The sequence below is a fragment of the Mesorhizobium sp. M0016 genome, from assembly GCF_040324035.1.
Classification (GTDB): Bacteria; Pseudomonadota; Alphaproteobacteria; order Rhizobiales; family Rhizobiaceae; genus Mesorhizobium.
This window is the reverse complement of sequence record NZ_JAMYVM010000014.1, coordinates 55,921-113,591: the sequence shown is the minus strand read 5'-3', so window position 1 is coordinate 113,591 and position 57,671 is coordinate 55,921. Positions and strand designations below refer to the sequence as shown.

At 63.7% G+C, this 57,671-nt stretch carries 47 protein-coding genes (2 of these 47 only partly in view); 19 read left to right on the top strand and 28 right to left on the bottom strand.

The window, feature by feature from the left end:
* Positions 1-45, top strand: the 3' portion of a protein-coding gene (locus tag NKJ88_RS20470) for a phosphoenolpyruvate carboxykinase (ATP) (protein WP_023715553.1). It extends 924 nt beyond the left edge of the window; only the last 45 of its 969 coding nucleotides appear in the window; its start codon lies off the left edge, out of view; the stop codon is at positions 43-45.
* Positions 46-50: 5 nt separating this feature from the next.
* Positions 51-1,886, top strand: coding sequence for an ABC transporter ATP-binding protein (locus NKJ88_RS20465; RefSeq protein ID WP_023711265.1), 1,836 nt, complete (start codon positions 51-53; stop codon positions 1,884-1,886).
* A 47-nt stretch (positions 1,887-1,933) separates the two neighbouring features.
* Here NKJ88_RS20465 and NKJ88_RS20460 read toward each other — a convergent pair whose 3' ends face one another.
* Entirely contained in the window at positions 1,934-2,206 is a 273-nt protein-coding gene (locus tag NKJ88_RS20460) for an exopolysaccharide production repressor protein (protein WP_023711266.1), read from the bottom strand.
* 607 nt (positions 2,207-2,813) lie between these two features.
* On the opposite strand from NKJ88_RS20460, the gene NKJ88_RS20455 reads away from it, so the two are divergent.
* The 3 genes from NKJ88_RS20455 (at position 2,814) to NKJ88_RS20445 (ending at position 6,202) form a co-directional block, all read left to right on the top strand.
* Entirely contained in the window at positions 2,814-3,491 is a 678-nt protein-coding gene (locus tag NKJ88_RS20455) for a sugar transferase (RefSeq protein ID WP_023668816.1), read from the top strand.
* A 218-nt stretch (positions 3,492-3,709) separates the two neighbouring features.
* On the top strand, positions 3,710-4,933 hold the full coding sequence (locus NKJ88_RS20450) for a polysaccharide biosynthesis/export family protein (RefSeq protein WP_032894632.1): 1,224 nt from the start codon (positions 3,710-3,712) through the stop codon (positions 4,931-4,933).
* 177 nt (positions 4,934-5,110) lie between these two features.
* The gene (locus NKJ88_RS20445) at positions 5,111-6,202 is read left to right on the top strand and encodes an acyltransferase family protein (protein WP_023711268.1); all 1,092 of its coding nucleotides are present in this window, start codon (positions 5,111-5,113) and stop codon (positions 6,200-6,202) included.
* Positions 6,203-6,212: 10 nt separating this feature from the next.
* On the opposite strand, the gene NKJ88_RS20440 is transcribed toward NKJ88_RS20445, so the two are convergent.
* The 5 genes from NKJ88_RS20440 to NKJ88_RS20420 form a co-directional block, all read right to left on the bottom strand.
* Positions 6,213-7,496, bottom strand: a complete 1,284-nt coding sequence (locus NKJ88_RS20440) for an O-antigen ligase family protein (RefSeq protein WP_023689977.1) — start codon at positions 7,494-7,496, stop codon at positions 6,213-6,215.
* 275 nt (positions 7,497-7,771) lie between these two features.
* Complete coding sequence (locus NKJ88_RS20435; protein WP_023684241.1) at positions 7,772-8,599, bottom strand: SDR family NAD(P)-dependent oxidoreductase; 828 nt, start codon at positions 8,597-8,599, stop codon at positions 7,772-7,774.
* A gap of 101 nt (positions 8,600-8,700) precedes the next feature.
* Positions 8,701-9,186: an acetone carboxylase subunit gamma gene (locus tag NKJ88_RS20430; protein WP_023668821.1), complete on the bottom strand. Its 486-nt coding sequence runs from the start codon at positions 9,184-9,186 to the stop codon at positions 8,701-8,703.
* Positions 9,183-11,387, bottom strand: a complete 2,205-nt coding sequence (locus NKJ88_RS20425; RefSeq protein ID WP_023816357.1) for a hydantoinase B/oxoprolinase family protein — start codon at positions 11,385-11,387, stop codon at positions 9,183-9,185. The genes NKJ88_RS20430 and NKJ88_RS20425 overlap by 4 nt, the downstream gene beginning before the upstream one ends.
* Positions 11,388-11,399: 12 nt before the next feature.
* Positions 11,400-13,559, bottom strand: a complete 2,160-nt coding sequence (locus NKJ88_RS20420; RefSeq protein ID WP_023816358.1) for a hydantoinase/oxoprolinase family protein — start codon at positions 13,557-13,559, stop codon at positions 11,400-11,402.
* Positions 13,560-13,669: 110 nt separating this feature from the next.
* Here NKJ88_RS20420 and NKJ88_RS20415 point away from each other — a divergent pair, with 110 nt between their 5' ends.
* Positions 13,670-14,449 (top strand): helix-turn-helix transcriptional regulator, encoded by a 780-nt coding sequence (locus NKJ88_RS20415; RefSeq protein WP_023684245.1) that lies wholly within the window; start codon positions 13,670-13,672, stop codon positions 14,447-14,449.
* An 18-nt stretch (positions 14,450-14,467) separates the two neighbouring features.
* On the opposite strand, the gene NKJ88_RS20410 is transcribed toward NKJ88_RS20415, so the two are convergent.
* The 8 genes from NKJ88_RS20410 to NKJ88_RS20375 form a co-directional block, all read right to left on the bottom strand.
* A complete protein-coding gene (locus NKJ88_RS20410) occupies positions 14,468-15,049 on the bottom strand; it encodes a DUF1349 domain-containing protein (RefSeq protein WP_023816359.1) in 582 nt (193 codons plus the stop codon).
* A gap of 15 nt (positions 15,050-15,064) precedes the next feature.
* Positions 15,065-16,504 carry an aldehyde dehydrogenase family protein gene (locus tag NKJ88_RS20405; RefSeq protein ID WP_352445197.1) on the bottom strand — a complete coding sequence of 480 codons (1,440 nt, stop codon included), beginning with the start codon at positions 16,502-16,504 and terminating at the stop codon, positions 15,065-15,067.
* A gap of 165 nt (positions 16,505-16,669) precedes the next feature.
* Positions 16,670-17,155 carry a hypothetical protein gene (locus NKJ88_RS20400; RefSeq protein WP_023684247.1) on the bottom strand — a complete coding sequence of 162 codons (486 nt, stop codon included), beginning with the start codon at positions 17,153-17,155 and terminating at the stop codon, positions 16,670-16,672.
* A 100-nt stretch (positions 17,156-17,255) separates the two neighbouring features.
* A complete protein-coding gene (locus NKJ88_RS20395; RefSeq protein WP_023707792.1) occupies positions 17,256-18,137 on the bottom strand; it encodes an ABC transporter permease in 882 nt (293 codons plus the stop codon).
* A complete protein-coding gene (locus tag NKJ88_RS20390) occupies positions 18,134-19,093 on the bottom strand; it encodes an ABC transporter permease (protein WP_352445196.1) in 960 nt (319 codons plus the stop codon). The genes NKJ88_RS20395 and NKJ88_RS20390 overlap by 4 nt, the downstream gene beginning before the upstream one ends.
* Positions 19,094-19,124: 31 nt before the next feature.
* The gene (locus NKJ88_RS20385; RefSeq protein WP_352445194.1) at positions 19,125-20,768 is read right to left on the bottom strand and encodes an ABC transporter substrate-binding protein; all 1,644 of its coding nucleotides are present in this window, start codon (positions 20,766-20,768) and stop codon (positions 19,125-19,127) included.
* Between the two features lie 35 nt (positions 20,769-20,803).
* Positions 20,804-21,580: a DUF427 domain-containing protein gene (locus NKJ88_RS20380; protein WP_352445193.1), complete on the bottom strand. Its 777-nt coding sequence runs from the start codon at positions 21,578-21,580 to the stop codon at positions 20,804-20,806.
* 15 nt (positions 21,581-21,595) lie between these two features.
* Positions 21,596-22,954, bottom strand: a complete 1,359-nt coding sequence (locus NKJ88_RS20375; RefSeq protein ID WP_352445191.1) for an LLM class flavin-dependent oxidoreductase — start codon at positions 22,952-22,954, stop codon at positions 21,596-21,598.
* A gap of 191 nt (positions 22,955-23,145) precedes the next feature.
* Here NKJ88_RS20375 and NKJ88_RS20370 point away from each other — a divergent pair, with 191 nt between their 5' ends.
* From NKJ88_RS20370 to NKJ88_RS20345, 6 genes are all read left to right on the top strand, one after another.
* The gene (locus tag NKJ88_RS20370; RefSeq protein WP_023823839.1) at positions 23,146-24,948 is read left to right on the top strand and encodes a dipeptide ABC transporter ATP-binding protein; all 1,803 of its coding nucleotides are present in this window, start codon (positions 23,146-23,148) and stop codon (positions 24,946-24,948) included.
* A 298-nt stretch (positions 24,949-25,246) separates the two neighbouring features.
* A complete protein-coding gene (locus tag NKJ88_RS20365; RefSeq protein WP_352445189.1) occupies positions 25,247-26,482 on the top strand; it encodes an ROK family transcriptional regulator in 1,236 nt (411 codons plus the stop codon).
* A gap of 14 nt (positions 26,483-26,496) precedes the next feature.
* Positions 26,497-27,576, top strand: a complete 1,080-nt coding sequence (locus NKJ88_RS20360; RefSeq protein ID WP_023668836.1) for a Gfo/Idh/MocA family protein — start codon at positions 26,497-26,499, stop codon at positions 27,574-27,576.
* Positions 27,576-28,412: a sugar phosphate isomerase/epimerase family protein gene (locus NKJ88_RS20355; protein WP_352445187.1), complete on the top strand. Its 837-nt coding sequence runs from the start codon at positions 27,576-27,578 to the stop codon at positions 28,410-28,412. The genes NKJ88_RS20360 and NKJ88_RS20355 overlap by 1 nt, the downstream gene beginning before the upstream one ends.
* Positions 28,409-29,212 (top strand): alpha/beta fold hydrolase, encoded by an 804-nt coding sequence (locus tag NKJ88_RS20350; protein WP_023715544.1) that lies wholly within the window; start codon positions 28,409-28,411, stop codon positions 29,210-29,212. The genes NKJ88_RS20355 and NKJ88_RS20350 overlap by 4 nt, the downstream gene beginning before the upstream one ends.
* On the top strand, positions 29,209-30,102 hold the full coding sequence (locus NKJ88_RS20345; RefSeq protein WP_352445185.1) for an ROK family protein: 894 nt from the start codon (positions 29,209-29,211) through the stop codon (positions 30,100-30,102). The genes NKJ88_RS20350 and NKJ88_RS20345 overlap by 4 nt, the downstream gene beginning before the upstream one ends.
* Positions 30,103-30,128: 26 nt before the next feature.
* Here the strand turns inward: NKJ88_RS20345 and NKJ88_RS20340 are convergent, their stop codons facing one another.
* From NKJ88_RS20340 to NKJ88_RS20315, 6 genes are all read right to left on the bottom strand, one after another.
* Positions 30,129-31,127 carry an ABC transporter ATP-binding protein gene (locus tag NKJ88_RS20340; RefSeq protein ID WP_023715542.1) on the bottom strand — a complete coding sequence of 333 codons (999 nt, stop codon included), beginning with the start codon at positions 31,125-31,127 and terminating at the stop codon, positions 30,129-30,131.
* Positions 31,128-31,157: 30 nt separating this feature from the next.
* Positions 31,158-32,219 carry a Gfo/Idh/MocA family protein gene (locus tag NKJ88_RS20335; RefSeq protein WP_352445183.1) on the bottom strand — a complete coding sequence of 354 codons (1,062 nt, stop codon included), beginning with the start codon at positions 32,217-32,219 and terminating at the stop codon, positions 31,158-31,160.
* Between the two features lie 250 nt (positions 32,220-32,469).
* Entirely contained in the window at positions 32,470-33,309 is an 840-nt protein-coding gene (locus NKJ88_RS20330; RefSeq protein ID WP_352445181.1) for a carbohydrate ABC transporter permease, read from the bottom strand.
* Between the two features lie 226 nt (positions 33,310-33,535).
* A complete protein-coding gene (locus NKJ88_RS20325) occupies positions 33,536-34,465 on the bottom strand; it encodes a carbohydrate ABC transporter permease (protein WP_023707791.1) in 930 nt (309 codons plus the stop codon).
* A 245-nt stretch (positions 34,466-34,710) separates the two neighbouring features.
* Positions 34,711-35,970: an ABC transporter substrate-binding protein gene (locus NKJ88_RS20320; protein WP_023668844.1), complete on the bottom strand. Its 1,260-nt coding sequence runs from the start codon at positions 35,968-35,970 to the stop codon at positions 34,711-34,713.
* 1 nt (position 35,971) lies between these two features.
* Positions 35,972-36,928 (bottom strand): N-acetylmuramic acid 6-phosphate etherase, encoded by a 957-nt coding sequence (locus NKJ88_RS20315; RefSeq protein ID WP_023689957.1) that lies wholly within the window; start codon positions 36,926-36,928, stop codon positions 35,972-35,974.
* 199 nt (positions 36,929-37,127) lie between these two features.
* Between NKJ88_RS20315 and NKJ88_RS20310 the strand changes: the two genes are divergently transcribed.
* The 6 genes from NKJ88_RS20310 to NKJ88_RS20285 all read left to right on the top strand — a co-directional run bounded on the left by NKJ88_RS20310 (position 37,128) and on the right by NKJ88_RS20285 (position 44,234).
* Positions 37,128-38,006, top strand: a complete 879-nt coding sequence (locus NKJ88_RS20310; protein WP_023668846.1) for a glucosamine kinase nucleotide-binding domain-containing protein — start codon at positions 37,128-37,130, stop codon at positions 38,004-38,006.
* Positions 38,003-38,785, top strand: a complete 783-nt coding sequence (locus NKJ88_RS20305; protein ID WP_023668847.1) for a GntR family transcriptional regulator — start codon at positions 38,003-38,005, stop codon at positions 38,783-38,785. Before NKJ88_RS20310 ends, NKJ88_RS20305 begins: the two co-directional genes overlap by 4 nt.
* Positions 38,782-39,813, top strand: a complete 1,032-nt coding sequence (locus tag NKJ88_RS20300) for an SIS domain-containing protein (protein WP_023668848.1) — start codon at positions 38,782-38,784, stop codon at positions 39,811-39,813. The genes NKJ88_RS20305 and NKJ88_RS20300 overlap by 4 nt, the downstream gene beginning before the upstream one ends.
* Positions 39,810-40,985: an N-acetylglucosamine-6-phosphate deacetylase gene (gene nagA, locus NKJ88_RS20295; RefSeq protein ID WP_023806186.1), complete on the top strand. Its 1,176-nt coding sequence runs from the start codon at positions 39,810-39,812 to the stop codon at positions 40,983-40,985. Before NKJ88_RS20300 ends, nagA begins: the two co-directional genes overlap by 4 nt.
* A 9-nt stretch (positions 40,986-40,994) precedes the next feature.
* Positions 40,995-42,107: an NAD(P)/FAD-dependent oxidoreductase gene (locus NKJ88_RS20290; protein ID WP_023696931.1), complete on the top strand. Its 1,113-nt coding sequence runs from the start codon at positions 40,995-40,997 to the stop codon at positions 42,105-42,107.
* 72 nt (positions 42,108-42,179) lie between these two features.
* Positions 42,180-44,234, top strand: coding sequence for an ABC transporter ATP-binding protein/permease (locus tag NKJ88_RS20285; protein WP_027049251.1), 2,055 nt, complete (start codon positions 42,180-42,182; stop codon positions 44,232-44,234).
* 72 nt (positions 44,235-44,306) lie between these two features.
* Here NKJ88_RS20285 and NKJ88_RS20280 read toward each other — a convergent pair whose 3' ends face one another.
* The 5 genes from NKJ88_RS20280 to NKJ88_RS20260 form a co-directional block, all read right to left on the bottom strand.
* The gene (locus NKJ88_RS20280; protein WP_031195257.1) at positions 44,307-45,818 is read right to left on the bottom strand and encodes a malonate--CoA ligase; all 1,512 of its coding nucleotides are present in this window, start codon (positions 45,816-45,818) and stop codon (positions 44,307-44,309) included.
* A gap of 269 nt (positions 45,819-46,087) precedes the next feature.
* Positions 46,088-46,825 (bottom strand): GntR family transcriptional regulator, encoded by a 738-nt coding sequence (locus NKJ88_RS20275; protein WP_023694237.1) that lies wholly within the window; start codon positions 46,823-46,825, stop codon positions 46,088-46,090.
* A gap of 494 nt (positions 46,826-47,319) precedes the next feature.
* Positions 47,320-47,997 (bottom strand): ribulose-phosphate 3-epimerase, encoded by a 678-nt coding sequence (gene rpe, locus NKJ88_RS20270; RefSeq protein ID WP_023823849.1) that lies wholly within the window; start codon positions 47,995-47,997, stop codon positions 47,320-47,322.
* A gap of 304 nt (positions 47,998-48,301) precedes the next feature.
* Positions 48,302-52,174, bottom strand: a complete 3,873-nt coding sequence (locus tag NKJ88_RS20265; protein ID WP_352445176.1) for a DUF7929 domain-containing protein — start codon at positions 52,172-52,174, stop codon at positions 48,302-48,304.
* Positions 52,175-52,184: 10 nt separating this feature from the next.
* Complete coding sequence (locus NKJ88_RS20260; RefSeq protein ID WP_352445175.1) at positions 52,185-54,458, bottom strand: NHL repeat-containing protein; 2,274 nt, start codon at positions 54,456-54,458, stop codon at positions 52,185-52,187.
* Positions 54,459-54,660: 202 nt separating this feature from the next.
* Between NKJ88_RS20260 and NKJ88_RS20255 the strand changes: the two genes are divergently transcribed.
* Positions 54,661-54,915: a hypothetical protein gene (locus NKJ88_RS20255; RefSeq protein ID WP_023694242.1), complete on the top strand. Its 255-nt coding sequence runs from the start codon at positions 54,661-54,663 to the stop codon at positions 54,913-54,915.
* Between the two features lie 5 nt (positions 54,916-54,920).
* Here the strand turns inward: NKJ88_RS20255 and NKJ88_RS20250 are convergent, their stop codons facing one another.
* The 3 genes from NKJ88_RS20250 to NKJ88_RS20240 form a co-directional block, all read right to left on the bottom strand.
* Positions 54,921-55,856 (bottom strand): alpha/beta hydrolase, encoded by a 936-nt coding sequence (locus tag NKJ88_RS20250; RefSeq protein ID WP_352445173.1) that lies wholly within the window; start codon positions 55,854-55,856, stop codon positions 54,921-54,923.
* Positions 55,857-55,980: 124 nt separating this feature from the next.
* Positions 55,981-56,763: a carnitinyl-CoA dehydratase gene (locus NKJ88_RS20245; RefSeq protein WP_023729676.1), complete on the bottom strand. Its 783-nt coding sequence runs from the start codon at positions 56,761-56,763 to the stop codon at positions 55,981-55,983.
* Positions 56,756-57,671 carry the 3' end of an acetate--CoA ligase family protein gene (locus NKJ88_RS20240; RefSeq protein ID WP_023752428.1) on the bottom strand. 1,163 nt of this gene lie beyond the right edge of the window, so the window shows 916 of its 2,079 coding nt (coding positions 1,164-2,079); the start codon falls outside the window, past its right edge; the stop codon is at positions 56,756-56,758. Before NKJ88_RS20240 ends, NKJ88_RS20245 begins: the two co-directional genes overlap by 8 nt.

Sequence of the window (57,671 nt, the reverse complement as noted above, 5' to 3'; positions counted from 1 at the left end):
GCCCTGATCGAAAACGATCTGGCGGCCGACAAAGGGCCGCGGTGACTGACATGTCCGCATCGCAGATCCTGCGCTTTTCGTTTTACCGCGATGTCGCCGGCTTCGGCGCCGCCATGGCCCGGATCGGCGGGCGCAGGACCTTCACGGCATTGCTGTTCCTGATCCTGGGAAGCCTGACCGAAGGCATCTCGATCCTGCTTCTGGTGCCGCTGCTGCATCTGGTCGGGCGACCCGAGCAGAATTTCGCGGTCAGGTTGCCTGACCGCGACTGGGTGCGCTGGCTGGCTCCGGACGGAACGCTGCAATTGACCACGGTGCTTTGCCTGCTGGTCGGGCTTGTCGCGCTGCAGGCAGCGTTCAACCGCTATAAATCCGTCTACATGGCGCGGCTGCTGCTCGACTTCATCAATCGCCTGCGCATGAACCTGTTCGAGAGCATCGGCAAGGCGCGGTGGGGGATATTCGCGCGCATGCGCAGCTCCGATCTCGACCATGCGCTGACCGGCGATATCGACCGCGTGCAGTCGGCGGCGTTCTCCCTGCTGATGCTGGTGCAGATCGCCGTGCTTCTGGCGGGTTATCTCGTTGTCTCGCTGTTCATTTCGACAGTGATGACGGCGTTTGCCATTGTCGTCGGCATCGTCACCTTCCTGGCGCTGCAGCCGTTTCGGGCACGAGCCAGCGCCTTCGGCCGGGTTTTGACCAGCAATCGCCAGGAGCAGTACCGAACGGTCTCGGAGTTCCTCGGCGGCATCAAGGTGGCCAAGAGCCTGAATGTCGAGGCGACCTATTACGCGCAGCTTCGCGCGACACTGGAGAAGATGAAGGCCGACAACATCAACTATGTGCGCAACAGCACCATCGGCACCGCTCTGTTCCAGGTCGCCAGCGTCATTGGTCTGAGCCTGTTCATCTATGTCGCTTTGGTGCGCTTCAACCTCTCGCTGGCCGAGATCGTTGTCCTGCTTCTGGTGTTCATGCGCATTGCGCCGCGCTTCATGGACATGCAGATGCAGGCGCAGCAGGTGCTGATCAATCTGCCGGCCTATGCCTCGATGCGCGACATGCAGGCGCGTTTCGATGCCGAGCGCGAGCCGGCAAACCTCGAATCGGATGCCAAGCTGTCGCTCGATGTCGGGCTCAACATACGCAATGTCTCCTTTGCCTATGAGGCGGGCGGCAAGCCGGTGGTGAGCGATGTCACCTTTGGCCTACCCGCCGGCAAGGTAACGGCGCTGATCGGTCCGTCAGGATCGGGCAAGAGCACGCTTGCCGACATGCTGCTTGGCCTGCTCGAACCGAGCGAGGGCAAAATCCTGGCCGATGGCGTCGAGATCGGCGCCGCCAACCGCCGGCGCTGGCGCGACCAGGTGGCGTATGTGCCGCAAGACGTGTTCCTGCTGCACGATACGATCGCCGCCAATCTGCGCCTTGCCGCGCCGCAAGCCAGTGACGCGGAGCTGTGGACTGCACTGCGCGCTGCGCATGGCGCCGACTTCGTCGAGCGGCTGGAGTTGCGGCTCGACACGGTGGTCGGCGACCGCGGCGTCCGGCTCTCGGGCGGCGAACGCCAGCGCATCGCGCTGGCGCGCGCGCTGCTGCGCAAACCTTCGCTGCTCATTCTCGACGAGGCGACCAGCGCGCTCGACTGGCAGAACCAGTCCCTGATCGCCAAATCGATCGACGGCTTGCGCGGATCGATGACGATCCTGACCATTGCGCACAGGCCATCGATGATCGCCTTCGCCGACTGGGTGGTTGCAGTCGAAAACGGACGAATCGTCGAAGTCGGGCAATATCAGAGGTTGAAAGCGAAGGCCGGCAGCCGCCTGTCGAAAATGCTTTCAGGCGAGCAATCGGAACCCGAGCCGGCCGAAGCAGGCTGAGTCCGGCTGCAAGATGATCCGAGGCCGACCTTGCGGCTTCAGACTGTTCAATGCACGCTGCGCCTCGCCGAGAGCTTCTCGCCTTCAACCGCCTTGTCGGCGCCGAGGCTTCTTTCGGCGTCGCGAGCCCTGTCGGCCGATGTCGGCGCGCTCCTGGCGATCATAACATACACCAGCAGGAAATAACCGACTTGGATGAGGACAGCGCAGCCGATGACGCGAAGCACCGTTGTGGTGACCGTCGCGCCGTCGACATAGGACCACGCGACCACGATCGCGAGGGCGAAAACCATTCCAATGACGAATTTTGGTAATGACATGTTCGGCGGCCCGTCAACCGGCCCGAGCATGCAAAAGCGATGACTTACCCACCCGAGTATCTCCCCATTCGCCATGCGAGCTTATTTAGCTGCTCTTTTTCGGCCGGTTGCTTCCGGCCTTCCCAACCCATCCAGACTCTATCAGGAATAATTTGCGACTCTATTAAGGCGCGAAACTGACGGCAAGGGCAACCTGCAATAATTTTCGGCTTGGCGGCGGCTTGGACTCCGCCATGCTGCGATGCACACGCAGGGGTGGTGACCTAACTCGTCATGCGCTTTATACTACAGTAGAATCTACAACGTTGATTAGTATTTTACTTGATTAATTTAGCAAAGCCAGTGATTCGAAAATCAGTTAAAGCCGTTCCCTCTGCGGCAAAGGACGATTTGCCCAAAACCCGCCGAAAAAATGCATTACATTTCCTACGGTTGCTAATTATTCGTCACAAACCCGCCATAAAGGGCAAAATTTGGGCAAGGAGGGTTTATTATTTAGTCAATTCCTGACGTGACTATTTCAGCCATATGGGAAATTGTGTGTTGCGCTGCAGCATTTTTTTGGTATCGTGGCATAAACCATCCGTTCAACGTATGGAGCTTTTGCATGAGGGACGTTGCCAAGTCGGCCAATGCGGCATTTTCGCATGTCGGCGTAGATTTTCCGCCACCCATCGGCGGGCTGCTGAAGCGCAGTTTCGATATTTTCGGTTCACTTGTCGGCCTGGTGGCGCTTAGCCCGCTGTTCCTGATGGTGGCCCTTCTGGTCAAGCTTTCCGACGGCGGCTCGATCTTCTACGGCCACAAGCGCATCGGACGCGGTGGGCGGATTTTCCCCTGCCTCAAGTTCCGCACCATGGTCGAAGACGGCGAACGTGTGCTGGCCGCCTATCTCGCGGCCAATCCGGAAGCCAACGCCGAATGGATCGCGACCCGCAAGCTGAAGAACGATCCGCGCGTCACCCGCGTCGGCGCCGTTCTGCGCAAGCTCAGCCTCGACGAGCTGCCGCAGATCATCAACATCCTGCAGGGCGACATGAGCCTTGTCGGGCCTCGCCCGGTGGTGCGCGACGAGCTTGAGATCTACGGCAGCGCCGCGGTCTATTATTTGAAGTCGCGGCCGGGCCTGACCGGGCTCTGGCAGGTCAGCGGACGCAACGATGTCTCCTATGACAGTCGCGTCGCGTTCGACCGTCACTATGTCGAGAACTGGTCGCTGTTCGAAGACGTTCGCATCATCCTCAAGACCGTGCCTGCGGTGTGGATGTCGCGCGGTTCCTACTGACCGACCGCAACTGGTCAGCAATCGGGCCGGTACGGCCCGAAGCCAATCCGGTCCAAAGCTATTCGGCGATGGGCCGGTCTCGCATTGCAGCCATAGTATTCTGCCAGGTTCCGAAGGAGGCACTCGGCAGCAGGCCTATCGGGCGGATGGGGCCAAAACGGATCGGAAACGTTCAGTTGAAAACAGACATATCAGCGTATTTTCGCCTTGCCGGCCCGATGCGGCCGGCACGGCTCGTCGCCACGTGCCTCGCTCTGTCGCTCGCGGTTCCGGCCATGGCCGACGAGTACCGGCTCGGCTCGCAGGACAAGCTCAACATCCGCGTCGCCGAGTGGCAGACGGTGGAAGGCACGTTCCGTGACTGGTCGGCGGTAAACGGCGAATATTCGGTCGGTCCAGCCGGCAATTTGTCGGTGCCGTTCGTCGGCGAACTGCCGGCCGCCGGCAAGACCACGTCGGAGGTTGCGACCGCGATCAGCGTCGCCCTGCAGCGCAAGCTTGCCTTGTCGGACAAGCCGGAAGCCTCGGTGGAAATGGTGCAGTTCCGGCCGTTCTACATCTCGGGCGAGATCCAGACGCCTGGCCAGTTTCCCTATGTGCCGGAGCTGACCGTGCTCAAGGCGATCAGCATCGCCGGCGGCATCCGGCGCAACGCCGATTTCGGCACCCAGCTCGGCAAGGATCTGATCACCGCCAAGGGCAATTTCGACATTTATGACGACCAGCGCGTGCGGTTGATCGTCAAGCGTGCCCGCATCGATGCCGATCTCGCCGGCAAGGAGAGTTTCGAGGCGCCTAAGGAAGTCGAGGGCGACCCGCGCCTGGCGACAATCGTCGCCGACGAAATGCAGATCCTGATCTCCGACCAGAAAGCGTTGAAGCTGAAGCTGCAGGCGCTTGACGATCTGAAAGGGGTCCTGCAGTCCGAAATCGAGGCGCTGCAGAAAAAGATCGTCAACCAGCAAAAGCAGGTCGACCTGGCGCAGCAGCAGGCGGACAGTATCGGTCCGCTGGCGCAAAAGGGCTTGGTCGCCAACGCACGCCTGCTTTCCTCGCAACAGTCGGTCACCGATCTGCAGGGCAAGATCCTGGACTATGAGACGGCGATCCTCACCGCCAAGCAGTCGGTCAGCAAGGCGACGCAGGATGCCATCGATGCCCAGAACACGTTGAACTCGAGACTTGCCGCCGACCGGCAGCAGGTCGAAGCAGACCTCAACGAAGCCGCACTCAGGGTCAACATGCAACAGGGCCTGATGGCCCAGGCATCGGACCCGGCCACGACCGCCGCCATCACAAACCACAATGAAGAGCCGGCGCTCATCTATTCGCTGGTGCGCGTGACGGACGGCAAGACCAGCGAGATCGACGCCAAGGAAGATACGCCGGTGCTGCCGGGCGACGTCATCAAGGTGAAGCTGGCGCCGACGGCCAGCCAGTAACCTGTTTGTTTGGAGCAATTCCGGACGGAAAACCGTTTCCCACTTTTCCCGGAATTGCTCTAGCGCTCGGGCTCGCTCGGCGAGGCCCGCGCGATGGAGGCGGGAGGAACCAGTTCGGCTCGTTCGCGCCAGGGTGCGGGCGGGAACTTCCGTTTTTCGACCGCTTGAAGGCATTCCATGCAGCCCGCCGCACCGCGCCACGTCTACCTCAATCTCGATGCCATCCGCGGCGTCGCGGCGATCAGCGTCATGCTCTACCACTTCTCGCCGTTCCTGGCCGCCGGCAAGGTGCTGCCGTCGAGCTATTTGGCCGTCGACCTGTTCTTCCTGCTCAGCGGCTTCGTCATCGCGCATGCCTATGACCGCAAGATCGAAAACGGCATGGGCGTCGGCACCTTCGTGGCGATCCGCCTGATACGCCTCTACCCGCTCTACCTCGCCGGCACGCTGCTCGGTTTCTTCTATCTCGTCGTCAAGAACCGGCTGATTCCGGCGGAATACATGCCGATCTCCGAGATCGGCACCATGCTGACGACCGGCATGTTCTTCATCCCGCTGGTCAGCGATGCCTATCACACGATCTTTCCGCTCAACCCCGCGTCGTGGTCGCTGTTCTTCGAGCTGATCGTCAACATAGCCTATGTCGCCGTCTTCTTCCTGCTGACGAAACGCGTGCTGAGCACGCTCATCGCCGTCAGTCTGGTGTTGCTGGTGGTCGTCTCTATCATTGCCGGCACCCTCGACTTCGGCATGACCGGATCGACTATCATCAGCGGCCTGCCACGCGTCTGTTTCTCGTTCTTCCTGGGCGTGCTGCTTTGCCGGTCCATGACACGCTATCAAAGCGGGCTCGGCTTTCTGCGGCGCGGCTGGTGGATAGAGGCCGCGATCGCACTGACGCTCGTTGTCTTTGCCATCGCGCCGGTCGGCGGCGCGCGCGTCGCCTACGATCTCGCCTGCGTCGTCTTTGTTTTCCCGGCGCTGGTGGTGGTCGGCACTATTGCGCCGACGGCGCCGCGCCTGTCAGGCCTCTATGGCTGGCTGGGGCGGATTTCCTACCCAATCTACATCATCCACACGCCGCTGCTGATGATCATCGCCGGGGCGGGCAAGGCCGCAGCGATCGACCCGTTCGCGCATCATCCCTGGTTCGGCATCGTCATGGCGGTTTCCGTCATCGTCATCGCCGACATCGCCACGCGCCTCTATGACGAGCCGTTGCGCCGCTTCCTGCAGCGGCTGATGCTGCGCAAGCGCGCCGTCGCCTGAGATAAGCAAGTCAGACGCGCGCCGGCATGCGGCCGTTGGCGGTGTTCTCGTCCGGCACCGGAACATAGGCCCGCCTTGCCCTGGCGAGCGGCACCGGGCGCAGCTTGAACAGGCCGTAATAGACGATGAACGAGGCCATGAAATAGGGGCCGAGGATCTCGACCTCGAAGAAGGAGCGGATCAGCATCATGCCGACCGCGCCGGCGAGCACCACTGAATCGGCGCTCCAGTCACCGAACACCACCTTCGAAACATGGCCCCAGAAGGAGCGCAGGATGATCAGCGCCAGCATCGTCACGCCGATGAAGCCGAGCTCGACCAGCGTCTCGATATAGGTGTTGTGGAAATGGAAGCCGGTGCGGGTGGAGATGTAGAACTCGGCCCAGAGCCGTTCCGGATCGGCAAAACCCTGGATCCAGTAGGCGGCATAGCCATAACCGAGCACCGGACGCTGCTGCGCGGCGGCCCAGCCCTGTTCCCAGAGATAGGTGCGGCCGGTCAGCGTCGAATCCTTGCCGAAGATGCCGAGCACGACATCGAGCAGGCCAAGGTTCAGCGCAGCCATCACACCGCCGACCAGCGCGGTAGCGCCGACGACGAACAGCACGCGGCGGTAGCGGCGTGACAGAACCTTGCTCATCGCAAGCAAGGCAACGACACCGATCACCGCCGGAAGCGAAGCGACCGACGTCGCCGAGTGGGCGATCGCCAGCATATAGACCGACAGCAGGATGATCGGCGCGGTCCAGACGAAGCTCATCCAGTTGCGCCGGTAGAAGGCCAGAAAAGCGAAGCAGAAGAAGATGCCGAGCGAGGCGAAGAAGCCGATCTGGTTCTTGGAGCCGAAGGCGCCGACGAAATTGGTGGTGCCGTCGATAGTGTCGAGCGCATAGGCGCCAACCTTCAGCGAATACAGCAGCACGATGAAGATGCCGATCAGCGAGCCCAGCACCAGCGTGCGCGTGCTGATGGTGCGCGCCGCGATGTAGGCGCACAGCATGTGGGAGAAATATTGCAGCCCCGCCCGCGCGCTGGTGCCGGCCGCTTGCGACCAGAACAGCGACAGGCAGACATAGGCCGCAAACAGCAGCGGCAGCCAGGCGCTGGAGAGATCGCGGGCGAAACGCCGGTAATCGACGAACAGCAGCGGCAGCCATACCAGATAGTAGGCGAGGATCAGGATCTGGCCGAAATTGGTGGAGTAGGCGAAGGCAAAGACCGACACCGCAACGGCGAAGGCGGCATAGGCCTTGTTGTTGTCCGGATCGATCAGAATGGATTTCGGGATCTTCATATCCGTACCGGATTTCTCATGCTGCCGCCTTTCGGCTGGGCTGAAGCGCCCATGGTCGGCTTTTCTGCGTCATGCGCGATCGCCGGAACCTGCCCTTGCCGGACCCCGATCAGCGGGCATCCATTGTGCAGTGCACAATATAACCTCTATCGCCTGTCACTCAATGGTAAATTTGCCGCGAGGGGTAAAGTTGCCGCAGGCAGGGCCAAAACGACCATGCAACCGACAAATGGCGTTAATGCGGCTCGCTCGTTCGAAAATTCAAACTGTGGCCGCTACCACAGCGCTCCGCCGGTGATCTGGATGTTTTCCATGGTGATGCCCTTGGCCAGATCCGAGCACAGGAACACGGCTAGAGCCGCGATTTCCTGCGGCTGCAGCATGCGCTGCTGGGGATTGCCCTTGGCGATCTCGGCCATCGCTTCCTCGGCGGTTCTGCCCTTGCCCTCACGCTCGACGACCTGCGCCACGTTGCGGCGCATCAGTTCGGTCTCGACCCAGGTCGGGCTGATCATGACGCAAGTGACACCGTGCGCGGCGCCTTCCAGCGCTACACAGCGGGTAAGGCCGAGCAGCCCGGCCTTCGAGGCGCAGTAGGCCGGGTTGTCCTTCCAGCCGACGGAAGCCGCCGTCGAGCCGATGTTGACGATACGGCCCCAGCCGCGCTCGATCATGCCGGGCAGCACAGCTCGGGTGACGCGGAACGCTCCGCTGAGATTGGTGTCGACGATCTTGTCCCACAGCGCGTCGGAATGGCCGCAGACCGGCTGTTCGGCGGTGGTGCCCGCGGCATTGACCAGTATGTCGGCCGGGCCGATGGCGGCCTGCGCGTCGGCTGCAAACCGGTTGGTCACCTCGCTGTCGCGGACATCGAGATGGGCGGCACAAACCCTGGTGCCGTGTGCCGACAGGGCCAACCGCACGCGCTCGAGTTCATCGGCGCCGGGATAGTAGGCGGCGTCGGATCTGTCGGCGCCGGCGGGCGCGATGTAGGAGCCGACGGCGACATTGGCGCCGGCTTGCGCCAGGGCCGTAGCAATGGCGAAACCCATGCCGGAAAACCCGCCGGTGACGATGGCGCTGCGGCCGGAAAGGTCTGTCATGGTGGGCAGTCTCCGATGCGACGTACGATGCGTTTATTCATAGTCCGTCGCCGGCTAGGAGCGCTACCTTGCCGGCAACGCGGCCGTAACATCGAGTTTCGCTAAAGCGGTTTGCCCAGCCACTCGCGGTAGAAGCCTTCGAGATCTGGCTCGAAATCATGGACGATCGGGTAGCCCGGCGCCGCCGCTTCCACTTCGTGCATGGTGCCGCATTGTGGACAGATGAATTCGCGAATTTCCATCCATTGCGGATCGGGGATATCGCTGTTGGGATAGATCTCGCGCAGCGCTTCCTCGGTGTTTCGCACGTTGATCGCAGCCTTGAGCTTCCAGTTCTTGCGGTAGTCGCCGAAGGAGTGGCCGCATTCGCAGCGGGTGATCCGTTCATCGCCGCTTTGGCAGATGAAGAGGTGATCCGAGACCGGCAGCAGGATCGGGTCCTTCCATGCGACACGGTCCTGATAGACGGCGAGCATCTTGAAGAAGCGGTCGTCGTCCTTGTAGGCGCTCATGATGCGCTTTGTCTGCGGCCAGGGCAGCTTGCCGGCTGAGAGATCGCCGAGGACTTCCTTGCTGTATGAGGTCATGCCTTTGCTCCCGGCATGAAGATCGATCTGGCGTCGACGGTCCAGAAATCACTGAAATCCCTGGTGAAGCGCGACGATAGCTTGATCGCGCTGGCATACATTTTCTTCACCTCGGGCGCGAAGTCGGCCTTCTCGACACGGCCGCGTTCGGCAGCGATCCAGTCCGAAACCGGGATCGCCTTGGCCAGACGCTCTCTGCGCATGGCGGCACGACGTTCGACGGTGGCGTCGATATCGGCAACCGGATAACCCTCGGCGTCGTCCTTCAGCACGATGCCGAAAATCTGGATCGCCGCCTGGCGGGTGAGAAAACCGTTCTCGACATCCCAGGCGGTCTTGACCGGATCGCGCTCCAGCACGTCGCCGTAGCCGCCGCCACCATTGTAGGAATGGCTGAAGATGTCCCCCGACTTGTGCGGCGAGGTGATGTAGGGGCCTTCGACCACGGCATGGTCGCCGCCGATGTTCTTCTCGTAGTCGGAGACATGCGGATCGATACCTGGGGCATGCGCGAGCGGTTCGCCTTTTGCCGCCAGTTCGTGGATGTTGGAGTTGCGCACCGCGCGATGCTTCTGGCAGGTCGGCGCGGGATAACCGCCGCACATGCCGCCATTGTCGAATACCCGCGAGGAGTGTTCCGAAGTGTGCAGTCGCAGGTGCGAGGTCTTGTTGATCAGCCAGGTCGAGACGAAGGAACAGCCGCCGCGATATTTGCCGGCGCCGCCCGAATTGGGGACGATCGAGCGGCCGATATAGACCATCGGCATCGATTGTTCCCAGACCTCGATGTTGCCCATGTCGGATTCCGGATTCCAGCCGACATAGGCGGTGTCGAGGCCATCGGCGATGGCCAGCGCGCCGGAGCCGGCGGCGGCGCATTCGAAATGCGCCATGCCGAACGGCGTACCGTACTGGCTTTCGCCGCCCATCTCGATCATCGGGCTGTTGACCTGGCCGACGAAGGCTTCCTCGACGAAGCCGCGCGCGACGAAGCCGCGCGACAAAAGGCGTTGGAACACGCCATAGGCCGGCAGCAGCAGCGCCCAGGATGTGGCGGTCGCCACCATCTCATTGTCGGGGTTGGTCCAGGTGCCGTGCGGCAGCTTCAGCTCGGTCGCCATCCAGGCGCCGTCATTGACCAGGCCTTCGAAGTTCATGTGCTGGGTCAAGGTGACGAACATGCCTCCATCCATGCCGGCCGGCGTGCAGTTCATCGAATGGTAGCCCCAGGGCTGCGTGCCCTCGAAGTCCATGGTGATCTTGCCGTCGGTGGTGATCTCCATCTCGATCGGGATGTTGTAGAGCCAGTCGGGATCGCCAAGCAGCTGGAAGCCGGGCTTGCCCGCCGTGACATGGCCGTAGAAGGTGTGGCCGCGATAGATGCCGGGCACGGTGAGCTGGCAGGTGCGGGCGAGCTGGGCGCGACGGCCCTCCTCGATGAACTCCTTCGACACCTTCATCCAGTAGTCGAGGCCGATCTCGGAGATCAGCTGCTTGACGCTTTCGCGCATGTCGATGCAGGAGGCGACCTTGGCCTTCTCGTCGAGCACCCAGTAGATCGGCATGCGCAGATTGCGCTCGCAGCGGATGACGTAGTCGCGGCGGATCTCGTCATTCTCGCCGATCTTTTCGGCGCAGACGAACAGGCCTTCGGTGAAGCGCTCCTGCGCCAGGCAGACGTCGCCGCCGGGCGTGATGCCGCCGGCTTCGAGCTCGTGGCAGACCGCACCGGCCCAGCCGACCAGCGTGCCTTCATGGAAGATCGGCACCACGTCCATGACGTCGGGCACCTGCACGGTGCCGATGAAGGCATCGTTGTTGGCGAAGATGTCGCCTTCGCGGATCTTCGGGTTTTCCTCGTAATTGTTCTTGATCATCCATTTGATGAAGCGGCTCATCGTGTGGACGTGGACCATGATGCCGTTGGACAGCGCGATCGCATCGCCCTCGGGCGTATAGATCGCCACCACCATTTCGCCGACTTCGCGCACGCCGGGCGAGGCCGAGATGCGGCGGGCCATTTCGCGGGCCGAGACGCAATAGGCGCGCAGCTTGGTGTGCAGCGTCTCGAATTTCAGCGGGTCCTGGTTGCGTAGCGTGAGCTCGGTGATGCCGTCATAGCAGCCGGTCTGTTCCATCAGCCGTTCTGAATCGAGCAGCCGTTCGCGAAGGCGCAGAGCCGAGGCAGGTTTGTCCAACATGGCGGTGCCCTTTCAAGAATGGGTGTAATGCAGCAGCGTCCACTCATCGACGTGGACACGGTCCTGCGGGTGAACAACGAGCGTGGTGGCGGGATGTTCGATGATGGCCGGACCGATCACCTCATGGCCGGGCTGCAGTAGGTCCATCTCGTAGAGATTGGCCTTGTGCCAGCGTCCCCCGATATAGGCCTCGCGCGCGCCCTTGTGCGCTGCTGCCGGGGCCGACTTGCCGAGCCGGCGCTTCAAGAGCACCGGCTTGACCTTGTCGGCGGTGGCGATCAATCCGAGCTCGGTGATGGTGAAGCCGGCTTCGCCATAGCGCGAAACGCGATGGTTGACCTTGGCGTAGACCGCCTCGAACTCGTCGATGACCCTACGCATGTCGTCAGCCGAATTGACCTCGGCAAGCGGTGCCATGACCTCGACATCCTCGAGCTGGCCGGTGTAGCGCATCATCAGGAACGGCACGGTCTTGATCTTGTCTCTGATATGGCCGTCGCTGATCATCTCGTCGACCGCCGCCTTGGTGAGATCATTCCAGACGTCGGTGACCTTCTTGCCGAAAGCGAGCAGCTCGTCATCGCTTGCGCGGGCGCCGATGTCGTGCTGCGTCGAGACCGAATGCCGACGCATGAAATCGGCGGTGGTGCAGCCGAAGGCCGAGAAGGCGGCGGCAAACTGGAAGGTGATGATGTCCTTGAAGCCGATGCCCCTGGAGCAGCCGGCAAGATGCAGCGGACCCGAGCCGCCATAGGACAGCAGCGTGAATTCCGAGGGATGGATGCCCTGGCCGGAGATGACCCGGCGCAGCGCGTTGTTGGCATCGTCTTCCAGCATGTCGATCATGCCTTCGGCAGCCTCCTCGACACCGACGCCAAGGATGCTGGAGCATTTTTCCTCAAACGCTTTGCGCGCCTTCTCGACCTGCAAGACGACCTTGCCGCCGAGGAAATAATACGGGTTGAGGCGGCCTAGTATGGCGTCGCAATCGGCGATGGTGGGTTCAGTGCCGCCCTTGGCGAAGCAGATGGGGCCGGGGTCGGAGCCGGCGCTTTCCGGCCCGAGCGAGACTTTCTTGGTCAGCGGGTCGACCTTGAGGATCATGCCGGCGCCGGCGCCGATCGTGTCGAGATGCAGCGTCGGCACGTTGAGCTTGAAACGGTCCATCAGCGGCTCGTTCTCGATCCGCGTCTGGCCGCGCGAGATGACGCCCATGTCGAAGGAGGTGCCGCCCATGTCCGAGCAGATCAGGGAGTCGTTGCCGATGAGCTTGCCGACATAGGCCGCGCCGAGAATACCGCCGATCGGGCCGGAAATCATGGTTTCGTGCAGGCGCGGATGGTTGATTGAGGTCAGGCCGCCAAAGGACAGCAGCGTCTGCACGCCGTATTTGAAGCCGTATTTTTTCGAAACGTCCTCGATACCCCTAAGCTGCTTGCGGCCGCGCGACGTCGCGTAGGCTTCGATCAGCACCGAGTTCAGCCGCGACTGTTCGCGGATGACCGGGCGGACCTCGTGGCTGGTGTAGATGAGGATGTCGGCGCCGGCTTTCAGCACCTCCTCGCGGCATATCTCGGCGATGCGCTTTTCGTGCACCGGATTGACGTGCGAGAAGATGGTCATGATGCAGATCGCCTCGACCTTGTCGGCAATCAGCTTCCTGGCCGCAATCGCGACTTCATGCTCGTAGAGCGGCAGCACGATGTCGCCGAACTGGTCGATGCGCTCGGTGACGCCATGGGTGCGACGACGCGGCACCAGCGGATCGGGATGATGGTGGGTCACCGCATGCAGCCGGTCGGCATAGGAATAGTCGGCCCAGGCCTGCAGGCCGCGACCCATCAGGATCATGTCTTCCAGACCCTTGGTGGTGATCAGGCCAAGCCGGCGCCCGGTGCGCGACAACAGTGTGTTGAGCATGCCGGTGCCGGAATAGAGCACGACGTTGACGCCGGAGAACAGCTGCTCCAGCGAGATGCCCCAGGCGTCGGCCGCGTCTTCGGCCGATGCGAGGAAGCCTTCGGCCTCGTTCTTCGGCGTGGTTGCCGACTTGCCGATCTTGAAGTGGCCGTCCTGGTCGACAAGGATCGTGTCGGTCATGGTGCCGCCGGCGTCGATGCCGATGACGATTGGATTGCCGACGATGGGGCTGGTGAGGTTGGGTTGGGTCACGGTCGCCTCAGGATTGCTGTAGGATGGCTCAAGCTAGATTCCTTGGGCGGCCTTGCGCCATATGCCAAAAGACACAATGTCCGCCGGACCGGGATCGCCGAGAAAAGGGCATGCGCATGGGCAATATCTGGGGGCCGCTCGCCAGGGCGATTGCCGCCACCGGTACGGACAGGCATGTCGACTGCCTGATTGACCTGATCGGCGCCGACATCGAGCACGATCTCGTCACCGTGACCCGATATTCGGCGACGCAGACGCCGGAATTCATCAAGCACCGGCGCTTCTCCGACGAGATGGTCCGGCGCTATCTCGACAATTACTACGTCTTCGACCCGTTCTATGCTTCGTGGCGGCGTGAGCAGAGGCTGGGCATCCTGCCGCTGAAGCGGCTTGCCGATGACGAGGCCAAGCGCGGCCAATACATAGCCGGCTTCCTGGCGCAGTCGGAAATCTGCGATGAGGTCGGCATCATGCTGGCCGATGGCGGCGACTGGTGCCTCGGCATCTTCCTCGACCGCTCGACCTCCACCTTCAAGGAGAGCGAGATCGCCCTGCTGGACGAGCGGCTGCCGGTGTTCGAGGCCTTGCATGCGCTCGACATCAAGGCGCGCGGCACCGAGTTCTCCCGCACATCGGCGCCGACCGGCCCCGGCGCCTCGCCCCGGCAGGAGCCGACCATCCCGGCGAGCCTGTGGCCGGAGCTGTCGCTGCGCGAGCGGGAATTGGTGCAGTTGATCCTGGCGGGACATCCGACCGCCAACATCGCGGAACGGCTCGGCATCGCCGTCGGCACGGTGAAGAACCACCGCCGCCGCATCTACGAGAAGCTCGACATAACCACCGAACGGGAGCTGTTTTTGCAGTTCTTCCAGCATCGGGCAGACGGTTAGTCCGCCATCGATATTGCGTCAGTCGTGCAGTTGCCTGGAAATCGGCGGGCCGACAGTAAAGCCGGAGAATGTTACCTCAAACCCTTCGCGCTGCGGCGAGCAGCACATCATGCCGACATCGACGGATTTGGAGATCGGGAAATAAGCCAGCCGCACCGGCTTCCACTTGCCATCGGTGGTATCAAGATATTGGATGCGGATCGCCTCGGCATGGCGGGTCAGCCGGATGCGCACGCCGTCGGGGCCGGTGGGAATGCTGAGCAGCGACCAGTCCGAGGTGTCGTTGGTGACCACCACCGAAATGTAAGCCAGCCCGTCGGTGTATTCGATGCCGGCCTTGATCCAGTGCGTTTCACTCAGCCGCAGCATCAGCCCGGCCTGGTCGTAGAGCACCTTGTAGTCGCCCTTGACCGTGACTTCGGCGCTGAAGTCACCCTCGACCGGCCGATACAGGAAATGGCCATTGTCACGCCAGAAACCGTAGAAGGTTTCGCGCCAGAAGTCGGTTTCCCCGGCGGTGCGCATATGCACGATGCCATCGCCGAAGGCATGGTGCGGCGGCGGGTTGAGCCAGGTCAGGTCCTCTTTCGCCGCTGCCATCGGGTCACCCGTCGATCAGCCGGCGAATGTATAGGCTGTCTTCACCGTGGTGTAGAACTCCGCGGCATAGCGGCCCTGCTCGCGCGGGCCGTAGCTCGATCCCTTTCGGCCACCGAACGGGACGTGGAAATCGACGCCGGCGGTCGGCAGATTGACCATCACCATGCCGGCCTCGGAATTGCGCCGGAAATGCGTGGCATGCTTGAGGCTAGAGGTGCATATCCCGGAGGTCAGGCCGAATGGCGTGTCGTTGGCAACCGCAAGCGCCTCGTCATAGTCCTTGACGCGAATGACGTTGGCTACCGGGCCGAAGATTTCTTCCCGCGAAATGCGCATGGCGTTGGTGCTCTCGGTGAACAGCGCCGGCCGGAGGTAGAAGCCGGGCGTTTCGCGATCGAGCCGCTCGCCGCCGAAGGCAAGGTTGGCGCCTTCCTGGCTGCCGATAGCGATGTAATCCTCGTCCTGCTTCAGCTGGCTCGCATCGACGACGGGCCCGATCTGGGTCTTGGCATCGAGCGCATCGCCGATGATGAGTTTTTCCAGACGCTCCTTGAGCGCGGCAACGAAGCGGTCGTGAATACCTTCGGTCACCACCAGGCGCGACGAGGCCGTGCAGCGCTGGCCGGTCGAGAAATAGGCGCCGTTGATGGCGCACTCGACCGCCGTGGCGAGGTCGGCGTCGTCGAGCACGACCATCGGATTCTTGCCGCCCATTTCGAGCTGGAACTTGCGCATGTGCTCGACGCTTGCCGCGGCCACGCGTTTGCCGGTGCCGACCGAGCCGGTGAAGGTGATGGCGTTGAGGTCGGGGCTGTCGAGCATGGCCTGGCCGACCACCGAGCCCTTGCCCATGACCAAATTGAGCACGCCTTTCGGCAGGCCGGCGCGGTGCAAGATGTCGACGATGGTCCAGGCGCTCTCCGGCACCAATTCGGCCGGCTTGAAGACGATGGTGTTGCCGTGGGCGAGCGCCGGCGCGATCTTCCAGGTGGGAATGGCGACGGGGAAATTCCACGGTGTGATGATGCCGACGACACCGACAGCTTCGCGGGTGATCTCGACGCCGACGCCCGGGCGCACGCTGGGCACCAATTCACCCGACAGGCGCAGCGTCTCGCCGGCGAAGAAGTCGAAGATCTGGGCGGCGCGGATGGTCTCGCCAATCCCCTCGGCCAGCGTCTTGCCCTCTTCGCGCGACAGCGCGCGGCCGATCTCGTCCTTGCGCGCCATGATCTCGTCCGAGGCCTTTTTCAGCACGGCGTGGCGCACCAGCGGCGCCGAGCGCGACCAGGCCGGGAAGGCGGCTTTGGCCGCCGCTATGGCCTGCTTTGCCTGTTCGGCGCCGGCCGAGGCATATTCGCCAACGACATCGCCCGTGTTCGAGGGATTGATGTTGCGCGAGCCGGCCTCGCCCACCCACTCGCCATCGATCAGATTTTTACGAAACAGGCTCATGTCGCGGTTTCCTTGTATTGGTTCGCTGGCGGTGCCGTATGCCTGAATTATTTATCAGACAAATGACGACACTGTGAGGGCTGAAATCTAGCTGCGGACTGGATAGCCGATGGCGCGCGGCTATGAAAGCCGCGACCTCAAGATGGACAATATGAAGCGGCCCTGTCAGGTCGGAAAAGTCCAGAACAGGCAAGCCAGCGTCGCCGCGGCGAAGATGACGAAGAACAAGCTCCTGAGCAGGATGTTGCGGCGCAGCCCGTTCATGGTGAAATGGCTGCCAACGATGGCCGCGGCGAACAGGAAACGCCAGTTCAGGAGCGCCCACAGCACGCTGCTCTGGCCGAAAGCCCAGCGGGCGACGAGACAGCCGACAATTGTGGCGAACAGGGCAATCACCGCCCAGAACAGCGCATCCGCAGCATGGGTCAAGACGATGCCGGCGGCGCGGATCGGCAGGATCATCATCAGCATGGCGCCGAAAAAATAGACGGCGGCGAGTGGCAGGAACGACCCGGCATCGGCGATGCCGTCCAGCCGCCTCACCCCGATCGCGCCATAGGGATAGCCGTGCCTGGCGACCGCCAGGCTGAGCGCCATGAGCAATGCGGTGAGCACCGCGACCAATGCGAATGTAATGAGGGCCTTGCTCATGCCGTTCCTTGCTTTGAGGCCCTGTCAGAGCCGAATCACGAGGAACGATTTTAGCGCACGGTCCGCGATTGCGCGTCAGCTTTGCTGAGCGTTCCGCTCTTCACCGGTCGCTGTTTTCGAAGGCCCCCATGCCTTGCGCGATCAGATTGGTTGCCATGACAAGCGAAACGATGGCTGCGGAGTTGAAGATCACCACCCACCATTTGCCGCCGGTCAGGAAGCCGTAGCCGTCGGCGACCGCCAGTCCCCAATCGGCTGAGGGAGGCTGGATGCCGAGGCCGAGGAAGCTCAGCGTGGCGATCGAAAAGAAGGCGTAGCCAAGCCTCGTGACCAGCTCGATGAGGATGGTTTCCCTGACATTAGGCAGGATCTCGAGGAACATGATGGAAAGAGCGCTCTCGCCGCCGAGACGAGCGGCGCTGACATAGTCGCGTTCGCGCTGCTCGCGCACGGCGGCACGCACCGTCCGTGCCACCAGCGGCGCATAGGCGATGCCGATCACAAGGATGACGGTGAGGTTCGATGGCCCAAGCGCGACCAGCGCCATGGTGACGAGGACGATGAAGGGAAAGGCCATCAGCGTGTCGAGCAGCCTGGCGCCGATAGCGTCGATCAGCCCGTCGAAATAGCCGAGCACGAGGCCAAGCACGCTGCCGGCGGCAACGCCGAGCAGTGTTGCTGCCGGCGCGACCAGCAGGATGTCACGCGAGCCGACGACGATGCGCGACAGCACGTCGCGGCCAAGTTGGTCGGTGCCGAACCAGTGCGCGGCATCAGGCGGCGCCAGCATGACCAGGAAATCCTCGGCATAGGGATCGTAGGGCACAAACAGGCTGCCTAACACGGCGCAGCCGACCCAGAACAGCAGGATCAGCGATCCAACGATCACCGAGGGCGGCAGCTGCGAAACAGTCTCGCGGATGCGACTTGCTGCCCGCCAGCCCAGCGTACGGCGCTCCGGCAATTCCATCAGTTCCATCATGGCGACACACGGCGGCGCTGCCGCGGATCGAGCAAGGCATTCACGAGATCGCCTGCCGCGGCCGACAGCACGAAGATGGTCGCCATGACCAGCACGCCGGCTTCGAGCATCGGGAAGTCACGCGACTTGGCGGCGTTGAGGACAAGGTTGCCGAGACCCTGTATGCCGAACAGCGCTTCGATCACCACCAGCCCGCCAAGCATGTAACCGGTCTGCGTCGCCAGCACGGCGATGGTCGGCGTCAGCGCATTACGCAGCACGTGCCGGATGAGGATTTCGCGACGCTCGAGGCCTTTCAGGACGGCGGTGCGCGTATAGTCGGCGGCCAGCGCCTCGATCACACCGGCCCGCGTCATGCGGGTGATGTAGCCGGCAAGGTTCAGCACCAGCGGCAGCGCCGGCAGGATCAGATAATAGCCACTGACCCACAGCCCGGCGCCATCGGGAGCAGCGCCGGTGATCGGGAACCAGTTCAGCCACAGGCCGAAGACGATGAGCAACAGCAGGCCGGAGACGAAGTCCGGGACGATGCCGAATGACACGCCGGCGAGTACGATCAGGCGGTCGATAAAGCGGCCCTGGTTGAGACCGGCGACGATGCCGGCGCCGATGCCCAGCGGCAGCAGAAAGACGAGGATAATTCCGGCAAGGGCCGCCGAGCGCTTGAAGCTTTCCAGAACGAAGGGCGCCACCGGCAAACGCAGCGACAGGGAGGTGCCGAAGTCGCCTGACAGCACGCTGCTGAACCAGTGCCAGTATTGCATGAGCACCGGCTGGTCGGCGCCCAGCTGCTTGTTCAGCGCAGCCACAGCCTCGGCATCGGCGAACGGCCCGAGCATGAGGCGGCCGACATCGCCGGGCAGGACCTGCCCGGCGAAGAACACCAGCATACTGACCAACCACAGCGTGAGCAGAAGCGAGGCTGCCCGCACCGACACAGTGCGGCCGGTCAGCATCGGATTGTGGTGCCCGGAGTGGCTGGACGTCTCATGCCTGGGCGAACGTCACGCGATCGAGCAGCAGATGCGAGATTGCCGTGAAGCGGACGCCCTCGACCTTGGACGAGACGATGCGGCTGTATTGCGAGAAGTAGCTGATGATCAGCGGCGTCTCGTCCAGCAGCAAGGTCTGGATGTTGCCCGCGGCAAGGCGTTGCGCCTGAAGGTCGCGGGCCTTGCCATATTCGAGCAGCAGCCCGTCATAGGCCGGGTTGTTGAAATGCGCGGCGTTCCAGGCGCCCGAGCTCTTCAGCGTGGCATTGAGGAAGATGTCGGGCGTGCCGCGATGTCCGAAATCGGTAATGCCGAGATTGGAATCGAGCCATGGCGACGAGCCGAACTTCGCCGAGCCATAATAGGCGTCCTGCGGCAGCACGTTGAGCTTGATGTCGATGCCGGCCTTCTTGGCAAAATTCTGGATCAGCACGGCATAATCGGGAATGTCATAGGCGCGCTCGGTGGTCAGCGTCACCGGGAAGCCGTTCGGCACGCCGGCTTCGCCAAGCAGGCGCTTGGCCTCGGCGATGTCCTGCTTGCGCTGCGGCACCGACGGATCGGCCGAGGGGAAGATCGGCGCGAACGGGGTGTCGTTGCCGACGATGGCGCGGCCCTTGAGCAAGCCCTTGACCACCGCCTCGCGGTCGATGGTGAGCGCCAAGGCGCGGCGAATGCGCTTGTCGGTGAACGGCGCCTGGTCGGTCCGCAGATGCACCTCGTCATGCGAACTTGCCTGCACGCTGAGCAGCTTGAAGTTGGGATTGCCCTCGATCGCCAATTCCAGCCGGGTCGTGCTCGGGATGACGTCGAGCTGGCCGGCCTGCAGCGCCAGCACCTGCGCCTGCTCGTCGTCGAAGAACTTGATTTCGACGCGGTCGGGCAGCGCCTTGTCGCCCCAATAGTCAGGGTTGCGCACGAAGCTGGCGCCCTGCTTGGGGCGGAAGGATTCGAGCTTGAACGGGCCGGTGCCGTTGAAATTCTTCTCGAAATCGCCGGCATAGTCGGCCGGCAGGATGACGGCATTGTAGACGTCGGACGAGACATAGAAGGGGAAGTTGCTGTTGGGCCCGTCGAGATCGAAGGCGACTGTCTGGTCGTCGACGACCTTGGCGCCGCCCTTGGACAGGATGCCCTTATAGGCCGACAAAGCGGACGAACCGCTGGCCGGATCGACCAGCCGCTCGAAGCTCGCCACCACATCCTTGGCGGTGACGGTGCGGCCGTCGTGGAATTTTACGCCCGGCCGCAATTTGAAGGTCCAGCGGCTGGCGGTCTCGTCGGCCTCCCACGACAGAGCGAGCTTGGGCTGCAGACCGTCCTTGGGATCGTCGAGGATGAGATATTCGCCGACCTGGCTGATGACGCCGATGCTGGCCGGATCGGTGATGGAGACGGGATCGATCGCCTTGGTCGGCTGTCCGAGCCCAACGCGGACCGTGCCGCCGGCGCCGGCAGCGCGCGCCGTGCCGAAACCAGCAAGTCCCTGCGAGGCGGCAAAGCCGGTGAGGCCGATCAAGGCTGCGTATTTCAGCAGATCGCGGCGCTTGAGGAAGCCGGCCTGGTGCTCATCGACGGCGACGTTCCAGATGTCGCCGGACAGATTGCGAAGCGTATCGATGTCGTTGCGTTTGGTCATTTTGAAACCCCTGTCTGAAATGACTGTTGAATGGCTTAAGCGACTGGTTCGCCGTCGAGATGGATGCGGTCGACGGCTTGCGGGTAAAAGGCGATGAGGCCCCTGATCTTGGGCATTTCGGCAATGGGATCGCGGTAGCTCCAGGCGACATCGGGGCTTACCGAGCCGTCGGCGCGCCGGCCCGACCAGTAGGAGGCGATGCCCTTGTAGGGACAGCGCGTCGTGCTGTCCGAAGCGGTCAGCCGGTCGAGCCTGACATCGTCCGGGTGCAGGTAGAAACGCGTCGGTAGATGCGTTTCGAACAGCAGCACCGGGCGATGGCTGTCGGCGATCAGTTCGCCGTCGAACCAGATCTGGACGTGACTTGAACTCTGCAGCACATCGATGCGTGCGTATGGATCGCGGGCGTGGACGAAGACCTCTTCTTCCTCCTCGAACCATTGGTCGACCGCCTTCCAGGTGAAGGCGATACGCCCGGCCAGCGGCGACAGATTTTCATCCGGCGGCGCGACAAGCGACCAGGCCGCGTTGGGCGAAGCTTTTTCTCCCGTCTCCAGGTTCCAATAGGTGGTTTCGCCACCGACGGGATGGCGCTGGCGATGCTCGGACGGCTTCAAGAGCGAGCGGTCTACCGAGGAGGCCGGGAAGAAATAGATCGGCAGAAAATGGTTGGAGCGCAGCACCAGGACGTTGCGGCTGTCGGCGATGGTGCGGCCGGCGAATTTGACCCGAATGCGCTTAGGGCTGTGCAGAACATTGATGAGCTGCGGAGCCGTGGCTTCGCGGGGCTGAAGTTTTGGCGCTCCGGTCATATCAGTTGCCCCAAGTCAGGATACGGCGCGCACATTGTCGCGCTGTTCGGCGAAGCGGTTGGCCGGCCGAGCCAGGCCGAAACGATCACGCAGCGTCCCCGGCGCATATTCGGTGGGGAATACGCCGCGGCGCTGCAGTTCCGGCACGACCTGCTCGGCAAAATTCACCCAATCCTCCGGGAGCAGCGGGAACATCAGGTTGAAGCCGTCGGCGGCACCTGCCTCGAACCAGTCCTGCAGCTGATCGGCGATCTGGTTCGGTGTTCCGCCGCCGGTCGGCACCGAACCGCTGTTGGCGAGCTTGCGAGCGATCTCGCGCAGAGTGAGGTTCTGCTTCGACCATTCCTTGACGCGATTGAGCGAGGTGCGGCCGCCATTGAAGGTGCTCTCGTCCGGCAGCGGCGGCAGCGGGCCGTCCGGCGGATATACGGAGAGATCGACGCCGCTCCAGCTCGAGAGAAGGTCGATGCCGACCCTATCGGGAAGCAAGCTCTGCAGATACTCCTGCCGCTCGCGTCCCTCCGCTTCGGAAGCTGCGACGATCGGCAGGATGCCCGGCAGGATCTTGAAGCTCTCGGGCTTGCGGCCGTAACGGGCGAGGCGCTCGTTGATGTCCTGCCTATATTTGATGCCGTCTTCCTTGGTGCTGTAGATGGCAAAGTGCGCATCGGCGTGCGCGGTAGCGAAATTCTTGCCGTCTTCGGACGAGCCGGCCTGGACGATCAGCGGATGGCCCTGCGGCGGGCGCGAGACATTGAGCGGTCCGCGCACCTTGAAGTGCGGGCCCTTGTGGTTGATCGCATGGACCTTGTCGGGATCGGCGAAATAGCCCGATGCCTTGTCGATAAGCAGGGCTTCGTCTTCCCAGCTGTCCCACAGCGCCTTGACGATATCGAGGAATTCGGTGGCGCGCTCATAGCGAAAGGCGTGCTCGATATTGCCGTCGCGGCCGAAATTGCGGGCCTCCTCGTCCATGGCCGACGTCACCACATTCCAAGACGCCCTGCCCTTGCTGATATGGTCGAGCGAGGCAAACATGCGGGCGACATTGTAGGGCTCGCTGTAGGAGCTCGAGGCGGTCGTGATGAGGCCGATATGCCTGGTCACGCCGGCAAGCGCCGACAACAGCGTCAGCGGTTCCAGGCGGGCATTGGCGTAATGGGCGACGCCGCTCTGTACGGAATCCCAGATCGCGACATGGTCGGCGACGAAGATCGTATCGATCCTGGCGCGCTCGGCAGACTGGACGAGATCGCGGTAGAAGTCGAAGTCGAGCACTTCGCGGCCGGGCGCGCGCGGATGGCGCCATGACATACGATGATCGCCCTGCGGGTTGAAGAAAAACGCGCTGAGGATCATGTGGTCGCGTGCCATGCCGGTCTCCTTGCAGAACTGCTCCAAGGGACCGTCGCGACGCCTCGACCGGCTGCGACAATCTCTCCTGAGCGATGAAAGGTAGATTGCGCTCCAGCTTAATTCGAGTAATTTTATAGAGATTGTGCGTTGCGAAAGCGGAAGCGATTGCCCTTGAAGGCCGCGCCGAAAGAAAGTGGTTTCAGCAAGACATGTCGTCATCGGTTCTGAACGTCGAGCAGCTCACCGTCGCCTATGATGGACGCCGGGGATCGCGTCCGGCCGTCAACGGCGTATCGCTCGCCATCGGCGAAGGCGAAGCGCTCGGCCTTGTCGGCGAGTCCGGATCGGGCAAGAGCTCGGTGGCTCTCGCTATTCTGCGCTATCTGCCGCGCAACGCCCGGATCGCCGCGTCGGCGCTCGAATTCCAGGGTCGCGAGATCCGCAGTCTCTCCGGCGAGCAGCTTCGCCGGCTAAGGGGCGATCGCATCGCGGCCGTCTACCAGCATCCAGGTGCGGCACTCAATCCGGCCATGACGATCGGCCGGCAGATCACCGAAACGATCATGCGGCATCGCCCGGTTCGGCAGGACGAAGCACGCACCCGCGCCGCCGAGCTGCTGAGCCGTGTCAGGGTGAGCAATCCGGAACGGGTGCTCGATCTCTATCCGCACGAATTGTCGGGCGGCATGCAGCAGCGCGCCAACATCGCGATTGCCATTGCGCTCGACCCGTCGCTGCTGGTGCTGGACGAGCCGACGACGGCGCTTGACGCCAGCGTCCAGTCCGAGATCGTCGCCATCCTGCAGGACTTGCGCCGCGATCACAAAACCAGCGTTCTGCTGATCAGCCATGACATCAACATGGTCCGCCGGGCCTGCGATCGGGTGGCCGTGATGCAGTCGGGGACTGTCGTCGAAAGCGGCATCGCCAACGATGTCTTCGAGAACCCTGTTCACGCGTACACCAAGGCGCTGATCGCCTCGATCCCGGCGCTCAACTTCACCAAGCGCGACGGCAGGCTGGCCGAGATGCACACAACCGGCCCGTCGAAGCCTGTCCGCAGCGATCAACCGGAAGCCGCGCGTCCGATCGCCGTCGCCTGCAAAGGCATCAGCCACGCCTTCGGCTCCCAGGCCGTCCTGCACGATATCGACCTGGAGATAGCCCAGGGCGAGACGTTCGGGCTGATCGGCGAATCCGGCTCCGGCAAGTCGACATTGGCAAGGATCGTGACTGGCCTCCAGACGCCGGACGCTGGGTCGGTCGAGCTGTTCGGCAGCACTGTCGCGCCGCGCGTCGAGAAAAGAAGCCTGAGCGAACGGCGCGACGTGCAGATGGTGTTCCAGTCACCCGACCGCACGCTCAATCCGCGCCAGCGGATCGGCAGGATCCTCGGCCGTCCGCTGCGGCGGCTCGCCGGCTTTAGCCGCAGCGAGGTGAAGCAGCGTGTCGGCGATCTCCTGGCCTCGGTTCGTCTTGCCGCTACGACCGTCGACCAGAAGCCGAGATCGCTGTCTGGTGGCCAGCGCCAACGGGCGGCGATTGCGCGCGCCTTTGCCGGCGTGCCGAAGCTCGTGGTGTTGGACGAGCCGACCTCTGCGCTCGACGTTTCCGTGCAGGCGACCGTGCTCAATTTGCTCAACGACCTGCAGCGCGACAAGGACACCACCTATCTGTTCATCAGCCACGACCTCAGGGTGGTGCGCTATATGGCCGACAGGATCGGCGTGCTCTATCGCGGCCGGCTGGTCGAGGCGGGGTCATCCGAGCAGATTTTCCGTGGCCCCAACCACCCCTACACGAAGCTGCTTCTGGCCGCCTCCTCGGATGAGACGGCGCCGAGGGCTCCGGCTCAGCTCGACGTCGCGGCACACGATGCCGAAACCTCCGGATGCTCCTTTGCCGCCCGCTGTCCTGTCGCGCTGCCCGATTGCCGAAAGGCGCAACCACCCGTCAGGCAGGCCGGCGACGGTCATCTGATCGCCTGCTGGAGAGACGGCGACGATCTCTGATCGCAAAGCGGGCCAGGCTGACCGACAAGCCTGCATTCGAAGAGATGTCCCCATATTGTGAAGGATTTCGGTGCCGTCCGCGCGCTGGACAATGTCTCGCTCGACGTCATGAGGGCGAGGCTTTTGGCCTGGTGGGTGACAATGGCGCTAGAACCGGCATCGCATCCTCCCATGTCAATTTGTAAGTTTTTGATACAAATTATCGTTTGAACCTTGGGTCAACAGATTCAGAACGCCGAACATTTTGTTACAGTGCGCCCCGTTTGACCCTTTCAAATCGCATAAAAAATCTATTAGTATGGCAATCAAACAAATCGCGGAGGAAGACGTGCTGGTGTCGACCGATCTTCGGCCGAATGAAACGCGGGCCCTTGCGGCGCTGTTTCGTGCCGGCGCGTTGAGCCGGGCGGCGCTCGCACGCGATCTCGGCCTGACCCGGTCGACCACCGGCGCCCTGGTGCTGGGACTGATCGAAGCCGGTCTGGCGCGCGAGCGCTCGGATGAAGGGGATGACGAGCAGGACGGCGAGGGCCGGGTCGGCCGCCCCGGAATCCTTGTCGAGATCGAAGGCAATGGCGGCTTCTTCCTTGGCGCCTATATCGGCGTCAACTGGATCGCTGCCGTGGCTGTCGACCTTGCTGGCACGCAGCGTGCCGCAGCATCGAAGGCCTTTGCCGGCCCGGGTAGTACGCCTGCCGCTGCAGTCGCCATCATCGAGGAACTCGTTGGCGATGTCCGATCGCAATTGCCTGAGAGCACGCGCCCCTACGGGCTCAATGTCGCCGTGCCCGGCTTCCCCGCCGCTGATGGCGTCTCATACCATGCCACCATCCTTGGCTGGCACGGGGTCAATCTGGCTGAGCTTTTGGGCAACGCCTTTGGCGACGATTTTCCGATCCTGCTGGAAAACGATGCCAATGCCGTGGCGGTGGCCGAGACATACCGGGCGCAGCCGGGCAAGGACCATGAGGATGCTCTGGTCATCCTGATCGAGAACGGCGTTGGCGGCGGCATCATCAATGCCGGCAGGCTGCATCGCGGCCGGCTCGGCGGCGCCGGCGAAATCGGGCATCTGCGCATCGGCGACGAAGGTTTTGTCTTCGACGCGAAGCGCCCGGGCCGACTGGAATCCTATGTCGGCAAGGATGCTTTACTGGCTCGCTATTTGCACATAAGCGGACTGAGCGCCGGCGTGGATGAGTTTGTCGCAGCGCTGGCCGGCGGCGATCCGGCAGCCGTTGCCACCGCGCGCGACTGGGCGCTCTGGTTCGGCCGCGGCCTGGCGACACTTGCCTGCACCTTGCAGCCGGAGCGTATCATCCTCTCCGGCTCCGTCAATGCTGTCTATCCCTTTGTCGCCGAGCAGGTGGAAGCTTTCTTGCTGGAGTTCCTGGCTGAAGGTTACCCCGTTCCTACGGTCGAACTGTCGCGCGTCGGGGCCGACGGTCCGGCATTGGGCGCTGCCTGTCTGCTGCATCAGGCAGCTTTGTCGGGCGATCCGCAATTTCAACTTCGCGGCCTCGCCGCGCGCTAATCAGGAGAGATTCCATGCCTCGCAAAGACGAAAAGCGGCTGCGTGTCGGCGTGCTCGGCTGCGGTCCGATTGCCCAGGCGGCGCATTTCGAATCCTGCACCAAGGCACGCAATACCGATCTCTATGCCATCTGCGATGTCGCCGACGATCTGCGCGACAGGATGGCGGCGACCTACGCGCCTGAAAAATCCTATGCCGACTACGGCCTGATGCTGGCCGATCCCGATCTCGATGCCGTCATCATCGCGACATCGGACATTTTTCACGTCAAGGCCGCGGAACTGGCGCTCGATGCCGGCAAGCATGTGCTTTGCGAAAAGCCGCTGGGCGTTTCGGTCGAGGAGGTCGAAGGCTTGCGGGCCACGCTCGACAAGAGCGGCAAGGTGCTCCAGGTCGGCCATATGAAGCGCTTCGATCCCGGCATCCAGGCGGCAAAGGCTTTCGTCGACGACGAAATGGGCGAGCGGCTGGCGTTCAAAGGCTGGTACTGCGACAGCACCCACCGCTACCCGATGACCGATGCGGTGCAACCGCTGATCATCACCAGCGCCAAGGCGCGCAAGCCTGCCGTCAATCCCAAGGCGGATCTGCGCCAATACTACATGCTGGCGCATGGCAGCCATCTCCTCGATACGGCGCGCCATCTGCACAGGCCGATCGAGGCGGTCGAGGCCCGGCTCACCGAGCGCTATGGCGCCTATTGCTGGTTCATCACCACCATCTTCGCCGACGGCACGATCGGCCATCTCGACCTGACGGTCGCCGTGCGCATGGACTGGCACGAAGGGTTCCAGATCTATGGCCAGAACGGCAGCGTTCTCGCGAAGACGTATAACCCCTGGTACTACAAGAGCAGCGAGGTCGACATTTTCCGCGAGGCCGATGGCAGTTGGCATCGCACGCTTGGCGCGGATGGCCACTTCTATCGCCGGCAGCTCGAAGGCTTTGCCGATGTCGTGCTGAATGGCGCGCCCATGATCGGCGCCAGCATCGAGGACGGCATCGCCTCGGTCAGGGGCATGGCGGCCATCGCCCGCTCGGCCGCTGCCGGCGGCCGCGCCGTCCGTCTGGCCGATGTCGACGGGGTCGTGTGATGCAGCTTGGGATTTTCGCCAAGACCTTCGCCACCACCGGCGCCTTGCCGGTGCTGCGCGCGGTCGCGGACGGCGGCTACACGGCGGCGCAGTTCAACATGGCGTGCCTTGGACTGCCGTCGATGCCGGACAGCATTGAGCTCGGCGCGGCCCGGTCCGTCGCTAAGGCGAGCGGCGAGGCCGGCGTTTCGATCGCGGCCGTGTCTGGAACCTACAATATGATCCACCCGGATCGCTCGGTTCGTGTGTCAGGTCTTGCTCGGCTGGAGGTGCTGGCTGCGTCATGCGCTGACATGGGCACGCGCCTGATCACGCTGTGCACCGGCACAAGGGATGCACAGGATCCGTGGCGCTGGCATCCCGACAATGCAAGCGAGGCGGCATGGAGCGATCTGCGGACGGAGATGGAAGCGGCGATCGCGATTGCCGAGCGCTTCGACATCGAGCTCGGCATCGAACCGGAACTGGCCAATGTCGTCTCCAGCGCGCGGGCCGCACGCCGCCTGCTCGACGAAATGAACAGCAAGCGCCTGCGCATCGTGCTCGACCCGGCCAATCTATTCGAAGTGGCGGACAGCGCGGAGCGTCACCGCCTGATCGACGAGGCCGTCGATCTGCTGGCTGCGGAGATCGGCATGGCCCATGCCAAGGACCGCAATGCCGATGGCAGTTTTGCCGCCGCCGGACAGGGCGTCGTCGATTTCCCGCATTTCATCGGCTGCCTAAGAGCCGCCGGGTTCGACGGCCCCCTGATCACGCATGGCCTGACAGAGGCCGAGGCGCCCGGCGTCGGCGCGTTCCTGCGCAATGTCCTGGAAGCGAGCGACGACACGTGAAAAAGACCTTCAGCCGAGATGGCGTCGACCTTGCCTACCGGGAGGTCGGCACGGGCCTTCCCGTCATCTTCCAGCATGGGCTGGGCGGCGATGAGGCGCAGGTGGCCGACGTGTTTCCCGATCTGCCGGTGACGCGGCGCGTGACGCTCGAATGCCGTGGCCAGGGCGGATCCGGCTACGGGCCTGTCGAGCAGCTTTCGATCGCGACGTTTGCCGAGGACGTCGATGCACTGGCCGACGATCTCGGCCTCGGCCCGGCCGTCGTCGGCGGCATCTCGATGGGCGCGGCGCTGGCGCTTCGCCTGGCGGTGCACAGGCCGGCGCGGGTGCGGGCGCTGGTGCTCGCCCGGCCTGCGTGGGTATCCCAGGCTGCACCGGCCAATATGAGGCCCTATGCCGTGGTCGGCGATCTCTTGATGCGGCATTCGCCCCAAGACGCCAGGCGTCTGTTCGATGACAGCGCTGTTGCCGGCGAACTGGCCAGATTGGCGCCGGACAATCTCGGCAGCCTGCAAGGCTTCTTCACTCGCCCGGACCCGGTTCTGTTCGGCAGGCTGCTTTCGGCGATCGCCGGCGATGGTCCCGGCGTGAGCGAGGCGGACATCCGCGCTATCGCGGTGCCGACTCTTGTCATCGGCCATGACCATGACCTCGTCCATCGACTGGAGGACGCACAGACGCTGGCCGGACTCATTCCGTCGGCCCGGCTTTGCACCATCACAGCCAAATCGCAGGATCGCGCCGCCTACCGGCTGGAATTCCGCGCCTGTCTTTCGGAATTCCTGGAACCGCTCGCATGACCGACAAAACGACGGATGAGACCATCGCCGTGGTCGAGATCGGCGGCACGTCGGTCAAGGTTGGCTTTGCCGATCGCGGCCACCCGGTGGATTTCGCCCGCACCTACCCGACCGCGCAACTGCGCAAGGGCGCGCCTGTGGCGGGGTTGGCCGATGCGGTCACCGCAGCCTGCCGCGATGCCGGGCTCAAACCTGCACGGGTCGTTGCGACGGTGCCTGGGTTCATCGACCGCGACTTCGACACGGTGCTGCACACGGCCAACATTCCCGAACTGAACGGTATCCGGCTGGGTACGGAACTGGCATCGCGGCTCCGCGTTCCCGTGCGGCTCGAACGCGACGTCGTGCTGCAATTGCTGGGCGAAAGCGTTGCCGGCGCGGTGAAGCGGCAAAAGGAGGTGCTGGCGGTCTATCTCGGCACCGGCATCGGTGCGGCCTATCTCGGCAAGGACGGCATTTTCAGGGGCGGCGGCTGGGCGCTGGAAATCGGCCATATGCCGATCTACCGGCCTGACGAAAGCGGACCGCCAAACCGGGTCGAGACCTACGCCTCAGGGGCAACGCTTGTCGAACTCGCGACAGACTACGATATCCCGGTGGCCGATCTGTTTTCGGCGGCCGGGCAGCCGCCATCGCTGCGCGAATGGCTCGATGAGATCGTCTGGCAGCAGGCGGTGACCATCGCAACGGCAGCCGCTTTGTTTTCCCCGCAGGCGGTCCTGATCGGTGGCGGCATTGTCGACATGAAGTCCTATCCCCGCCAGGCGCTCAAGCAGCGCATCGCGGACAGCCTGCCGCATTCGCTTGTTGTAGAGCCTCTGGACATACGCTGGGCGGCCCTGGGCTGGCAGGCGGCGATCCATGGCGCGGTGCTGCTCGGCGCGGTGTGATCGCCGTGGTTGCTGTCGGCGAAGGATTACTTGATCGTCTTCCCGTCCGCCCCAAACCGGTATGTTTTACCCGGCTCCGGCGTTGCATACAGCGTCGCACCTGGCTCGGCGTCGTAGACACCGAAAATGCGGACCGTGATCAGCCCGGCCTTTTCGCAGTCGAGATAGAGGTTGGTGTCGGCGCCGAGATGTTCGGCGTGCACCACCGTTCCCTTCCAGGCGCCGGACCTTGGATCCACGGTCAGATGCTCCGGCCGCACGCCGATGGTCTTGGCAGTCTCGCCCAATCTGGGGCCGTCGATGAAATTCATCTTCGGCGAGCCGATAAAGCCGGCGACGAACTCGTTTGCCGGCGAATTGTAAAGCTCCATCGGGCCGCCGATCTGCTCGATCTGGCCGGCGTTGAGCACGACGATCTTGTCGGCCAGCGTCATCGCCTCGACCTGATCATGGGTGACGTAGATCATCGTTGCCTTCAGCCGGCGATGCAACTGCGCGATCTCCAGTCGCGTGTTGACGCGAAGCGCTGCATCGAGGTTCGACAAGGGCTCGTCGAAGAGAAACAGTTTTGGCTCACGCACCACGGCGCGGCCGATGGCGACGCGCTGGCGCTGGCCGCCCGACAGTTCCGCCGGCCGGCGCTCGAGATACGGTTCCAGCGACAGCATCGACGAGGCGACGCCGATGCGTCGCTCGATCTCTGGGGCGGGCGTGCCGGCCTGCTTGAGGCCGAGGCCCATATTGTTCTTCACCGTCAGATGCGGGTACAAGGCATAGGTCTGGAACACCATGGCGATGCCGCGTTTTGCCGGGGGCGTGGCCGAGACATCGGCGCCGTCGATCACCACCCTGCCGGAGGTCGAATCCTCCAGCCCGGCGATGACCCTGAGCAAGGTTGACTTGCCGCAGCCAGATGGGCCGACGAAGACGACGAATTCGCCGTCGGTCACTTCGAGGTTGATGCCTTTCAGCACCTCGACCGGCCCGAAGGCCTTCTTCACATTCTCGATTACCAGCGAGCCCACGGCTTCGTCCTTGTTCTAGAGTTTGCCCTACTAGAGCTTAACTGGGGCGCCGCTGCGCACGCTCTCATCGGCGGCAAGGCAGACGGCGAGCGATTTCACCGCGTCGTCCATGTGGCGGGTCAGGTCAATGTCTTCCCGGATCGCCTTCAGCACGAAGGCCTGTTCGAGGTCACAGAGGTCCTGGTGGCCGGGTTCGCCTTCCATGGACAGCATCTCGTCCGGCCTGGCGAACTTGCCGTCCGCGCCGGTCGCCGCACTGTGCAGGCGGATGGTCGAGGTCTTGGTGTGGGTGTCGATGTCGTCCGACTTCACACCTTCCTTCATGACGATCGACACGCAGCCATTGGGCGACATCACGTCCTTCACGAAGAACGCCGTTTCCGAAATCATCGGTCCCCAGGCCGCTTCGTACCAGCCGACCGAGCCGTCGTCGAACAGCACCTGCAGATGGCCGTAATTGTACATGGTCGGCGCGATTTCCTCGGTCAGCCGCAGCCCCATGCCGCGCACCTCGACCGGCTTGGCGTCGGTGATCTGCAGCATGACGTCAAGATAGTGCACGCCGCAATCGACGATCGGCGAGGTCGTCTGCATCAGTTGCTTATGCGTCTGCCAGGTCGGGCCTGACGATTGCTGGTTGAGGTTCATGCGAAACACGTAAGGGCCGCCGAGCTTGCGCGCCTCGGCGATCAGCCTGACCCAGGAGGGGTGGTGGCGCAGGATGTAGCCGATCACCAATTTTCGGCCGTTGGCCTTGGCCGCGGCGACGATGCGCTTGGCGTCCGCCACCGTCGTTGCGAGCGGCTTCTCGACGAAGACGTGGCAGCCGGCCTCGAATGCCTTCACCGCATAGTCGGCATGGCTGTCGGAATAGGTGGCGATGCAGGCAACGTCGGGCTTTTCATCGCGCAATGCATCGTCGAAGGAACGACGGATGTCATAGCCCGACAGTCCTTCCGGCAATGGCACGTCGGAGCGGTTGATGAGTGCTGCGATCTCGAAGCCCGGATTGTTATGATAGGCCAGCGCATGGCTGCGGCCCATATTGCCGAGGCCTGCGACGACGACGCTAAGGGGCGATTTAGAGGTCACCTAACTACTCCAGATGTTCCAGTTGTTCCTTCTGAGAGGGTGTCACCCCACCCGGCGCTTCGCGCCGACCTCCCCATCGAGGGGAGGTAGGACTTTGTTGCGAACACCCTCGCTGCCAAAGAAGCTTCTCCGAAAGTCGCCCTTTGGCGGTCGTGAATGAAGCCACGACCTTTTACCTCCCCTTGATGGGGAGGTCGGCGCGCAGCGCCGGGTGGGGTGAAGGCTCCAGCAGAGATTTGTAGGGCTCCGCTCACTTGACGGCTCCGGATGTGATGCCGCGGATCAGCTGCCGCGAGAAGATGACGTAGAGGGTCAGCACCGGCATGATCGCCAGCGAGAGTGCCGCCAGGATGGCGTTCCAGTTGGTGACGAACTGGCCGAGGAAAAGCTGCGCGCCGAGCGTCACCGTCTTGGTCTCTTCCGACGGCGCCAGGATCAGCGGGAACCACAGATCGTTCCAGATCGGGATCATGGTGAAGACGGCGACCGTCGCCATCGAGGGCCGCACCAGCGGCAGCACCAGCCGGAAGAAGATGGTGTATTCCGACAGGCCGTCGATGCGGCCGGCATTCTTCAGATCGTCGGACACCTGCTTCATGAATTCCGACAGGATGAAGACGGCCAGCGGCAGCCCCTGCGCGGTGTAGACCAGGATCAGCGCCGTCAGCGTGTTGACCAGCCCGCTCGCCACCATCAATTGCAGGATGGCGACGGTGCCGAGCCGGATCGGGATCATGATGCCGAGCGCGAGGTAAAGCCCCATCAGCGTGTTGCCGCGAAAGCGGTATTCCGATAGCGCGAACGCCGCCATCGCGCCGAACAGAAGCACGAAGAACAGCGAGGCGACGGTGACGACGAGGCTGTTCTGAAAATAGTGGATGAAGTCGCCCTGCCCGATCACGGTGGTATAGCCGATCAGGTCGAAGGTTTTTGGCGTCGGCGGCCTCAGCGGTTCGCTGAAGATGCCGGCGCGGGACTTGAACGAATTCATGATCACCAGGATCACCGGAAACAGTGCGATCGCCGTATAGGTCAGCAGGATCGTGTGGGCGCCGATGGTGCGGGGCAGCGAACGGGTGGCGGTGCTCATTGGAAGGTCTCCTGACGAGCGATGACTGTTGAGGTCGGCACCAAGGCACCCCCCTCTGTCCTGCCGGACATCTCCCCCGCAAGGGGGGAGATCAGATGCCGCGACTGCTTTCGCCAATCGCCAACGTTGCAAGACGAGCGGCAAGGCCAGAGCTGCCAATCTCCCCCCTTGCGGGGGAGATGGCCGGCAGGCCAGAGGGGGGTGTTCAAGCTCGACATCTCGCCCCTCAGAACTGGTAGCGACGCAGGCGCGTCTGGACGAGGAACAGGTAGACGCAGACGCCGCCGAGGATGATCAGGAACATCATCGTGGCGATCGCCGCGCCCATATTGGGATCGCCGGTCTGCAGCTGAAAGCCGAAGAAGGCGCGGTAGAGGAAAGTGCCCAGAATATCGGTCGAATAGTTCGGGCCGGCGAGCGCCCCTTGCGCGGTGTAGATCAGGTCGAAGGCGTTGAAATTGCCGACGAAGGTCAGGATCGAGATGATGCCGATCGACGGCAGGATCAGCGGCAGCTTGATCTTCCAGAACTGCGACATGCCGGTGATGCCGTCACATTCGGCCGCCTCGATCACCTCTTCGGGGATCGACAAAAGGGCTGCATAGATCAGCATCATCGGGATGCCGACGAACTGCCACACCGAGATCAGGCTGAGCGCGGTCAGCGCATATCGTTCCTTGCCCAGCCACGGCGTGAACAGGCTTTTCAAGCCGACCAGGTCCATCAGATGCGGCGCCACGCCCCATAACGGCGACAGGATCAGTTTCCAGGCGAAGCCGACGATGACGAAGGACAGGATGGTCGGCACGAAGATCGCGGTGCGGTAGAAGGCGGCGAACCTCAGCCTCGGGCTGGAAAGAAGTGCGGCCAGAAGCACGCCGATCGGGTTCTGCACCACCATGTGGATGATGAAGAACCAGGTGTTGTTCCTCAGCGCGTTCCAGAAACCCACCGACCAGTTGGGGTCGCCGAACAACGTACGGAAGTTGGTGAAGCCAACGAACACCTGATGCTGCTCGACGTTGCGGAACAGCGACAGCTGCAAGGTGCCGGCCAGCGGCAGGATCATGATCGCCGTATAGACCAGCAGCGCCGGCGCCAGGAAGACGCCGATATGCCAGCGGAACGGTCGTTTCGGTCGTGTTTGTGCGGCCATGAGTGCGGTCCCCGCCGATCAGGTTTAGCAATGCCTTCGACGGCAGCGCTGCCCCTCACCCTCACGCTCTCCCCGTGAAGGACGGGGAGAGGGGGCGCCTGCGTTTCGGCTGATCCTTCTCCCCGTCACTATACGGGGAGAAGGTGCCGGCAGGCGGATGAGGGGCGGCGCCGTCGTTCGCAGTCGATGATGCTGTCGAAAAACGCAGGGCCGTCCACTTGGGGCCCTGTCTGTTGTCTGAGCTCTTACTTGCCCGGCTTGTACCAGCTGTCGAGGCCGTCCTGCAGCTTCTTGGCGGCAGCTTCCGGCGTGTCGGTGCCATTGATGACGTTGGCCGATTCAACCCAGGTTTCGTTCTCGAGGTTCGGCGTGCCGCGCGACAGGATCTGGTAGGTCGAGCGGATCGTCGACTTGCACTTGTCGCGCCAGGAGACGAATTCCTGCGCCAGCGGGTCTTCCATCTTCACCGGGGTGGAATTCAGGCTGAAGAAGCCCGGCAGTGCGTTGGCGTAGATGGTGGCGAAGTCCGGCGAGGCGACCCAGGACAGGAAGGTCTTGGCCGCGTCGGCATTCTTCGACGCCGCATTCAGGCCCATGCCGATATCGGTATGGTCGGAGATGTAGCAGGTGTCGCCGGCCTTCTCGACCGGCGGCGGGAAGGCGCCCATCTTGAACTGCGCCTGGGTGTTGAACAGGCCGATCTCCCACGATCCCGCCGGGTAGATGGCGGCGCGGCCAAGCGTGAACAGGTTCTGGCTGTCCGGATAGGTCTGGGCCTCGAAGCCGTCGCCGAGATAAGGCTTCCACTTGGCCAGTTCCTCATAGGGAGCAACCCAGTCCTTGTCGGTCAGCTTCTGGTCGCCCTTGATCAGCGCTGCGCGGCCCTCTTCGCCCTTCCAGTAGTTCGGACCGATGTTCTGATAGCCCATGGTCGCGGCTTCCCATAGGTCCTTGGTGCCCATGGCCATCGGGATGTAGGTGCCGTCGGCCTTGATCTTGTCGAGCGCGGCGAAGAACTCGTCACGCGTCGTCGGCACCTTGAGGCCGAGCTTGTCGAAGGCGTCCTTGTTGTAGATGAAGCCGTGAATGACCGAGGCCATCGGCACGCAGAAGCTCGCCTTGCCGTCGTCGGTCTGCCAGGCGGCCTTGGCAACGGGCGAAAAGTTTTCCATGCCGGGCAGCGCCGACAGGTCGGCAAGGTTGCCCTTCTTGAACAGTTCGAGCGACTTGTCGAACGGGCGGCAGGTGATCAGGTCGCCAGCCGAGCCGGCGGCGAGCTTGGCGCCGAGTGCGGCGTCATACTCGGTCGGCGCCGACGGTGCGAACACCACTTTGATGCCCGGGTTCTTGGCCTCAAAAGCCGGGATCAGCTTGTCCTTCCAGATGGCAAGGTCGTCGCCGCGCCAGCTTTCGATATTGAGCGTTACGTCATCGGCGTGAGCCAACCCGGCGGTGCCGAGAATGCTGGTGCCGAGAAGCAGTGCCGTCAGTAATTTCGTTGTCATGCTAGTCTCCCTGTTGACCTTTTTCAGGTTCGGTTTTGAGAACAGGGGCCTTCGCGCCCTTGTTCCCCTCGATCGCGGAAAGGGCCGGCCGCAGCTTCTGGCCGGTCCCTTCCAGTATCTTCTCGGCCGCAACGGCGTTGGCAGCGCCGGCGGCGAGCAGAATGGCTATCTTGACGACGCCGCCGCTCGCTTCGAGCAGCCGCACGGCGTCTTGCCGGTCGCGGCCGCTGATAGCGGCGACGATGCGAGCCGCGCGGTCGCGCAGCTTGATGTTGTCGGCGGTGAGATTGACCATGTAGCCGTCATGGACATGGCCGAGATGAATGGCGGTAAGCGTCGACAGCATGTTGAGCGCGATCTTCTGGGCAGTGCCGGCGCCCATGCGCGTCGAGCCGGCAATCACCTCCGGTGGCGTCTCGAGCAGGATGGCGACGTCGGCCAGCCTGAGCAGGGGCGTGTCCTTGTTGTTGGCAATGGCGATGGTTGCCGCGCCCCGGCTGCGCGCATCCTTCAGCGCCTGCACCGCATAGGGCGTCGAGCCGCTGGCCGAAATCGCGATCAGGCAGTCGCCCTTGCCGATGCCGGCGCCGGCAATTGCCGTCGAGGCTTCGTCGGTGTCGTCTTCCGGTCCGCCGGCCAGGGTCTTGAAAGCGTCGTCGCCACCGGCGATGAGGATGGCGATGCGTTCGCGCTTGATGCCGAAGGTGCCGGGCAACTCCAGCGCGTCGGCCAGCGCCATCAGGCCGGAGCTGCCGGCCGCAGCATAGGCGAGCTTGCCGCCGCCGTTCAGCCGCCCGGCGATGATTTCGGCTGCGGCGGCGATGGCGGGAATGGCGTCGCGCACAGCCTTGGCGGCCTCGATCTGCGCATTGACCAAAGAAGAAAGGATGGCGTCCGGGGCCTGGATGTCCAGTCCCTCGGCATTGCTGTGAAGCGCTTCGGTGCGCGGTTCGGCCATCCCTGTCCCTCCGATGGAAGAACAATACCAAAAAAATACCACTTGTCCACACGAATTAACGAAATTGCGAACTGGGAAAGCGTTGAGCCGGCAAAATTCCCGGATTTTCAACCTGATACGCCTTAATCTTTTTGAAACGGAAATTAATCCCTTGGCTATTGGTATTTTATTGGTATTATCCGCCCGGAGGAGACATCGCGTGAAATTCGTGCTCGGTATCGACGGCGGCGGCACCAGCTGCAGGGCAGCCCTTGCGACAGGCGATGGCGTTGTCATTGGCCGTGCCAAAAGCGGCGCCGCCAACATCCGCACCGATCTCACCGGCGCTCGCACCCACATCGTCGAGGCTGCTCGTCAGGCCTTCATCGCCGCCGGGCAAGATCCGGACCTGATCCCGCAGACACCAGCCATTCTCGGCCTTGCCGGCGCCAATGTCGGCACCTACCGCCAGCAGCTTGAAGCAATCCTGCCGTTCAGCATCAGCCGCGTCGAGACGGACGCCGAGATCGCGCTCGAAGGGGCAGTCGGCTCTGGTGACGGCGCCATGGCTATCCTCGGCACCGGCACCGCCTATATGGCGCGCAAGGGCGGCACGTCGCGCGCCATCGGCGGCTGGGGCTTTCAGGTCGGTGATCAGGGCAGCGGCGCCCGCATCGGCCGCGACCTGCTGGAGCAGACGCTGCTCGCCCATGACGGCGTCCGCCCGCGCTCAGCCCTGACCGACAGCATGATGGCCATTTTCCGCAACAATCCCGAAGACGTGGTCGAGTTCACCACCAATGCCAAGCCCGGCGATTTCGGCGGCTTCGCGCCCAAGGTTTTCGAGCATGCCGAGAAGGGCGACAGCGTCGCCAACTGGATCGTGGACAAGTCGGTTGCCGATGTCGAGGCGTCGCTCCACGCGCTCGACCTCTCTGATGACGCCCCGCTCTGCCTGCTCGGCGGGCTGGCGCCGCTCTATGGGCCGCGCCTTTCCCAGCGCTACCAGGCGCTGCTGAAAGCACCGCTCGACGATGCGCTGGGCGGCGCCGTGCAGATGGCGGCCCGCATCTTCGTCAAAGCGGAGGCGACGCGATGAGCGATGCCGCCGACCAGATCTTCGCCACGCTGAGGCAGTCGTCGCAGAGCGGCGCCCCGCTCTACCTGCAGCTCAGGAAAAGCATCGAGGACGCCGTCAATCGCGGCCTGATCGGGCCGGGCGATGCGCTGCCTTCCGAGCGCGACATCGCCACCAAGGCCGACATTTCGCGCGTCACCGTCCGCAAGGCGGTGCAGGACCTGGTCAAGGGCGGCATCCTCGTGCAGCGCCACGGCTCCGGCACCTTCGTGGCGCCGCGCATGGAGCGCGTCGAGCAGTCGCTGTCCAGGCTCACTTCATTCACCGAGGACATGGCAAGGCGCGGCATGGCGGTGCGTTCAGCCTGGCTCGACCGCGACCTCTACCCGCCCTCGCCCGACGAGATGATGGTGCTCGGCCTGTCCTCGAACGAGCTGGTGGCGCGCGTGGCGCGCCTGCGCATCGCAAACGACACGCCGCTGGCCATCGAGCGCGCCTCGTTGTCGGCCAGCGTGCTGCCGGATCCGGCCGGGATAGGCTCGTCACTCTATGCGGCGCTGCAACTGACCGGCAACCGGCCGGTGCGGGCGGTGCAGCGCATTTCCGCCGCCAATCTCGGCGACGCCGATGCGCGTCTGCTCGAAGTGCCATCCGGCATTGCCGGCCTGCACATCGAACGCATTTCCTATCTCGCGAGCGGCAAGGTGATCGAGTTCACCCGCTCCATCTACCGCGGCGACGCCTATGATTTCGTCGCCGAACTGCGCCTGACAGGGCCGAGCGAAGAGGGCCGACCATGATCCCCAAGACCACCCATATGCGGCGCGAGATCGACGAAATTCCGCAAGCCGTCGCGCGTCTGCTCGATGGCTCGGCGGCGGTGCTGACCGAGGCCGGACGCGGCATTCGCGAGCGCGATCCGAGCTTCGTCGTTACCGTCGCGCGCGGTTCGTCCGACCATGCCGCCACCTTCATGAAATATGCCGTCGAACTGACCGCCGGCCTGGCCGTGGCATCGGTCGGTCCGTCGATCGCCTCGATCTACGGCGCCAAGCTCAAGCTCGCCGGTTCCGCTTGCCTCGCCATCTCGCAATCCGGCAAGAGCCCTGACATCGTCGCCATGGCCGAGACGGCACGGGCCGGCGGTGCGCTCACCGTCGCCATCACCAACACCGCCGATTCGCCGCTGGCGCGGGCTTCGGATTTTGCCATCGACATTCTGGCCGGCCCCGAGCGCAGCGTCGCGGCGACCAAGACATTCGTCAATTCGGCGGTCGCCGGCCTGGCGCTGATGGCGCATTGCACCGGCGACGACAGACTGCTGGCCGCCCTTGCCCGCCTGCCCGAGCATTTCAGCAAGGCGATCGCCTGCGACTGGATGGCGCTGGCCGGCGCGTTGGAGACGCCGCAATCGCTGTTCATCCTCGGCCGTGGCCCGTCGGCGGCGATGGCCGACGAGGCGGCGCTGAAATTCAAAGAGACCTGCGGCATGCATGCCGAGGCCTACAGTGCAGCCGAAGTCATGCACGGCCCGCTGGCGCTGGTCGGGCCAGGCTTCCCGGTGCTGGCGCTCGCCGCCCGCGATGCCTCCGAGCCGTCCGTGGCAGAGGCTGCCGACAACCTTGCCGGCAAGGGTGCAGCAGTTTTTGTAACCTCGGACAAAGCCAAGAGCGCGGCGCGGCTGCCGCATGTCGCCACCGGTCATCCCTTGACCGACCCGCTGACGCTGATCGTCTCCTTCTACGGCTTCGTCGAAGCCTTCGCCCGCCATCGCGGCCTCGATCCGGACGTACCGCGCAATCTGCGCAAGGTGACGGAAACCGTATGAGCGACCGTTTTGCCCTGACTGGCGCCCGAATTTTCGATGGCGACGACTGGCATGATAACGCCGCCCTTGTCGTGCACGGCGATGTGGTCGAAGGCATTCATCCCGTCGGCGCCATTCCGTCGGGCGTTGCCCGCATCGACGCCGGGGGCGGCATGCTGGTGCCGGGTTTTGTCGACCTGCAGGTCAATGGCGGCGGCGGCGTCATGCTCAACGACCATCCCGATGTCGCCTCGCTGGCAACAATCTGCCGGGCGCATGCGCCGTTCGGCACGACCGCACTGCTGCCGACGCTGATCACAGATACGCCTGACATCACCGCCGCGGCCATTGCCGCCGGCACCGGGGCGGCACGGCAAAAACTGCCGGGATTTCTCGGCCTGCATCTCGAAGGGCCGCATCTCTCCGTCGCCCGTAAGGGCGCGCATGAACCGGCGCTGATCCGGCCGATGACGGATGCGGATGAAGCGGCGCTGGTCGCGGCACGCAAAAACCTGCCGGTGCTGCTGACGACGATAGCGCCTGAATCCGTCGAGCCTGCCCGCGTTGCGGCCTTGGCCAAGGCCGGTGTGATTGTCAGCCTCGGCCATTCCGACACCGGCTACGCCACGGCCAGAGCCTTTGCCGATGCCGGCGCCAGCGTGGTCACACATCTGTTCAACGCCATGAGCCAGATCGGCAACCGTGAGCCGGGGCTGGCGGGTGCGGCCATCGACATAGGCAGTCTGTCGGCCGGGATCATCGCCGACGGCATCCATGTCGATCCCGCCACCATGGCAATCGCGCTGCGCGCCAAGCAGGGGCCGGGCAGGATCGTGCTGGTCACCGACGCCATGGCGACGATCGGCACCGACATGACGTCGTTCACCCTTAACGGCCGCATCATCTATCGCAAGGATGGCAGTCTGCGGCTGGCCGACGGCACGCTGGCCGGCGCCGATCTCGATATGATCTCGGCCGTCCGCTACATGCACAGGATCGTCGGGCTGGACCTGTCGGAAGCGTTGCGCATGGCCTCGCTCTATCCGGCGCAGGCGGTCGGCCAGGCCCACCGGCTCGGCCGCTTCGCCAATGGCACGGCTGCCGATATCGTCGCTCTGTCGGACGCCCTCGACGTCAACGGCGTCTGGATCGGCGGCGACAAGGTTTTTGCAGGCGCGGACAGTCCGCGCTAAAGTCCACCCATGCATGATGTCGACTGCGTTGTCGCCGGAGCCGGTGTTGTCGGCCTCGCCATTGCCCGCGCGCTGGCGCTGTCGGGCCGCGAGGTGCTGGTGGTCGAGAAGGCCGCAGCCATCGGCACGGGCACCAGTTCGCGCAATTCGGAAGTCATCCATGCCGGGCTTCATTATACGCCGGGCAGCCTGAAGGCCCGTCTCTGCGTCAACGGCCGCGAGCGTCTCTATGCCTATTGCCGCGAGCACGACGTCGCCCATCATCGCACCGGCAAACTGATCGTTGCCGTCCAACCCGAGCAGTTGGACAAACTGCAGGCGATCCAGATCAACGCGGCGCAATGCGGAGTCGGTGACCTCAAGCTTTTGACGCGCGCAGAGGCTGAAAGCCTGGAACCGGCGCTGAGCTGCGCCGGCGCGCTGCTGTCGCCGTCAACCGGCATCGTCGACAGCCAGGCGCTGATGCTGTCATTGCGTGGAGACGCGGAAGCGGCCGGCGCATCTTTCGCCTTGCTCACCGTTGTCTCAGGCGCGAGCATCGAAGCCGACGGCATCCGGATCGACACGCGCGACGCCGATGGCGAGGGTTTCACCTTGAAGACCGGCGCCTTCATCAACGCCGCCGGCCTCGACGCGCAGGCGCTCGCCGGCCGCATCGAAGGCCTCCCGCAAGACCGTGTTCCGCCGCTGTGGCTGGCGCGCGGCAATTATTTCGCGCTTTCCGGCCGCTCGCCCTTTTCGCGGCTGATCTATCCGGTGCCGGTCCATGGCGGCCTCGGCGTGCATCTGACCCTCGACATGTCGGGGAGCGCGCGCTTTGGCCCGGATGTCGAATGGATCGATCGCGTCGACTATACCGTCGATCCCGCACGAGGCGCTGCCTTCTACGACGAAATCAGGCGCTACTGGTCCGGCCTGGCGGACGGCGCCCTGCAACCGGCCTATGCCGGCGTCAGGCCGAAACTGTCCGGTCCGGGCCAGCCGCCCGCCGACTTCGTCATCCAGGGACCGGCTGACCACGGGGGCGGTCAGATCGTCAATCTGTTCGGCATCGAGAGCCCTGGCCTTACCGCCAGCCTCGCCATGGCAGAGCATGTCGTTGGGCTTTTATATCCGCAATGACGGACGTTTCCTGAAACGTCGGGCAGGCGCATACCATGAAACCTTTTGATATGGAGGTCGTTGTCGGGGCATATGTCCGAGGCAAAACCCAAATCGGAACCGACCGACGGTGTCGGAGCGCGCGATGCCACGAAGTCGCGCCGGGAAAAGCCGTCACGGCAAACGCGCGGAGATGGACCGCGCGAGGACACGCCGCGCGAGAAAAAAGCATCGACAGTGGAAGCCGCCTCCGAGCCCGTTGGCGAGGCTGCGCCGCCGCCGGATGCCGTCGAACCCGATCCCAAGCTGACGCCTGAGCAGGCCGAGCAGGCGCGCAAGAAATATCTGCTGCGGCGTTTCTGGATCAGCGGGCGCGGCTATTGGGGGAGGCATGGCGACAAGCTCGCCTGGCCTTTGACGATCGGAGTGCTGCTGCTGATCTGCATCAACATCGGTTTCCAGTATGGCATCAATGTCTGGAACCGCTCGATGTTCGATGCCCTCGAGCAGCGCAACGCCCGCACGGTCTATCTCCTCAGCGCCGTATTCGTGCCGCTGGTGATCTGCAGCGGCAGCCTTGTCGTCGCGCAGGTCTACCTGCGCATGACGATCCAGCGCCGCTGGCGTTCCTGGCTGACCACCGGGGTGGTCGCGCGCTGGCTGGCAAACGGCCGCTACTACCAGCTGAACCTCGTGGGCGGCGACCACCAGAACCCCGAGGCCCGCATGACCGAGGACCTGCGCATCGCCACCGAGTCGCCGGTCGATTTCACCGCCGGCGTCCTCAACGCGTTCCTGTCGGCCTCGACCTTTATCGTCGTGCTGTGGACCATCGGCGGCGCGCTCACCCTGCCGATCGGCGGCGAGAGCATCACCATTCCCGGCTTTCTGGTCATCACCGCGATCATCTATGCCGCCATCACCTCGACCTCGATGGTGGTCATCGGCCGCGATTTCGTCCAGCTCTCCGAGCGGAAGAACCAGGCGGAGGCCGAACTGCGTTACACGCTGACGCGCGTGCGCGAAAACGGCGAGAGCATCGCCTTGCTGGGAGGCGAGGACGAGGAGCGCAGCGGCATCGACAGAAATTTCGGCCACGTGCTGAGGCAATGGGCTCTGCTGACCGGACAGCACATGCGCACGGCGGCGGTGTCGCAGGGATCGAGCCTGTTTGCGCCGGTCGTGCCGATCCTTTTGTGCGCGCCAAAATTCCTCGAAGGCTCGATGACGCTTGGCGAGGTGATGCAGGCGGCGTCTGCCTTTGGCATCGTGCAAGGCGCGTTCGGCTGGCTGGTCGACAACTATCCGCGCCTCGCCGACTGGAACGCCTCCGCGCGGCGCATTGCCTCGCTGATGATGTCGCTAGACGGGCTCGAGCGCGCCGAGCAGAGCGATGCGCTCGGACGCATCAACCGAGGCGAAGCCGAAGACGGCGCCATCCTCAGCCTCGACAATCTTTCCGTGACACTCGACGACGGCACCTCCGTGGTCAAGGAAACCGAGGTCGTGATCGAGCCGGGCGAGCGGGTGCTGGTTTCAGGCGAATCCGGTTCAGGCAAGTCGACGCTGGTGCGGGCCGTCGCGGGCCTGTGGCCATGGGGCGGCGGCAGCGTCAATTTCCACACCGACAGGCGCCTGTTCATGCTGCCGCAACGCCCCTACATCCCTTCCGGAACGCTTCGCCGCGCGGTCGCCTATCCCGCGGCGGCGGACAAGTGGACCATCAAGCAAATCAAGGCTGCCCTCGACAAGGTGGGGCTTGGCTATCTCACCGGCAGGATCAAGGAAGAGGCGCCATGGGACCAGACGCTGTCGGGCGGCGAAAAGCAACGCCTCGCCTTCGCGCGCCTGCTGCTGCATCGCCCCGATATCGTGGTGCTGGATGAAGCGACTTCGGCGCTCGACGAGAAGAGCCAGGACACGATGATGTTGACGGTGATCCGCGAACTGCCTGACGTCACCATCATCAGCGTGGCGCATCGTGCGGAGCTCGAAGCCTTCCACAGCCGCAAGATCACCCTGGAGCGGCGCGAGGGCGGCGCCAAGCTCGTCAGCGACGTCGACCTCATCCCGCGCAAGCGCAAACGCAGCCTGCTGAACCGCGCTTTGTGGGGTTCCAGCACTCGGGTGAAAAAGCCGCGCAGGTAAAAGGCGCCACTGCCGAACCGCGAACAGATGTCCAGGCGAAGCGCTTGGGCAAAGACATTAGCCGGCTATGGATTAGCCGTAGAGACCCTTGTAGGTCTCGCGCAGCAGGTTCTTCTGCACCTTGCCCATCGTGTTGCGCGGCAGCTCATCGACGAAGATCACCTGCTTCGGGTGCTTGTATTTGGCCAGCTGGCCGGCAATGGCGCCAACGATCTCGGCCCCGGTGATCTGCGATGCCGGCGCCCGCACCACGACAGCGGTGACGCCTTCGCCGAAATCGGGATGGGCAATTCCGATGACGGCACTTTCCAAGACGCCGGCAACGGCGTCGATCTCGCTCTCGATCTCTTTGGGATAGATGTTGTAGCCGCCGGAGATAATGAGATCCTTGCCGCGGCCGACGATGTGGACGTAGCCGTCCGCGTCGATGATGCCGAGGTCGCCGGTGATGAAGAAGCCGTCCTTGCGAAACTCCGCCTTGGTTTTTTCCGGCATGCGCCAATAGCCGGAAAAGACATTCGGACCTTTGACCTCGATCATGCCGACTTCACCCTGGCCAAGCGCATCGCCGCTGTCAGGGTCGGCGATGCGCAGCGAAACGCCGGGCAGCGGGAAGCCGACCGTGCCGGCCCGACGCTCGCCCTCATAGGGGTTCGACGTGTTCATGTTGGTCTCGGTCATGCCGTAGCGCTCGAGAATGGCGTGGCCGGTGCGCTCGCGCCAGGCCTTGTGCGTTTCGGCGAGCAGCGGCGCCGAGCCGGAAACGAACAGGCGGATGTTCTTCGCCGCCTGGGCATCCAGCCCGTCCTGCTGCAGGAGCCTGGTATAGAAGGTCGGCACCCCCATCATCACTGTCGCGCGGGGCAAGAGCGAGACGATGCGGCCGGCGTCGAATTTCCGCTCGAACAGCATCGAGGCGCCGGCCATCAGGGTGACGTTGGTGGCGACGAACAAGCCGTGCGTATGGAAGATCGGCAACGCGTGGATCAGCACGTCATCCCCGGTGAAACGCCATTGCTCGACCAGCACGCGCGCATTGGAGGCCAGGTTTTCATGGCTGAGCATGGCGCCCTTGGAGCGTCCGGTGGTGCCGGATGTGTAAAGGATTGCGGCCAGATCGTCCGGCCCGCGCGCCACGGCGTCGAAATCCGTGGGCTGTTGTGCCGCCAGTGCGGTCAGCGAGCCCTCACCATTGCTGCCAAGCGTGACGGTGGCAGCACCCGACGCCTGCGCCAACGGCGCGATAGCGCCGGCGCGGGCCGGGTCGCAGACGACCAGCCGCGGCTCGGCATCCCCGAAGAAATAGCCGAGTTCGGCCAGCGTGTAGGCGGTGTTGAGCGGCAGGAAGACCGCGCCGGCGCGCAGGCAGGCGAGGTAAAGGAAAATGCATTCGGGGCTTTTTTCGACCTGCACGGCAACGCGGTCGCCAGGCTCGACGCCGAAATGCCTCAGCGCATGTGCCAGCTGTGCCGATTGCGCCAGCATGTCGCGATAGGCGATCGCGCGTCCGTCATCGGTCGCCATCAGGATGCGCTCGGAGGCTGAAATCCGGCTGCGGAACGCGTCGAACAGGTGATTGGTCATGCGCCTTCCCTAGAGCATGATGCCGAAAAGTGTGAAGCGGTTTTCGGAGGACATGCTCTACCCTTTGATTTAGCCGGATGATTTCAGGTCGATTCGGCCTGAAATCATCCGGCTCTAGCGCATGGCCTTGGAACAAAGGAAACGATTTCGCCTCCGTCCGGCAAAAACGTGAAATCGGGTTTGCCGCCGATCAGATGAAGGCAAGCGGACTTGGATAGCGGGCGATTTTGGATAGCGGGCGGATTTTGGATAGCGGACCGGAAGCGCTTCTATCTGCGGCTGCGCAGCGCCTTGGTGGCGCTCACGCGTGGATCGCCGCTGTCGTTGAAGCGCTCCATGCACATGGCTGCCGTCAGACGGTAGTGGTTGAGGAGGGCTTCAACGGCGCCGTCCGCATCGCCATCCACCGTGCGCTCCGCAATCAGCCGATGTTCACTGATTTCGTCGCGCTCGCTGCCGTCCTGGGAGATCAGCCGGTAACGGGAGGCCTGATCCGAAAGCTGGTCGCAAAAGCCGGTCAGCCAATGCGAGCGGCAGCCTGCGATCAGTGCCCGATGGAAGGCGCGGTGCAGCTTTTCCCATTCCGGATTGTTCGAGGACGGATCCTCCGGCAAGCGGCGCGGGGCACGCGCCAGGCGATGCAAGGCCAGCACGAGCTGCTCTTCCCATTCGCCGGTGCGGTTGGCAATGGATTCACGCAGCGCCCGCTCTTCCAGCCAGCAGCGGGTGCGCGTCAATTCCTCGAGTTCTGGGGCACTGACCGGCATGATGAAGAAACCGCGCTGGTCGTGGCGGCCGAGCAGGCCTTCCGAAGCAAGTCGGTTGAGGGCCTCGCGAACCGGTGAGGCGCCGGCGCCGTAACGGGAAACCACCCATTCGACACGAAGCTTGCTTTCACTTTCAAACACGCCGCGCAGGAGATCGTCGCGAAGCTGTTGATAGACCGTACTAGCGAGTGTGCTCTTGGGTCCCGCGCCTTCGCTCACATCGGCAGATCCGTAGGTCAATACGACTCCTGTAGCTCTCCCATGCTCCGCTAGCCCGTTCGCGAAGCAAACGATTTCCCCTGTAAATTTACTGTAACTCCTAAGGCATCCGCCCCTCAAGCGAAAGATCACGATATTCGACTTAAAGAGGAAGGTTGACCGCATCTTATCCGCCGGAAGTAACTAAAATCGTGAAAAACTTGTTCTTCTGAAGAAAGTTTGTCTGCCAGCATGGCAGGTGCCCTCGAGAAACAGCTTCGAGATCCCGAATACGGATAATTTTTTCTTAACGCGCGTCATGCCGCCGGATTGACCTCTCCCCGCATGCAGATCCCTTCGGCAGTTATCCACTAGATTTATGGGCCAAAACTAGTGCCGGATGCCGCGATCCTGTCGCTTGCCGCGATGCCCTTGCGGCTGCCACCCGTTGACGGCTTTTTGGGAGATCGAAGGATCAGGCAGGGAGATCAGGCCGAGGAGAACCTACCAGCCGGGAACTTGCCCTGGAACTGATGTCAGCCGGCAGCCCGGTCGGCCGCGGTTCGGATGGCTTCTATATTGGCCCGGTAGGCTTCGACGCTGCCGCCCTTGAAGATGGCGGCGCCTGCCACCAGCACATCGGCGCCGGCTGATGTGACCAGGGGGGCGGTTTCCGGCGACACGCCGCCGTCGACCTCGATGCGAATCGGCCGGTTGCCGATCAGCGCTTTCACCCGCTTGACCTTGTCGACCATGGCCGGGATGAAGGCCTGGCCGCCAAAGCCCGGATTGACGGTCATGATCAGGATCAGGTCGAGCCGGTCGAGCACATATTCGATCGCACTTTCCGGCGTCGCCGGATTGAGCGATACGCCGGCCTTCTTGCCGAGACCCTTGATGGTCTGAAGCGAGCGGTCGAGATGCGGTCCGGCCTCGGCATGCACGGTCATGCCGTCGCAGCCGGCATCGGCAAAGGCGGCCAGATAAGGATCGGCCGGCGCAATCATCAAATGGCAGTCGAAAAAGGCCTTGGTGCGGTTGCGGATGGCCTTGATCACCGGCGGGCCGAAGGTGATGTTGGGCACGAAATGCCCGTCCATCACGTCGAGATGGATCCAGTCGGCGCCGGCCGCCGTCACCGCCTCGACCTCGTCGCCGAGCTTCGAGAAATTCGACGCCAGCACCGATGGCGCGATCAGGGTCTTCCTGCTCATGATGCGGCCCCTTTGGGCGCCCTGTTTGCGGGCGCGGCCTTGACGACTGCTAGAGCAATTCCAAGAAAAGTGGGAACGGCTTTCCGTCCGGAATTGCGTGAAAACAAAGAGATAGAGCGGTTCGGCTTTTCCACCAAACGATGAACTGCTCTAGACCATGATCCCGGAAAGGGAAAGTCGGTATTTGCTGCGCCCGGCAGCGGGTTCGGCGAATACCTGGCCGCCCGATCGCCGCAGCGCGCCCAAGGAAAAACCCCGCCGGATCGCTCCGGCGGGGTTCTGAATTTTGACTCGTATCCAGATCCTATGGCTTGAAGTTGGCCGCCGGATCCCTTTGCGGCTGTACCTGCGTCTGCGGCGTGCGCTTCGGTATGAACTGCTGAAGGACACCTGGATTGAGCAACAGGGTCGGATCGAGCGACGGCTGCTGCCGGATCGCCCTGCAGTTCGGGAACCGACCAACCGTGCCTTCGGGGCAGCGCCGCTTGATGATCGGCACGCACTGGCCGCCGACCATCTGCGAGCCCGGGGCGCAGTCTCCCACCTGCGGCCTCGGCTTGCGGCATGCGCCGTCGATCACCTGGGTGCCGCGCGGGCAAACACACTCGCCGCGCTTGTTGTGCACCTGGCCGCGTATGTCGCACTGTTCCAGCACAGGCTTCTTCTGCCGGCAGGCATTGCCTTGCACCTCGGTACCCCGCGGGCAGACACAATTGCCGTTGGCGTCGTGGACCTGGCCGCGGATCGAGCACTGCTCGGGCTTCGGCCGGATCGGCCGGCAGACCTTGCCCCTGACTTCTGTGCCGTCCGGGCAGACGCAATCGCCATTGGCGTTTTGGATCTGACCACGGATCGAGCATTGTTCAGGCTTTGGCCGGATCGGCCGGCAGGCTCCATTGCGCACCTCTGTCCCACGCGGGCAGACACAATCGCCATCGGCGTCATGAACCTGGCCGCGTATGCCGCACTCCTCGGGCTTCTGCTTGTCGCGCACGCAGGCATTTGCCTGTCGGTCGAGATGCGTACCTTCCGGGCAGTAGCAGCCATTGCCGTCCGACGTCGGGACCGAACCGGGGATGGTGCAGCCAGGCTTGTCGGTCTTGATGCAAGCGCCGTTCTCAAGCTCGGTTCCGCGGGGGCAGACACAGCGTCCATCCTCGGTGCGGATCTGGCCCTTGAGCAGCACGCAGGGCCTTGGATCCTTTGGCTGGATGATGACGCCGCCGTCGGGCGAGCACTGGCCGTTGCGGAACGTCGTGCCTTCCGGACACACGCACCGACCGGCATCGTTCATGACGAACCCCGGCGAGCATTCCTTCTTCACCTCGCGCTTGATGGTGAAGGGATGGCAGGCATAGGCCTTGCCGCGATCGCCCTGAATATTGGTCAGGTCGCCGGGCAGTACGTCGCCGCCGCCTTGCACCCTGGTGTCGGGAGACAAGACCCCGACGCAGTTCTGGCCGCTGACGTTGCCCCGCAGATTGGCCAGGGGAGCGTCGGGAAGGACCACGGTGATCTTGTGCACATGGCTTTCCCCGGCGCCGAGCGTCAGGTTGGCAATGCAGGTCAACGGCAAGGTCGTCGGTTCGGGCGAGCAGCCGAAGGGCGGCTCGATCGAGGTGATCGCGACGCCTTGCAGCCGCCCCAGCCCGTCCACCCCGATCGCATCGCCGATGCGGACCGGACCGGAGAAGGCGGTCTGGCCATCATTGGTGATGGTGATCTCGAACGAGCAGGGTTGCCCGGGCTGGCACTCGGCATCGCCGGTCTTCTTGACGCTGATGGTGGACGTGCCGCCGCCCTTGGCGCAGGCCTGGCCGATAGGGTAGACGATATCGTCTCCAGGGGCCGGGCCATACGAGCCGCGTGCGCAGTTCTCGAACGCGCCATTGGCCGAGACCGTCACGTCGAAGTGCCTCGATGTTCCGGGAGTCATCACGGCGCCGGGAATCTGGCACGACAGCGCATTGGCCGGAACCGCTCCGCAGGCCCATTCCGCACCGTCGGGTGTGACGGTCTGGATCTGGACCGTCGCGCCACCCGATATCAGCGTGGCAGCATCGTTGACCCGCACCGGACCGGTGGGGGCAGAGGTGCCAAGGCTGATGACGGTGATGCGGCAGGAAACCACCGCCGCACCGGCGAGCGAGCCATTGCAGACCTTGGTGATGCGTAGGGTCGGCTTGCCGCCATTGGGATGACGGAAGCGTTCCTTGGCGCAGGCCTTGTTGTTGGTGAGGTCGACCTCACCGGGGACGGGCTTCAGCGCCGCGCAGTTCTCGACCGAATCCGACTGGTAGCCGGCCGGCATGACCGCCCTGACGACGATCGGCGTCGAGGCGCCCGGCATCAGCACGATGCCTGCATTGTCGCAGCGGAACTGGCCGGGACCGTTCGGTCCGCATGTCCAGGGCGGAGACGGGCCGAAGGTCGAAGAGGCCGGCGCGCCGCCCGGGTAATTGTCGATAACCGTCAGCGGCCCATTATAGGGGACGCTGCCATTGTTGATGATGTCGATCACGAAGTAGCAGATGCCGTCGGGTGTGCAGACCGGGATGCGGGCACGCTTCTTCAGGATCAGGTCGACCTTCTTGTCGACCGGGGGCCGGCAATCGCGGTCGCGGTCGCCACGCCGGCAGATCGGGATCGAGGCACAGCCGCGATCGTTCTGCTGGCTGCCGAACAGCGGCTTGCCGCTGGCGCCGTAATTATAGGTGGCGCAGTTGCGCAGCGCGCTGCCTTGCCAACCACCCGCCGGCTTGAAGCCGAGCTTGAGGTTGATGGAGGCCCCCGGATTGAGCGTGGTCACCGGATAGGTGCACGTCATCGGGGTCACGCCGGGCATGCATACCCAGGGCGGATTGGGCCCTGAATCCAGAGTCGAGCCGGCCGGCAGCGTCACCTCGTCGAGCACGATCTTGCCGTGATACGGCCCGTCGCCGACATTGGTGACCTTGATGGTGAAGTCGCAGCCGCCCCCCATCGTGCAACGCGTCACGTCGGCGCGTTTCTCGACCTTGAGGTCCGGTTCCTTGTCCTTGGGGGGACATCTCAAGTCACGCGGGATGACGATGTCGATGGTCTGCGTGCAGCATAGTCCCCAACCCTCCTTCGGGCCGGCATAGGTCTCGATGCCGGTGACGATGAGGTGGATGACGTCGCCGGGCGATGCACCGACGATCTTCCAGTTCAGCACACCGCCGCCCGCCGGCACCAATTGCGTGTCGGGGATGATGGTGATGCCTGGGGTCGTCGTCGATACCTGCACCCATTTTCCGCCCATCTCCGGGCCGACAGGCATGTGGTAGATGAACGCGCCGCCGCCTTGCACGCAATCGACCGTGCCGCGCTCCACCTTGAAACATTCCCGGTCGGGAGGCGGAGGCCGCTTGTCACAGTTGGTGAGGTCGATCTTGATCGAGGTCTTGGCCCCGGTCTTGTAGTCGCCGTCGTCGGGCTTGCCCGGATCCTGCGACGGGATGATGGCCCCCGTGCCGACGCCCGGCGTCACCTTGATCATGCCCTGGTTGTCGACGATGGTCGGCGAAGGAAACGCCGCATGGTCGATCTTGGCGGTGATCTTGAAATTGATGACGCGTTCATTGCCAGCCCCAGCGCCGTCGAGATCGGTGGTGGAAATCCGGAAATCGGAAACCGTTGCCGTATCGTTCGGATTAGCCGAGGTGCTGATTGTCGCACCCGGCAGCGGTCCGCCAGACGCATCCGTGCCGTCGCCGGACACGTTGACGTTGACGATCGCAAGACCGTGCGGAAGCTGATCCTTGAAGTCGAGTTGGAGTTTCTTCAGCCTGGCCGAAAAGCTTGGGTCGGCAAAGCCTTGCGAGTCGCCGCGCAGGCCAAAGCTCAGGGAGTAGACGACGTAGTCGCAGCTCCTCTGTGTGCCTGTTTTGGTGAAGAACGGCACGATCCGTTCCGGCCTCGGATTGACGATTTTTGAATTGTCGAGGTCGAGCCGCAGTTCCGGAGTGATCGGGACTGCATCTTCGGCGTGGCTTGCCACAGGGGTGAACATGGCGACCGCGATACCGGCCGCCATCAGCCAGCGCGCGCCGCGCCTGGCATATGACGGGGGTTTCATGATGGTCTCCATGACGGTTGGCTGCTTGCCGGTGGATTGACTGCTGTTCGCGGTCGGGGAAAGTGCGAGATTTTTCATCTTCCCCTCCTCAACGTTCGCAGCTGACGGCTGGGGTTCTGAGCGGCAAAGTCATCTTGCAGCAAGGGTAGTAGCCACCCTTGTCCTTGTCGGACTGCCTGTAGAAGCAAAGTCCAACATCGACTCTGTCGCCCGGAGAATGGCCGGTGATGTCGACCGTGTAAGGCTTGCCGGGAGCATGCGACTGGGGTGATGTCACCCCGACGCCTGGTGTCCTGGACTTTGTCTCACTGGAAGGCTGGACCTTGATCGAATCGCCGCCAAAGCCGGCATGGTCATGGAGATAGAGGTCGGCCTGGAGGCCGCGAGGCGTGCAGTAGAACTGAACATCCTCGACATCGATGCACGGAGGCAGATCGCCGGGCGGTGGGAAGTCCGGCGGATAGAACGGCGGCAGATAACCGCCGGGGATCTCTTCATAATAGCCGGCCCGGCCTTCGCAGGGGTGCCAGACCTCGACGTCGCCGACATGGCCTTCCACTTCTGGGTCTTCGAAATAGCCGTCGAAGTCGACGAACCACGAGCCGAAAGGCGGCACGTTGGCCGGCTTGACCAACGGCGTCGGCGTGATCTGCACGCCGTGCACGCCAAGCGGCCCGCCGGCGGCGAGCTGGTCGGCAAGTGTCGGGCTGTCGCGCAGCTTGTCGCCGGTGTTGACCAGCGTGTCGGTGCACACGCCGGTGTCGAGATTGCCGTCGGCGTCATAGCCATATTGCAGGTCGAGCCCACCGGCCGACTGCCGGTTGCCTTGCGGGAAGCCGACCGCATATTCCTGCGGCTCTTCCACCCAGACCGATTCCGTCGCCGGATCGTCCGGGTTTTCGCGCCAGTAGCGGATGACCTCGCCCTTGCCGGAATCGGCGAACTGGCTGTAATCGTAGCGATTCTCGACCGGGCCGAGCTGCGCCAGATACATGAAACCCTGGTTGTCGAAGGCGATGTCGGTGACGGCGTAGTCCTTGTCGGCCTTGACCGTCAGCTCCCAGCGCGGATCACCGGCAAAGCTGCCATCGCGGGCAATGCCAACCGACCAGATCTCGGCCTTTTCGCCGACCGAATAATAGAGCCGGCCGCCATGATAGGCGACGGACCAGACGCGGCGTTCGTCCTGCGTGTAGCCCCATGTGTCGGGGTCTTCCGAGTCGAAGGCAGCACCCTGTATGTCCATCACCGCACCGTCATCGGCGACGGGAGCCAGCCCATGCGCCGGCCGCCCGGCAACGCCGTGATCGAATGTGTCGATCAGCGTGCCGTTGGCGTCGAGGCGGTGGATGAGGCCGGTGTCGAGATCGCTGGCGAAGAACTCGCGGTGATTGCTGTCGAAGCTGATGTCGCCGATGCCGGAACCGCTGTTGGTGTCAATGTCGGCGAATTTGGAGACCGCGCCGGTGATGCCGTCGATCTTCCAGATCGTGCCCGGACCGCCACCGCTTTCGGTGCCGAACTGGCCGTCCATGAAGACGGCGCCTGCGGTGCCGCGGCGCTGTCGCTCGGGCCGACCGTCGGCATCTTCGTCCGGGGTGACGATACGGATGCCGTGCAGCGAGGTCGCGCCGGCATAGAGATTGGGGACGCCCGAGGGAACGCCGTCGCGCATACCGTCATCATAGGTGATGGCGAATACCTGGCCGATCTGTTCGGCCGTCACCTCGAAAGGCGGCGGCGTGTAGACGAGCTGGCCGGAAGCCGGTCCGCCGAGCGCCGAAACGTCGAAGACGCGCAAGGTGGCGCGCGTCGTGTCGATGAAGGTTTCGTCGACCGGGTCGACGCCGGGCGGCAGCCCCCCCCTTTCGGAATCGGCAGAGTCGAAATTGGGAATGACGGTGCCGGAAAATCCGGTGACCGCCATCGAGCCGGGATAGATGATCTGGGTTTCCTGCGCTTGGGCGGCTGTGCCCAACCAGAGCGCGGCGCTCAGCGCCAGGGCAAGCAAACCGCCGCCCAGATGGAGCGAACGGCGCAAACCGCCGCTTGGAGACGACATGGACGCGCCGCGATCGCAGGACATAAAACTCCCCCCGAAGTTTTCGGGAGGAACATCCGGTCCGGCCGCGCGAAACAGGGCAAGGCGCGGCGTTCCGGCACGTTCGTCCCTGATCGAATTGTCTGCTTTCCTCATCTTCACGATACGCCTGCTCCTGCGCAGGGTCAACGGAATCAGCCGAAAGCCCAGCGCATCGACTCCATCCCGAAGGCGGTGGTCGCGCTGAGCTTGCGTTGGTCCCGGAGACCGTGGAGCCTCTGGGGTCCTGGTCATGGGGGCATCCTTTCCGGCCCGCACCATGCGGCGCCTGGTCGTCAGTCGCAGGCTGAAGCGGAAAGGTTCATGCAAAACGGCGGCCGGGTCTGTCCGCCACTTCACAGAGGCGCGGCTAATTCCTTGTGTCAACTCAAGGTGGAAAACAGTCTTGGCGCGCGAAAGACCGGCCGGCTTACTTACCGTCAGTGCCGGCTTCTGCTAGCGTCTTCCCAACCCTGGGGGGATCATGACACGCAGGCACTTCGTTCTCTTGCTGGCGGCGCTTTTTCCATGTGCGTTGCCGGTCCATCAATCCGTAGCCAAGACCTTGGTCTACTGCACCGAGGTTAGCCCCGATACGTTCGATCCCGCACGCGCCTCCGGATCCCGCGACGCCTCGGCCACCGCTCTCTACAACCGCATGGTCGAGTTCGAGCCCGGCACCACCAAGGTGCGCCCCGATCGCATGGCCGAGACGCTGATCGCCTTTGTCCGCGGCTGAGCCGTTCACCAGATCCAGTCGCCTCTGCACAGCACCGACACCGCCTCGACGATACGGTTGAAGCTGGCGCGGGCCCGCCCAACCGTGTGCCTGGCCCGGAGATAGCCGTGCACCAGTCCCGGCTCCTCGAACCAGGTGGCATGGCCGCCGGCAGCGAGGACGCGGTCGCGATAGGCCTCGCCGTCCGACGACAGTGGGTCACACTCAGCGGTGATCAGCACTGTCGGTGGCAGGCCGGTAAAATCTGCGTCGGCCATTGGATACAAAGTGATGTCGCCGGTCCCATCGACGCCGCCGGTGCGGATATCCCTGTAGAAGTCGAGATCGCGCACCGTCAGCATCGGCGCTTCCGCATGCGTCAAATAGGAGCCTTGCGAACGGTCGCCGCCGAGGCCGGGATAGATCAGCACCTGGCCGATCGGCTTTTTGGCATGGCTGCGCGTTGCGTGGGCGACAGCCGCGCAGAGATTGCCGCCGGCGCTGTCGCCGCAGAGCAAAATAGGGCAGTCGTAGTTCGAGGCCGCCCATTCGAAGGCATGCAGCGCATCGTCGAAGGCGGCAGGGTGCAGATGCTCTGGCGCCAGCCGGTAGCCGATGGGGACCACTTCGAAGCCGGTCCGGGCGCACAGCTCGGCGCAGACATCGTCATGGCTGTCCAGCCCACCGAGGATGAAGCCGCCGCCATGGATGTAAAGCACCATCGCGTCCCGGTTGGGTGAGGCAGAGCGATAGATGCGGATCGGGATGTCGTGGGCGGCAATGATTGTCGTTTCCGCCGTCACGCCATCGGGATAGCCGGCAAAAAACTCGCGGCACATCCTGTCATAGATCGCACGCTGTTGGGCGATGGTGTAGTCGATCGTGTCGGGAGGATAGTAGGAGTTGGTCTTCTCGATGAAGGCCCAGGTCTCGGCGTCGATGAGGGTTTTGTAGTCGGTCATGCAGCTCCTTTACCTCCCCCTTGATGGGGGAGGTCGCCGCGAAGCGGCGGGTGGGGGGTGGTGGCGCATCACCCCACCCCGGACCTTCGGTCCGACCCTCCCCATCGAGGGGAGGGTAAAGAGGCTACTTCCCCTTCCACACCGGGTCGCGCTTTTCCGCAAAAGCCCGGAACCCTTCCATATTGTCCTCCGAGCCATAAAGCGCATCGACCGTCGCCAATTGCCGGCGCGTCACGCGGTTCATCGCGTCCTGGAAGGTCAGCGCCTCGGCCACCCGCGCCGTCTCCTTGATCGCGGCAAACACCAGTGGCGGACCGCCGGCGAGCAGCCGGGCGATCTCCCAGACGCGCTCCTCGAGCTTGTCCTTGGGCAGCACTTCGTTGACCAGCCCCCAGCGATACGCTTCCGCCACATCCATCCAGCGGCCGGTGAGCAGAAGGTCCATGGCGACATGGTAGGGAATGCGCTTGGGCAGTTTGATCGTCGCGGCATCAGCCAGCGTGCCGGCGCGGATTTCGGGCAGGGCGAAGGAGGAATGGTCGGAGGCGAAAATGAGGTCGCAGGACAGCGCCAGCTCGAAGCCGCCGCCCACCGCCATGCCGTTGACGCAGGCAATGATCGGCTTGTTCATGTCGCGCAGCTCCTGCAGGCCGGCAAAACCGCCGACGCCATAGTCGCCGTCGACCGCGTCGCCACCTGCGGCTGCCTTCAAATCCCAGCCGGCGCAGAAGAACTTGTCGCCGGCGGTCTTGACGATGGCGACGCGCAATCCGGGATCGTCGCGGAACGCCTTGAAGGTCTCGCCCATCAGCCGCGAGGTCTTGAGGTCGATGGCGTTGGCCTTGGGCCGGTCGAGCGTGACCTCGAGGATGGTGCCCTCGCGGCGGGTGGAAATGACGTCAGACATTCTTCTTCTCTCCCAGCACCAGCAGCGCGTCGGCGATCCAGGCGCCCTTGCCCTCGGCGCAGACGATCAGCGGGTTGATGTCGAGTTCCTCGATCTCTCCGGCATTCGTCTGCACGAAGCCGGCAATGCCCGCGATGGCGTCGATGGCAGCCCCGACATCGGCCTTGGGCCGGCCACGATAGCCGTCCAGCAGCGGAAACAGTTTAAGGCCACGCAGGGCCGCCTCGATGTCGTCGCGCGTCGCCGGCAGCATCAGCGTGACGCTGTCGCGCAACAGCTCGACCAGCACGCCTCCGGTGCCCAGCGTCATGACGGCGCCGAACATCGGGTCGCGGGTGAAGCCGACGATCAGTTCGGCAACGCCGTCGCGCACCATGCGCTCGACATAGAGGCCGGTGCCGAGCGGCAGCAGATCATGCGCCGCCGTGCTCACGGATTCGGCGTCCTTGAGGTTCAGCCTGACCGCGCCGACTTCCGATTTGTGGGTGACTCCGAGCGCCTTCAGCGCCACCGGGAAGCCGAGCGCCATCGATGAGATGACGGCCTCGACAGCATTGGCGGCACGTTCTGCCTTCGGCACAGGCAAGCCGGCCTTGATCAACCGCGCCTTGGCTTCGGCCTCGTCAGGGGTGACATGGTCACCTCCGGCCGCACCTGCAGCCGACGTGTCGATAGACTGCGCCTGCGGCTCGGCCCAGGCCCAGCCGATGAAGGCTGCCGCACCTGCGGCATCCATGGCCTCGGAGATGCCGAACAACGGCACCATGCCGCGCGCCATCAGTTCGGCGGTGTATTCCTCCGGCAGGTTCTCCGGCAGCGAGGAGACGATCGCACCATGCGCCTTGTTGGTCTTCAGCGCCGATTCGAAGGCGCGCAGCGTCGCCCACCAGTCGGTGACCGAGCAGCGG

Coding starts and splice junctions, on each gene's coding strand:
- NKJ88_RS20465 (WP_023711265.1), top strand. CDS start 51: ATGTCCGCATCGCAGATCCTGCGCTTTTCGTTTTACCGCGATGTCGCC.
- NKJ88_RS20460 (WP_023711266.1), bottom strand. CDS start 2,206: ATGTCATTACCAAAATTCGTCATTGGAATGGTTTTCGCCCTCGCGATC.
- NKJ88_RS20455 (WP_023668816.1), top strand. CDS start 2,814: ATGAGGGACGTTGCCAAGTCGGCCAATGCGGCATTTTCGCATGTCGGC.
- NKJ88_RS20450 (WP_032894632.1), top strand. CDS start 3,710: ATGCGGCCGGCACGGCTCGTCGCCACGTGCCTCGCTCTGTCGCTCGCG.
- NKJ88_RS20445 (WP_023711268.1), top strand. CDS start 5,111: ATGCAGCCCGCCGCACCGCGCCACGTCTACCTCAATCTCGATGCCATC.
- NKJ88_RS20440 (WP_023689977.1), bottom strand. CDS start 7,496: ATGAAGATCCCGAAATCCATTCTGATCGATCCGGACAACAACAAGGCC.
- NKJ88_RS20435 (WP_023684241.1), bottom strand. CDS start 8,599: ATGACAGACCTTTCCGGCCGCAGCGCCATCGTCACCGGCGGGTTTTCC.
- NKJ88_RS20430 (WP_023668821.1), bottom strand. CDS start 9,186: ATGACCTCATACAGCAAGGAAGTCCTCGGCGATCTCTCAGCCGGCAAG.
- NKJ88_RS20425 (WP_023816357.1), bottom strand. CDS start 11,387: ATGTTGGACAAACCTGCCTCGGCTCTGCGCCTTCGCGAACGGCTGCTC.
- NKJ88_RS20415 (WP_023684245.1), top strand. CDS start 13,670: ATGCGCATGGGCAATATCTGGGGGCCGCTCGCCAGGGCGATTGCCGCC.
- NKJ88_RS20410 (WP_023816359.1), bottom strand. CDS start 15,049: ATGGCAGCGGCGAAAGAGGACCTGACCTGGCTCAACCCGCCGCCGCAC.
- NKJ88_RS20405 (WP_352445197.1), bottom strand. CDS start 16,504: ATGAGCCTGTTTCGTAAAAATCTGATCGATGGCGAGTGGGTGGGCGAG.
- NKJ88_RS20400 (WP_023684247.1), bottom strand. CDS start 17,155: ATGAGCAAGGCCCTCATTACATTCGCATTGGTCGCGGTGCTCACCGCA.
- NKJ88_RS20395 (WP_023707792.1), bottom strand. CDS start 18,137: ATGATGGAACTGATGGAATTGCCGGAGCGCCGTACGCTGGGCTGGCGG.
- NKJ88_RS20390 (WP_352445196.1), bottom strand. CDS start 19,093: ATGCTGACCGGCCGCACTGTGTCGGTGCGGGCAGCCTCGCTTCTGCTC.
- NKJ88_RS20385 (WP_352445194.1), bottom strand. CDS start 20,768: ATGACCAAACGCAACGACATCGATACGCTTCGCAATCTGTCCGGCGAC.
- NKJ88_RS20380 (WP_352445193.1), bottom strand. CDS start 21,580: ATGACCGGAGCGCCAAAACTTCAGCCCCGCGAAGCCACGGCTCCGCAG.
- NKJ88_RS20375 (WP_352445191.1), bottom strand. CDS start 22,954: ATGGCACGCGACCACATGATCCTCAGCGCGTTTTTCTTCAACCCGCAG.
- NKJ88_RS20370 (WP_023823839.1), top strand. CDS start 23,146: ATGTCGTCATCGGTTCTGAACGTCGAGCAGCTCACCGTCGCCTATGAT.
- NKJ88_RS20365 (WP_352445189.1), top strand. CDS start 25,247: ATGGCAATCAAACAAATCGCGGAGGAAGACGTGCTGGTGTCGACCGAT.
- NKJ88_RS20360 (WP_023668836.1), top strand. CDS start 26,497: ATGCCTCGCAAAGACGAAAAGCGGCTGCGTGTCGGCGTGCTCGGCTGC.
- NKJ88_RS20355 (WP_352445187.1), top strand. CDS start 27,576: ATGCAGCTTGGGATTTTCGCCAAGACCTTCGCCACCACCGGCGCCTTG.
- NKJ88_RS20345 (WP_352445185.1), top strand. CDS start 29,209: ATGACCGACAAAACGACGGATGAGACCATCGCCGTGGTCGAGATCGGC.
- NKJ88_RS20330 (WP_352445181.1), bottom strand. CDS start 33,309: ATGAGCACCGCCACCCGTTCGCTGCCCCGCACCATCGGCGCCCACACG.
- NKJ88_RS20325 (WP_023707791.1), bottom strand. CDS start 34,465: ATGGCCGCACAAACACGACCGAAACGACCGTTCCGCTGGCATATCGGC.
- NKJ88_RS20320 (WP_023668844.1), bottom strand. CDS start 35,970: ATGACAACGAAATTACTGACGGCACTGCTTCTCGGCACCAGCATTCTC.
- NKJ88_RS20315 (WP_023689957.1), bottom strand. CDS start 36,928: ATGGCCGAACCGCGCACCGAAGCGCTTCACAGCAATGCCGAGGGACTG.
- NKJ88_RS20305 (WP_023668847.1), top strand. CDS start 38,003: ATGAGCGATGCCGCCGACCAGATCTTCGCCACGCTGAGGCAGTCGTCG.
- NKJ88_RS20300 (WP_023668848.1), top strand. CDS start 38,782: ATGATCCCCAAGACCACCCATATGCGGCGCGAGATCGACGAAATTCCG.
- nagA (WP_023806186.1), top strand. CDS start 39,810: ATGAGCGACCGTTTTGCCCTGACTGGCGCCCGAATTTTCGATGGCGAC.
- NKJ88_RS20290 (WP_023696931.1), top strand. CDS start 40,995: ATGCATGATGTCGACTGCGTTGTCGCCGGAGCCGGTGTTGTCGGCCTC.
- NKJ88_RS20285 (WP_027049251.1), top strand. CDS start 42,180: ATGTCCGAGGCAAAACCCAAATCGGAACCGACCGACGGTGTCGGAGCG.
- NKJ88_RS20280 (WP_031195257.1), bottom strand. CDS start 45,818: ATGACCAATCACCTGTTCGACGCGTTCCGCAGCCGGATTTCAGCCTCC.
- rpe (WP_023823849.1), bottom strand. CDS start 47,997: ATGAGCAGGAAGACCCTGATCGCGCCATCGGTGCTGGCGTCGAATTTC.
- NKJ88_RS20265 (WP_352445176.1), bottom strand. CDS start 52,174: ATGAAAAATCTCGCACTTTCCCCGACCGCGAACAGCAGTCAATCCACC.
- NKJ88_RS20260 (WP_352445175.1), bottom strand. CDS start 54,458: ATGGTGCGGGCCGGAAAGGATGCCCCCATGACCAGGACCCCAGAGGCT.
- NKJ88_RS20255 (WP_023694242.1), top strand. CDS start 54,661: ATGACACGCAGGCACTTCGTTCTCTTGCTGGCGGCGCTTTTTCCATGT.
- NKJ88_RS20250 (WP_352445173.1), bottom strand. CDS start 55,856: ATGACCGACTACAAAACCCTCATCGACGCCGAGACCTGGGCCTTCATC.
- NKJ88_RS20245 (WP_023729676.1), bottom strand. CDS start 56,763: ATGTCTGACGTCATTTCCACCCGCCGCGAGGGCACCATCCTCGAGGTC.